This is a genomic window from Kiloniella spongiae (assembly GCF_001026905.1).
GTDB classification, from domain to species: Bacteria; Pseudomonadota; Alphaproteobacteria; order Kiloniellales; family Kiloniellaceae; genus Kiloniella; species Kiloniella spongiae.
Genome location: NZ_LAQL01000010.1, coordinates 1 through 57,671 on the forward strand (window position 1 = coordinate 1; position 57,671 = coordinate 57,671).

The window sequence follows — 57,671 nt, forward strand, 5'->3', positions numbered from 1 at the left end:
TTCCCGAACTGGCGACATGGTTGCCAAAAGTTATCTTTGGCTAGTACAACACACCAAAGATCTAATAAGAAAGCCGCTGAGTTTTATTCTCAGCGGCTTTTTGGTTTTTTGTTAGCGGGTTTTGAATTTACACTTTATTTATTATCTATAATATTCAATAATTATTTATTCTCTTTTTGTTATTAATTCGAGTATGGTTGTATAAAGCAACTATATTGTAGGCTAAATCATGTCAAACATGCCCTCGGAAATAGTACAGGATATCCGTGAATATTCGCGTAATCTTGTCCGTGAACTTGGATTTTTAAATAAGACAATTGCAGGAACAGATCTAACTGCATCTCAAGTGCATGCGCTCGTGGAAATTGAGAAAGCAGGTATAATACATGCGAAAGAACTGTCTGATGTACTCGTATTAGAAAAATCAACAATTAGTCGTTTAATCCAGAAGTTAATCGCGAGAGGAGAGCTTTATGAATCTCCTTCTCCCTCAGATATTCGTAAAAAAATTATTCAACTAACACCTCAAGGCAAAGAAACTGTACAGGAAATAACAAAATTTGCCGAGCATCAGGTCATAGCAGCTATTTTAGATTTACCACAAGCAAGAAGAATAGAAATAGTACAGGGATTACAGACGTATAGTAATGCACTTAAAGAAAGTCGTTTAGAAGGCGATTTTAAAATACATCAACAAGAAAAAGACCCCATAGAAATTGTGAAAGGTCATAAAGTTGGGTTGATTGGCCGTATCATAGAAATGCACGCACATTATTATTCAAACTTTGCTGGCTTTGATAGTTTCTTTGAAACCACTGTAACCCAAGGTCTTGGTGATTTTTTCCCTCGGTTGGATCACGAGCAAAATGCAATATGGTCGGTTTCTCATTCTAATAAAATAATTGGATCTATTGCTATTGATGGACAGGATCTGGGCGAAAACGTCGCTCATCTTAGGTGGTTTATCGTTGAGAAGACTGGAAAACACAAAGGCTTGGGGAAAGCTTTACTGACACATGCTTTAAATTTTTGTGACGAAAAAGGTTTTCGAGAAGTGCATCTCTGGACTTTTAAAGGGTTGGATGCAGCTCGCAGTCTTTACGAAAAAAATAACTTTATTTTGGTCGAAGAATATTCGGGTAATCAGTGGGGAAAAAGTGTTATGGAACAAAAATTTATACGACAACGATGATAAACCTTCTTCCCCATAGTACGTGCAAAGGCAAAGAAAAATGAATTTTTTAAAGGATTTATCATTACAAAGTACATTTATGGGATTGCTGGTCGCCTTTGTGGGATTTGCCAGTTCCTTTGTTGTTGTGCTTCAGGGAATAAGAGCAGTTGGAGCTTCGGAAGAACAGGCTGCGACCGCTTTAATGATTTTATCTATCGCAATGGGCTTGTGTGCCATTGTCCTTAGCCTTTATAGCAAGCTTCCTATTAGCGTGGCTTGGTCAACACCCGGCGCGGCACTTTTAGCCAGTACAAGTACAGTACCTGGCGGTTTTTCGGTTGCGGCTGGATCATTTATTCTCTGTGCTATTTTATTTGTCATTGCCGGCCTCTGGAAACCATTAGGGAAAGCGGTCAATAAAATCCCGGGAGCTCTTGCCAATGCTATGCTTGCCGGTATTTTGCTCGGTTTATGTTTAGCACCCGTAAAAGCAATTGCTGAAAAACCGTTATTCGGATTATGTATCCTTTTAACTTGGATTATAGCTGGTCGTATAAATAAATTACTGGCAGTTCCCGCTGCACTTATGGCTTTAATTCTTATTATGATTTTTGGTGTCGATTTTACCGCAGCGAGTAAAACCGAGCTGTTCAGCAATATCGTACCTTCATTTACCATGGTTTACCCGGAATTCAGTCTGGCCGGATTAATTGGAATAACCATTCCTCTTTTTATTGTAACGATGGCTTCGCAAAATGTACCTGGCATTGCGGTCCTCAAAATCCATGACTATACACCAAGTTCTGGGCCTTTGATTGCTTTTACAGGGGTATTTTCAGGTATCAGCGCTCTTTTTGGCGGTCATGCCGTTAACCTTGCTGCGATTACAGCAGCAATGTGTGCAAGTGAAGATGCGCACCCTGACCCTACGAAACGCTATTGGTCTGCGGTCATCAGTGGTGTTGGTTATATTGTATTTGGCTTACTTTCTGGCCTCGTGACAACATTCGCGGTTATTGCGCCAAGTATTTTGATTGCCGCCGTTGCGGGGCTTGCTTTGATTAGCGCCTTTTCCAATGCAGCTCTGGCAGCCTTTAATGATCCTGATAGCAGAGAAGCTTCGGCTGTTACTTTTCTGATCACAGCGTCCGGCGTCACTTTTTTTGGTATTTCAGGTGCTTTTTGGGGGCTGTTAGCAGGAGGCTTAATTCTCTACATAACTCATGTATTTTCCTTAAAGAAAAAATAAGAATCCTAAACTTAGATAGGTTATGTAAAACGATAAAGGCGACATCAATATATGATATCGCCTTTAAATTTAACTGAACTTGTTTGTTCGTGGAAAGCCAGTTGGCGGTAAGCGTCCGGCACTTGCTCTACGTCCGTGCCAATCAATGATTTCATTGCGGGTCCACGTGCGCCCAGAGGTATCACACCAGGTCAGTCCCTCGCCTTTTTCTATACCATTTTTAAAGGTCTTGATGTCCGAGATGCCGCCATCACGGTATTTTTGAAGGATAACACCGCGTCCTCTGGCCATTTCGGGTAATTCTTCAAGCTTGAAAACGAGCAGCTTTCTGTTCTCACCAATAACTGCCACCATATCATCGTGTTCCCTAATTTGGTAACAGATGAAAGCACTTGCCCCATCGGCAACATTCAGGACCTGTTTGCCTGTTCGCGTTTGGGCTATGACATCATTTTCGTTAATCTGGAAACCTCTGCCATCGGTTGATGCCAATAGCAATTGCTGATCAGGGCGATAAACAAGAATATCGACAATTTCCTGATCATTAGGTAGATCCAGAATAAGGCTTAGCGGTTCACCAAAACCACGGCCACCGGGTAGTTTATCGGCGCCCAATGTGTAGAAGCGCCCGTTGCTCGCGAACACGAGAAGTTTGTCAGTTGTTTGAGCAAGGATAGAGAAACGTCCTGTGTCACCTTCTTTATATTTGGCGTCACTTGTATCTTCCTGATGACCTTTAAGTGCCCGGATCCAGCCCTTTTCTGAACAGAGGATCGTCAGCGGTTCTTTTTCAATAACGGCTTCAAGTGGAACAATTACGTCGGTTGGTGCATCTGTTACTTCTGTACGGCGCTTTCCAAGTTCCGTTTTCTGGCCATAAGCTTTTCGTAAATCTTTGATTTGATTGCCAACAATTTCCCATCGTCGCTCTTCACGAGCCAAAATGTCTTCCAAATCAGCTTTTTCAGCCGTCAGATCAGCGTGTTCGTCCTTTATGGCAATCTCTTCGAGTTTTCTCAAAGCACGTAACCGCATATTGAGGATGGCTTCAGCTTGCACTTCAGAAAGAGAGAAACGCTTCATAAGAGCCTGTTTCGGCTTATCTTCTTCACGGATGATTTTGATAACTTCATCCAGATTAAGATAGGCAATCAAATAACCTTCAAGTACTTCAAGTCGGAGCGCAATTTTACCTAAACGGAAGTTACTCGCCCGAACAAGGATGACATGCCGATGATCAAGAAACGCCTGTAAAACTTCGCGCAAGTTCATAACGCGTGGAACTTGATCAGCATCGAGAACGTTCATGTTTAAACTTGCCCGACTTTCCAGTTCGGTCAGCTTAAACAGTGATTCCATTAAAACGACGGGGTCAACGTTTCGGCTTTTAGGTTCAAGAACAACGCGAATATCTTCGGCAGACTCATCGCGCACATCATTGAGCAAGAAGAGCTTTTTATTATTAATAAGCTCGGCAATTTTCTCAATCAGTTTGGATTTTTGTACCTGAAACGGAATTTCAGTGATAACAATTTGATATTGACCGGCTTTCAGGTCTTCGGTTTCCCATTTAGCCCGTACCCGGAAAGATCCCCGACCCGTGGTGTAAGCTTGTAAAACGGCATCCCGCCCCTCAACCATTACACCACCCGTTGGGAAATCAGGCCCTGGGATAAAATCAATAAGCTTATCAAAACCAACATTCGGGGTTTTGATCATGTAGAGAAGTGCATCACATATTTCGCCAACATTATGTGGCGGTATCGATGTTGCCATGCCTACGGCAATTCCCTGTGCCCCATTTGCCAGAAGATTGGGAAAGGCAGATGGCAGAATACAAGGTTCGTCAGATTCACCATCGTATGTCGGGCGCATATCAACAGTGTCTTGATCAATGTCTCTAAGAAGCTCGCCAGCTATGGCAGTTAGGCGTGCTTCTGTATACCGCATTGCCGCGGCATTATCCCCATCAATATTACCAAAGTTGCCCTGGCCATCGATAAGAGGAAACCTAAGCGAAAATTCCTGCGCTAACCTGACAAGGGCATCATAAATTGACTGATCGCCATGAGGATGGAATTTACCCATGACATCCCCGACAACACGAGCAGACTTTTTAAAACCTGAACCAGGATCAAGTTTTAGCTGTCGCATTGCATAAAGAAGACGTCTATGGACAGGTTTCAAACCATCGCGGACATCCGGCAAAGATCTGGACATAATAGTTGATAGTGCATAACTGAGATACCGATCAGAAAGTGCATCAACGAAACGAATATCCCGAATTTCCTGGGACGGAACTCTATCTGAAGAACTGCTCATATACCCCTCACAAACTCTTGTCTTATTCTACCCAACAGTTCTGTTGAAGCAACTGTTTGAATGAATAATGAAACGAATAAATGGCTGTTAAGATAAAGAAATCATCATTTTGTGACAGAAGGAGGCGACGTTATAAGTCTTTCCCATAAACCCTCGTTTTTAATATGGACAAGAGTCTGATCAAAACTATCAATAAACGCCTGCCCAAAGGGTGATTTTTTTGACACTAAAAGGGGGAATTCGGGGCTTGAATCCATTATAATAGGTAAAACTTTTAGCTCTTTTTTTAAATGTAGCTTTTCTATAAAACTCGTCGCAACAGGTTCGGCGTGAATGATAATGTCTATTTGTCCCTGAGCGAGATGTTTCAAGCAGACATCTAGTGTTGGCACGACGAGGTATTTCAGTTTTTTTTTACGATAGAAGACTTTGGCCCATCCGTTTCCCAAGACATCACAATATCGCTTTGATTTCAGCGTAGTTGTTATATCTATCTCTGATTTAAATCCGAACTCTTCTTCTGAATTTTTACGAACGATGGGCTGAAAACGTAAAGGAAATACAACGCTTTGTGAGGCGTGTGAAAATTCCAATCGTTCAGCTGTTGGTGTGGTAATGAAAGCATCAACTTCACCGGATATAACAGCCTGTTGAGCCCGAGCCCAGGGGAAACCGTGATGTTCAACAGGAATACCCATTCGTTCTTGAATAATACTTTCCATGAGTTGCGGCAGTATACCGGTTACATTATCAGCTGCGCCAACGGAAATTGGTGCCCATGATTCTGCATAAGCGATTTTGAATGACCGTTGTTTTTTCTCATCAGCCTGCACTGAAAAAGAAAAGCCGGAAAAACACCATACAAGGATAAAAAGCACAAAGCTGCGTGCCAAAATCGCCTCCAATTATCATTAGTGTTACGCATACTATAGTATGCAGGCGTTTTTCACAAATTATTAAATTATATAAAGTTCTCTATAAGACGATCACGCACAGAGGGTAGAGATTTATCATGAGGATGAAACAAATGGCGTTCTAAAAAATGTCCTGAGATTTTTAACCCTTGAGAAATTTCATTTATTCCGCCACCACCTTGTCCTAGTAGAAATAAAGGAAGTGGGAAGAGTTTGTCTTTGTATGGTTCTCCGGCTGCCAAAGATACTGCTCGGCCTGATTTGGGACTTATGTATGCGAGTTGATCATTATTTCCACCGCCAGCACAAGCACTGAGGTCGATACCAAAGCCAAGAGCGGATAATTGAGCCAATTCCCAACGGACGTAAATTTCACCCCAAAAATCACTCTCCAGATGTTCAAGAAGAACCAAAAATCCTTCAAAAAAGGAAGAATTATCTTCGCGTTCAGGAACTGATTGTTCGCAAATTGCCGCAGCTGATAACAATGCGGCAAGACGTCCTGGCTCATCAAAGAGACGACCAGATATATTATCCAGAACTTCGGCATCGTAATGGCCTAAGTGTTCGGATAATCGTCCGCCCCATCGTACATGCAAACGATTGCCCGGTTCGTAAGTGGAACGTTTTTTTATGCTTTGGCCGCCTCGGACCAAGCCAGCATGACGACCGTGTTCCCGGGTTAATACTTGTGCAACAAGGTCATTTTCGCCAAATGTCCGCGCAGAAAGAAGTATCCCTTCATCTTCCCAATGTATCATCACCCAACCTTAAAAGAACAACAGGTGAACATAGTAGCCACTTCCAAGTTTGAGATCTAGAAAAGAATGCCAGAAGGTATTATTGGAAATTATTATCGAAAAATATCAAAAGTGTAGTTTGGCGTTTAACTGTTAAAATCCAGCCCCATTTCGCGATATCTTTCGGGGTCGTCAGCCCATTTTTCACGCACTTTGACATAGAGAAATAGGTGGACTTTTCGTTCAATCGTTTTTTGTAAATCCTGTTGGGATTTTGATCGGATCAACTTGATTGTTCTGCCGCCCTTACCTAGACACATTGCTTTGTGTTGTTCTCGTTGAACATAAATAGTCTGTGATATCTTGACACTGCCGTCGTCAAAGTCTTCCCAACTTTCGGTTTCTACTGTCAGGTTATAGGGAAGTTCGTCATGAAGGTTCAAGAACAGCTTTTCGCGTGTAATTTCTGCTGCAATAGACCTCATAGGGTGATCTGAGAGTTGATCTTCCGGGTACAGCCACATGCCTTCGGGCACAACGTTGGCTAAATGATCCAATAGGTCGTTTACCCCGTCTCCCTCTTGTGCAGAAATCATGAAAATTTCTGAAAAAACACCCATTGCCATGAACTCTTGCGCCAAGGCCAAGAGTTTCTCCGGCTTTATGGAATCAATTTTGTTCAACGCCAAGATTGCTTTGCGATCCTGCTTTTCCAACCCGGCTATAATTGCGCGGGTATCTTCGCCGATTTTCTTCTTGGATGCATCGTGCAGGACAACAACAATTTCTGCGTCTCCCGCGCCCTGCCAGGCTGACGAGACCATGGCGCGTTCAAGACGTTTTTTTGGGGCAAAAATTCCCGGTGTATCGACAAAGATAAGCTGAGCATTCTTGTGCATCGCGATTCCGCGAATTTGGGACCTGGTGGTTTGCACCTTATGGGTCACAATAGAAACCTTGCCCCCGACCATCCGGTTCATCAAGGTGGACTTTCCGGCATTCGGTGCACCGATTAGTGCAATAAATCCGCAACTCATATCGGTTGGTAATTCAGCGCCAAGCCCATCATTCACTTCGGAAGGTGTTTCTTTTTTATTCGTCATCGTTACATGCCATTTTCACTGATAAACCGTAGGAGTTCTATTGCAGCTTCCTGCTCGCCTTTGCGTTTCGAATTCCCTTGTTTAATGATAGGATCAAGACCTTTTACAGAAACCTGAATGTTAAAAATAGGCGCGTGTGGCGGGCCTGAGCGTGAAACTTCTTGGTAGGTTGGTAGCGGTAAACCTCTTCCCTGTGCCCATTCCTGCAGGGTTGACTTGGCATCCTGTGGAGGCGACAAATCTTGGCTTAAAAGTGGTTTCCAGTTTTTTTCAATAAATCTTTGAACTGTATTATAACCAGCATCGAGATAGAGCGCACCTATCAATGCCTCACAGACATCAGCCTGAAGAGCAGGGTTCTCACGTTCGCCGCTTTCCTCTTCACCTTTTGCAAGGACAATCAGTTTATCAAAGCCGAGTTTCTGTGCGACAAGCGCAAGTGCTTCACGGCGGACCAAAGCCGTAAAGCGTTTGGCCAAAGAACCTTCGCTCTCTTTTGGGAAATGGCGCAACAGCATATCGGCAATCACAAGCCCGAGAACACGATCGCCTAAAAACTCCAAGCGTTCATAGCTATCCGCAACAATCAGGTTTCGACCGCAGGCACTGGGATGCGTCAACGCCTGCTTCACGAGTTGTGGCTTATCAAATTTATGTTCGAGCTTTCCCGTTACCGCATTTAGATTACGGGAGAGTTTTTCCTCAGTTGATGCCATTAAAAATGCGTCCAAACCTGATCATTGAAGGCCATTTCCAAATTTCCCACCAATCACCATAATCTTCACCACCATCGTCTCCACGATGAGAGAAAAATAGCATATCAGCCCGACCAATAAAGTTTTCGTAAGGTACAGGGCCGACTTCATTTAATACTCGACTATCAGTACTATTATCGCGGTTATCTCCCATAAAGAAATAATACCCGTTTGGCACGAGATAAGGTCCAAAATTGTCTAAATACCAAGTATCACTTCTTTCCCAAATTAAATGCTTAACACCATTGGGTAATGTTTCTTCATATTCTTTAACGTTCAGCGGAGTACCATCTCGACCATCGCCAATTCTGACAAGCTTTCTTGGAACGATTTCATTATTAATATAGAGTTGCCCCTCTTTCACCTGAATTGTATCTCCGGGCAGACCAATCAGACGTTTAATAAAGTCAATGTTAATATCAGTGGGTTTTCTGAAAACAATAACATCACCTCGCTCAGGCTCATTGCCAAGAATACGACCTTCGAAAGTATCGCCAAAGATTTTAGCCCCGAACGGGAAAGAGTATTTACTGATCCCGTAAGAATATTTGGAAACAAAAAGATAATCACCGATCAAGAGTGTCGGCTTCATTGAGCTTGATGGAATATTGAACGGTTCAAACAGAAATGTCCGTACCGTTAAAGCGATTAACAGTGCATAGACAACTGTTTTGACAACGCCTTCATCTTCTTTTGCTTTTTCCACGTCTTCTGACCCAGTCGTCATTTTGTTAATTCCATCATTATATCGATAAGATAAAAATTGTTACCCAGTATCTTAACTTTGTTCCGGTACGGCAGAAATAATTACAAAGGCCTGCGCATGCGGATAATCGTCAGATATAGTCACATGTAGCTGCGCTGTCATCCCCTGAGGGGTAATATTCTTCAAATGCTCCTGGGCGGCACCTGTGAGTTCAAGAACAGGTTGTCCATTTGTATTGTTGGTGACGCCAATATCCGTAAAGAGCACACCCTGCCGCCACAAACCTGTACCGAGAGCTTTTGCACAGGCCTCTTTTACGGCAAAACGCTTGGCATAGGTTGCTGCGGGATTTGGACGAGAAACTGCCCTCTTCTTTTCCGTATCGGTGAAAATGCGTCCAACAAATCGATCTCCGTACGTTTCAAGAGACTTCTCAATACGTCTGATATCCACGAGATCATTTCCAATCCCCAATATCATCTTGATGTCTCAATCCGAGCATTATGATATGTAGAGAGGATGATCAATTTCGCGCCCGTTCAACAGAGTTAACAACAGACATAGCCCGAAGTGCGGCCGTAATGTCAGCAAGGTGTTTAACATCTGTTACTTCGACATCAACCATCATTTCAAAGAAATCCATCGAACGATGAACGATTTTCAAGTTACTGATATTGCCCTGATTTTTACCAATAACGACGGATAGACCACCCAGACACCCGGGTTCATTCGCAACAATCAATTTGAGGCGACCTGTATGCTGTGGACCTTCAACTTCCATGGAATCCCATGACACATCAATCCATCGTTCTGGTGTGTCTTGATAGTTCACCAGGTTATCACAATCAATGGTATGGATCGTAACGCCCTTACCTGTGGTAACAATCCCGACAATGCGGTCCCCTGGCAATGGATGGCAGCAACGAGCATAATGCACAGCCATTCCTGGAATAAGTCCCTTAATGGGAAGTGCGTTATCTTTTGTACCTGATCCTTTTTGCTTCTTACGCTGTGTGCCCGGGCTTGGAGATTTGGGCAGAACACGTGCGCCGGGGTAAACAGCGACCAATACTTCTCTTGCCGAGTGATGCCCCTGTCCGACGCTCACATAAAGATCTTCAGATTGATCCATATGGAACTTACCAAGAATTCCTTCGATGCCCTTTTCCGTAAACTCATACCCTTCCTGGCGGAAGATTTTTTGGACCATTTGATGCCCGAGAGAACTGTATTGGTCGCGCTCTTGAAGTCTTATGTAACGACGGATACAGGCTTTGGCTTTGCCCGAAACAACAAACTTTTCCCAATCCGGCGAGGGCTTTTGGTTTTTTGATGTTAGAATTTGAACCTGATCACCATTATGCAGGATAGATCTAAAAGGAACCATTCGCCCGTTTACTTTGGCCCCAACACAAGTATTGCCGACTTCAGTATGGACGGCATAGGCAAAATCAATCGGGGTCGAACCACTTGGAAGGGAGAGCAATGCTCCTTTTGGCGTAAAACAGAAAACCTGATCCTGGAACATCTCCATCTTGGTATGTTCGAGAAACTCTTCCGGATTTGAAGCATGATCAAGAATATCTAGGAGTTCACGGAGCCAGCGATATTGACGCCCTTCCATATGCTCGCCGCCCTGTTTGTAAGACCAGTGAGCAGCAACACCCATTTCGGCAATGTCATGCATTTCCGCAGTGCGAATTTGGATTTCAATCTTGTGTTTTTCAGGACCAATCACACAGGTGTGGATCGACTTGTATCCGTTGGGTTTTGGTGTCGAGATATAGTCTTTGAAACGGCCGGGAACGACGGGATAACTACCATGGATTACCCCCAGAGCTTGGTAGCAGTTGGCCATGTCCTTGACGATAAGACGAAAAGCCATGATATCTGAAAGTTGCTCAAAGGTGACAGCTTTGCGCTGCATTTTTTTCCAAATAGAAAATGGTGCTTTGAGACGACCAAAAACTTCACCCTCAATTCCTTCGGCTTTAAGGACGTTATTCAGTTCATCGATGATTTTTTTTGCAAGATTATCGTTATCCTCACCTTTGAGGAATTCCAGACGCTTAACAATAGATTCTCGAGCTTCTGGGTTAAGTTCAGCAAAAGAAAGATCTTCAAGTTTGTCCTTGAACCTATGCATACCGATACGCTCAGCCAAAGGAGCATAGATATCCATGGTTTCACGGGCAATACGGCGACGTTTTTCTTCTTTTTTGATATATTTAAGCGTCTGCATGTTATGCAAACGGTCCGCCAATTTTACCAGCAAGACACGGATGTCGTCGGACATGGCGAGAACGAGTTTACGGAAGTTCTCGGCGTATTTACTTTCTTCTGATTGAAGTTCGAGGCGTGTAAGTTTGGTTACGCCGTCAACAAGTCTGGCAATGTGGGGACCAAATGCTTTTTCAACCGTTTCTAGGCTAGCCTCAGTGTCTTCGACCACATCGTGCAACAGGGCTGTAATAATGGAATTATGATCCAGCTTCAGGTCCGTCAGGATACCTGCGACTTCAACCGGGTGTGAGAAATAAGGATCACCAGATGCCCGTTTTTGTGACCCATGATACTTGGTCGCAAAAACGTACGCTCTGTTTATAGCATCTTCATCTGCGTCATGATCATACGACTTAACGCGCTCAACCAACTCAAACTGACGGATCATGGTGGATCAAACAGCCCTTATACAAAAAATATAGCCTTCCAGAAAATGATACGCCGTGAAAAGGCGTAGGCCAAGCTCTGGAAGGCTATATTCTTAGAATTATTTGCTAAACTGGGTTTATTTATTCAGAATCTTTAGCAAGTTCAGTTGGCGTATCTTCAACAGACATACCATCAGCGTTTGCAAACTGTTCGCCAGCATCAGCAGCGATAAGTGCTTCTGGACCAATTGCATCAAACTCAGGCTCATCTTCGTCAACCTCAGAAAACGCTGCCTGTTTTTGGAGACCTTGCACCAATGAAGATTTCACAGCGTCAAGGCTGATTGTTTCTTCAGCGATTTCGCGAAGAGAAACAACAGCATTTTTATCGTTATCCCGCTCTACAGTAAGCGGAGCGCCAGATACGATTTCCCGTGCGCGTTGGGCTGAAAGCATAACAAGTTCAAAGCGATTAGGAACTTTTTCTACACAATCTTCGACGGTAACGCGTGCCATAGATGATAACTCCAATAGTCGTAGTTCACCCGTAAGGGGGTATTGAATCGGTGCAATATATGAACCAGATCAAGAGAACGCAAGGAGAATCCACATTATCCAGTTAAAAAAACTTCGTTTTATCAAACTGTTTAATTTTCAGAGGAATGATCTGAATATTCAATCGTTTCCTGATCCACAGGTATGGACAAAGAAAGTTCTTTTGCTGTTTTGCCTATAACTGGATGAAACCAGTCTTCATCAATATCCAACAAAGGCATAAGAACAAAAGCGCGCTCATGCATGCGCGGGTGGGGAACAACCAGATGATCACCCTTGGAGCTTATAAAATCATTATAGGAAATTAGGTCAAGATCAAGTATACGGGGAGCATTAACAAAAGGCCTGACACGACCGAACTCATCTTCGATGCGATGCAGCAACTCCAAGAGTTCATTGGGTGTTAAATCGGTTTTAATTTGCGCAACCGCATTTACATACCATGGAGCGTCTGAAATAGGTACCGGTGCTGTTTTCAACCACCTTGATTGTTTTACGATTTCAACCCCAAGCTCTTCCAGTCTTGAAAGGGCTTTCTTGCATGTTTGCAAAGGAAGACCGTATTTTGGACTCTCGAGATTGGCACCAATTGCAATAATGATCACTTGGTTACTGCCTTAGAATAATATTTTCTGTTTCGTTTGATAGTTAAGTATCACATCCCGGCAAAACTTAAAGGCATCTAACAAAGTCAATATAAATCTTGATCATTTAATTTCGTAATTAACCAGTAGTTCAAAATAGTGCGATTCATGCTCTGTAAAAACTCATCTTTGAAAATCATATTACCCACAAGTGAAAAGTGTATGCCCGAAGGTAATTCCTGTTAAATTAGAACGTCGTATTTATAACTTCCAAAAATCGGTTAAATTATAATTTTAATTACCTTTTAATGTATTTTTACTTTAATTTGATTATTGATAGGTAATCAAAAAAGAGTAAGCTTAGAGCAATAACAAAAGAATGTATTTTTACGGGATCTGTTACTTTTAAAATATCTCGGTAATAACCATCGTTGATTTATATTCTGAACATTATTTAAAAATATTTTTTTAAGGATTTAAAAATGCAATTTTATCCTCAGGAACGCGTAGCCCTTTTTATTGACGGATCTAATTTATACGCCACTGCGCGAGCGCTAGGATTTGATATTGATTACAAACGACTTTTATCGTTATTTGCCGAACAATGCAGTCTCGTCCGTGCCTTTTACTATACGGCATTAATCGAAGATCAGGAATATTCCCCTATTCGTCCACTCGTTGATTGGTTGGATTATAATGGCTACACAATGGTGACCAAGCCAGCCAAAGAGTTTACCGATGCGTCAGGGCGCAAAAAAATAAAAGGAAATATGGACATTGAACTGGCAATTGATGTCATGGAAATGTCCGAACATATTGAACACATTGTTCTTTTCTCTGGTGATGGTGATTTTCGCCGTCTTATTGAGGCGGTTCAACGCAAAGGCGTTAAGGTGACCGTTGTCTCAACAGTCCGAAGCCAACCCTCCATGATTGCTGATGAGTTGAGACGTCAGGCCGATATCTTTCTCGATCTAATCGAGCTCAAAGGCGAAGTCGGCCGTAAAGTTTCTGATAACCGTCCGGCTACGCCAAATCCTATTCAGGCTCTGGATAATCAACCAGCTGATGAAGATGATTATGATGACGAGTATTATGACGATGACGACGATTATGATGATGTAGATGACAGGGATTGATACCCTTTTTTCTGCGTTCAAGCTAAAACCCAAAAGGCCACCAGATTAATATCCGGTGGCCTTTTTTTATATTCAATAGAATCTGGAAAGTGCTTATCCACGATCCTTAAGAATTCGGGATTGTTGGCGCTTCCAGTCTCTCTCCTTTTCCGTGTGACGTTTATCAACGGCCTTTTTACCACGGGCGAACCCAAGACTGATTTTTGCAATACCCCTATCATTAAAATAGAGAGACATGGGCACAATCGTGTATCCATCCCTGCGACAAAGGCCAATCAGCTTTGCCAGCTCTTTCCGGTGTACAAGCAGTTTTCTGTGGCGTTTAGGTTCGTGATTAAAGCGATTTGCAGCTTCATAAACAGGTATATTGGCATTAATCAAAAAGAACTCACCTTCTTCTTCACTGGCATAAGCTTCTTGTATTGATGCCTTACCAGTACGAAGAGATTTAACCTCTGTTCCAGTAAGAACAAGGCCAGCTTCCAGAGTATCTTCGATATTATAATCGTAACGGGCGCGGCGGTTGACCGCGACCGTATTTCCTTTTCCAGAAGAATCTTTTTTCTTTTTTGACTTGCCCATAAAATTAACCGTCGATCAGACCTGCATGCACCATAGCTGCACGAACACGATTTTCCGTTTCCTTGCTGACAGGAAGTAAAGGCAAGCGAAGCATATTTGCACCCCAATCAAGAAGATTCATACCGTATTTGACTGGTCCAGGACTGGACTCAACGAAAAGAACTTCGTGCAGTGGCGTAAGCAGGTCATTAATCTTGCTTACCTTCTCAAAGTCACTTGCCCACCATGCTTCATGTAATTCTGAACAAAGTTTTGGTGCAATGTTTGCTGTTACAGAAATACATCCGTGGCCGCCAAGAGAGAGGAAAGGTACGATTGTCGCATCTTCCCCACTTAAAAGCGTGAAATCATCACCACAAGCTAACCGTGTTCGAACAGGCAATGCCAAATCAGCCGTCGCATCTTTGATACCTTGGATACGCGGTAATTCTGAAAGTCTTTTAACTGTATCAACATCTATATTAACGATACTGCGCCCAGGGACGTCATACAGAATGATTGGAATATCAGTATTGTCGTGAATAGCTTTGAAATGCTGATAGAGCCCTTCTTGAGACGGCTTGTTGTAATAAGGTGTTACAACAAGCGCTGCGTCAGCACCAACGTCCTGCGCGTGTCGGGTGAAATCAATGGCTTCACGTGTCGAGTTTGAACCGGCACCAGCAATTACAGGTACTTTGCCCTTAGCAACTTCAATACAGAGTTCAGTTACACGTTTATGTTCGTCGTGACCTAGGGTTGGCGATTCCCCCGTAGTTCCGACGGGGCATACCGCGTGGCTCCCTTGATCGATCTGCCACTGTACGAAGTTCTGAAACCGTTTCTCGTCAACGTCGCCATTTTCTAGCATGGGCGTTGCGAGAGCAGGAAAAGAGCCTCTAAAGAGCGGGCCGGTCATAGCTATACCTCAAAATATCATCGTTTCGTTGTCAAAAGGGCCGAATGCCTTAATGAAAGGCGGAGAATAGCGACAGATTTGCATCGCGAAAAGGCTAAATAAAGAGTTCGGTGTTATTTCTTTAATAGTTAAGGGTTATTCTTGGAAATATATGGGGAAATATACGTAGGTTTAATGATAGAATCGCTGTTGTCTATTTTGTGATCATCCTTATGTGGTCAGGACTGCGAGTGACTGCTAAGGTTTGAACATGTTTGAAATTACGCGCCAGCTTCGGAAAACCAACTCTCTAAAAGTAATCGGGATAATCGGAATTCTTGGAAGTATTCATTTACTTCAGGAAAGATCGTCTTCTCTGTCTTTTTCCTCTTTAATAGGACAAGCCGAGGCAAATACGGTCATAGAAACAAAAGATTTCATGACCGATAAGGCCATTTTTAAATCTGTTGCGCAGCATGTTTCCCAAAAACAATATACCCGCGCTCTCGCTCAAGCAAAAAAGATCCAGGCACCTCTTATGCAAGATATTGCACTTTGGATGATTTATTCCAACGATGGATCAACGAACGATTTTCAAGAGCTGTCTAAATTTACAGATGATCCGCTGAGTTGGCCAAGACAGGCAAAGCTTACCAGAAACGCTGAAAAGGTTCTTCCTGGTTCGTTATCCAACCAAGAAATTCTGGCATGGTTTAGAAATAGAGGCCCCAGAAGCTATAATGGTTTAGCCAGGTATATTTCTGCGCTTAATGCCATGGGACAAAACGAAAAAGCTGAAACAACAGTAAAAAAATTCTGGATCGAGCAGTATTTAGGAAAAACGGACGAAAAGAAATTTATCAGTAAATATAAATCTACTATTACATCACAGGATCATATTGATCGTCTTGATGTTCTGATTTGGAACAAACATTTTGTAGCCGCCCAACGACAGCTGCCCCGAGTTCCTAAGGATTACCAGGATTTAGGGAAAGCGAGAATTGCCTTACTGACTGGGAAAGGGAATGTGGATGGCTTGATCAACAAAGTCTCGGCAAAATTACAAAACGATCCAGCCTTGATCTATGCCCGTGCACGGTGGCGGTTACGAGCTGATAAAAACAAAGAAACCATTGAGCTTCTTGATCCCCCGTTACCCTCTGCAAGACAAGCTGATAAATGGTGGCCAATTCGGCATTGGGCAGCCAGAAAAGTGCTTGTGCAGAAAGACTACGAAAAATCCTACCGTATTGCATCCGGTCATGGTCTGACACAGGGTGTTGGCTTTGCCGAGGGAGAATTCCTGGCTGGTTGGATCGCCCTTAGAAAGTTATCAATGCCTCGCCGGGCTTATACACATTTTCACCAACTTTATAACGGCGTAAAATCTCCAATCAGTAAAGCAAGGGCATCTTACTGGGCTGGTCGTGCGGCCAAAGATATAGGACATGACGATTGGGCAACACGCTGGTATAATGTTGCCGCCACTCACCAAACAACTTTTTACGGGCAACAGGCCAGTTATGAACTTGGGCAAGAGCCCGCAGTAAATATTACGCACAAAAAAATTGATGCCATTCAAAAAGCAGCATTTAATAATAAAAAAATTGTTCGTATCATACAGCTTCTCAGCCAACTTGGTGAGGATAAACTGGTTATTACCTTTTTAACCCGCCTAAGACTTGATGCAGAAACCTACGAAGATCATATCTTGGCGGCAGAACTTGCTAATGAGGTCTCTCACCCCAACATTGCTCTAAGAACGGCAAAATCAGCGCGCCAAAAAGGTATTTTGTTACCGGATCTCCTTTATCCAGAAATGCAGATAGACGCGATAAAGGATTCCAATGCGGAACCGGCTCTTGTGCTTGCTTTAATACGTCAAGAGAGTGAGTTTAATCACAAGGCAGTCAGTCATGCTGGTGCACGGGGCTTGATGCAGTTGATGCCTGCGACGGCCAAATCAGTCGCGAAGAAAGAAAAGCTGTCTTACAAAAAGCGGCAGTTAACGGATGATCCTACTTATAATATTCAACTTGGTACGGCTTATTTATCCGATCTCATCGGCTCTTTTAATGGATCATATGTAATGGCTCTGGCGGGCTATAATGCAGGCCCTCACCGTGTTCGAAAATGGGTTAAAGATTACGGAGACCCCAGGCATCAAAATGTGAATATTATCGATTGGATGGAACAAATCCCCTTTAACGAAACCAGAAACTACGTACAGCGGATATTGGAAAGCCACGTCATCTATCGCAGCAAGCTAAAGCAGACAAACACAGCGATTACAGGTAACCTGCCCTTTTCTTTATGGGGACATACAAATTCTGGAGGGTGATTGTTTTAAGCTTTGCTTATTTCGCTTAATTCTTGTGACAGGAAAAAATATTTCTATGTAATGATAAATCGCTCTCTTTAGCACATCCTCGTGCGACCTTTACCTATGGTAATCAAACATGACGCAACGTAGTATTAAAGCATTTGTATTCGATGCTTATGGCACTCTTTTGGATGTGCATTCAGCCGTTTATAAACTATCAGAAGAACTTGGACCTGATGCACAAAGCATTTCGGATATCTGGCGCACTAAACAGCTGGAATATACATGGCTCAGAAGCTTGATGGGGGCACACAGTAATTTTTGGAATGTGACGTCAGATGCCCTCACCTATGCTTTAAAGTATCATGCTATCGAAGATCAGGATCTGCACGCCAGACTAATGTCGTTGTATCTTCAGCTAACCGCTTATCAAGATGCCTTAAGTACGTTGAAAGAAATTAAAAATAAGGAATACGTCACTCTTGTTTTAAGTAACGGGTCTCAAGAAATGCTGGATAAGTCATTGGGAAATTCAGGTCTTCAATCACTTCTCGATAAAGCAATATCAATTGATGACATCGGTATCTATAAACCGAGCCCACAGGTATATAAACTGGCAACTGATTACGTTAAATGTCTGCCTGAAGAAATTTTGTTTGTTTCGGCAAATGCCTGGGATGTTGCTGGCGCAAATTATTTCGGCTTTAGAGTCGCTTGGATCAATCGTTTTAAGCGTCCACCTGAAGTTCTGCCTGGCAGACCTGAACTAATAATTGATAGCCTTTCCGAACTTAAACAGCTCTACCAACCCAACATCTAGTACTTATTGGAATTACAATCTATTATGTCCCCCATGACACCTCTCGCTTACGATGATATTTGCAAGGCCCGGCAACAGCTTAAAGAAAACGCGATCTATACGCCGCTTGTAGAAAACGCAGAACTCAATCGCATTACAGGTGGGCGTATATTTCTTAAGGCTGAAATTCTCCAGCACACTGGCTCTTTTAAATTCAGAGGAGCATATAATTTTATTAGTACCTTATCCATGGAGCAGAAAAAGCGCGGCCTACTAACATTCTCTTCGGGGAACCATGCACAAGGTGTTGCCTATGCGTCAAAACTACTTGATGCAAACGCAACAATAATAATGCCCAGTGATGCCCCTAAAATCAAAATAGAGAACACCCGCTTGTATGGCGCCCAAGTTATTCTCTACGATCGCTTCAATGAAGATCGGGAAGCTATTGGTGCAGATATTATTAATTCAACAGGTGCTTTGTTAATTCCACCTTATGATCATCCGCTTATTATTGCGGGACAAGGGACATGCGGTGTAGAGATTATTGAACAGTTGTCAGCCAAAAACGTTACTTTAGATGCGATGGTTTCTTGTTTTGGTGGTGGTGGGTTGACATCGGGCATTGCCATTGCGATTAAAGAAAAGTCACAAAATACCAAAATCTATTCTGCTGAACCATTCGGGTTTGAAGATATGGCAAGGTCATTGAAAGCAGGAAAGCGTGTCAGCAATGACCCCAAAGCCAGATCCATCTGTGATGCTGTTTTAACACCAACCCCGGGCAAAATACCTTTTGCACTTTGTACCGAGTTATTGGAACAAGGTCTTGTTGTTAGCGATGAAGAAGTGAAAACCGCAGTTAAATTTGCCTTTAAAACATTAAAACTGGTTGTAGAACCCGGCGGTGCAGTAGCTCTCGCAGCTGTACTACATAATAAATTACCTACAAAAAAAAGGGCCACCGCCCTTACCCTGTCCGGGGGGAACGTTGACCCTTCAACTTTTAAAATGTGCTTGGAAAGCTAGTTAGCGTTATTCCACGAGGAAGAGGCACCATAGATACTGGATTTCTTTTCGTCCGTTTTTTCTTCAGGCTTCACATCTGTGGGCTTAACTTCTGTCAGAGGTGTTGCTGACGATGCAGAGCCGATCGTACTTGCCTGTGAAGCTGTTGATTGAGCGGCAGTAGAAGGAGCAGAAGACCCTAATGATGCACTCTCAACAGCATTACTCACGGCAACTGGAGCTGAAATTTTTGCAGTTTCTGTTTCAGGAAGCGCACTGACGGCGGAACTGGCAGACTGTTCTACTTTATCAGAAATACGTCTGAACTGACCTTCGACCTGAGCCCCTGCTTCTATAGCTATCGATTTGTGCAAAATATCGCCTACAACCTTAGCCGTGCTTGCCAAGGTAATCGTATCAGCGTTGAGCTGGCCACTAACCATCCCGCAAACACGAACCTCATCTGCTTTTACCGATCCAGTTACTACAGCTTTTTCCCCAATAGTAACCGTCCGGCAAATAACATCGCCCTGCACATTGCCATCTATTTGTAGATCACCAGTAGACGTTAAATCACCAACAAGGTTTAAATCAGGACTCAAAATCGAAGGTATCCCCGAAGGAATAATTTTTTTAGGAGTATCACTTGTCGTGGCAACTTTTGTGTTTGTTTTACTGGACTTTGAAAACATGTCTACCTGCCAAAATAAATTTACGTGGATCTACGGGCTTATTGTTATAAAGAACTTCATAATGAACGTGAGGCCCTGTACTCCGTCCAGAATTGCCAAGAAGAGCAATTTTTTCTCGATGAGAAACTTCCTGACCTTGTTTTACGAGCAATTTTCTTAGGTGACCATAGCGTGTGCGAATACCATTGCCATGATCTATTTCGACCAGACGTCCATAACGTCCTCTCCAGCCAGCATAAACAATTTTACCTGGTGCAGGTGCATAAACGGAAGATTTCATTGGTGCAGCCATATCAAGACCATTATGCACAGACGTTTTACCCGTTACAGGGTCACGACGTTTTCCAAATGAGCTGGTTATACGGTATTGATCTATAGGTGTTGTCAGTGGCAACTTGGCAACAACATCCTGTAGAGTTTCCCAGCGTGTCAGCTGCATATCTAACATATTGACCGAGGCTTCAAAATCGGCACTTTCCTGAATCTCGTCAACGGGAATGTACGGACCACCTTGCCCCGTATCCAAGTTTTCTGATCCAAGTAGCGTATCAAGATTGAGACCGGTCATCTCGACAGTTTTCTCAATAACGCCCAAACTGTATTTAGAACGCTCAGTTAAACGATCGACAAGTTCGCGTTGAATGTTTGAAACTTCAATCAGAGAATTCTGTAACTGACCAACTTCATCTTCAAGACCTTCGTTATTTGTACGATACATCTCAAGGATAGAAGCCTGTTCTATAAATTTATCGTTGGCTTCTTGAGATGATTTATCCGCAACTCTTCTTGCTTCCATTAAAGAAGACATTTGAGCTTGCTGTTCTTCAAAGAGTTCGTCTTTTTCAACAATCTGCCCTTTGAGATTTATAATTTCTGCTTCTAGATTTTCAACATTAGCAAGAATTATAACCTTATTACTTTCTAGTTCATCTTTTGCCAGAGTAACGGCCTGAAGCTCTTGTTCAAGCTTTAGAAGTTTACCGCCGAGCATTTTTCCGGCTTCGGCTGTTTTAAATCTTTCCTCTTCAGATGTTGCCAAAACCTGACGCAGTTGTTTAGCTTGAGTTTCAAGTGCTTCACTCTGCCCAGCGATTGTTTCCAAATCATCTTCAAACTGATCAAGCCTGTCTTCGAGAACCTGCCGCGCCAAAGCGACACGTGCTCGCTCGTTTTCAGAGCTTTTAAGGTTAACAATTTTGGTGTTTTCATCAGCATCAACTTCGCTGCCGTCTAGAAGGCTTATAAGCTGATCCTGATTTTCCTGAAGATCTTTTGTAATCTTGGAAAACTGCGTGTGGTATTCACCGACTTGTTGTAACAGGTCAAAATAATTGAGCTTTTGCTCTTCAATAATTGTGTCTTTTTGTGCAAGCCTTTGTTCTGTATAGAACATCGTTCCTGATGAAAACGCGATCCATCCAGTTAAAGCTAGGAAACTTGTTGCGATGGTTTTCTGGAAGCGTGGTGTCAGGCGGATAAACTTTACCTGATCATGAGAACGGATATGGATTTCACGCTGAGCAAATACTTGGTCAACTTTAAGCTTTGCTTTTCGCGCGAACTCATGCACGTCCATTCTTCCCCCCTCTTACCTTCGTTTCTGTATTACTACAAAATAACCTGTGTCGGAAATTTTGTATCTGGGATGGCAAATAATTATTGGCGAATTTATACATCATGATTTCACTTCTTTCAAAGAGAAACCGCGAGCACTTTATATTTGTCTGTACAACAGGAAGCATTCTGATGTTCCTACAGGTTATAAAGGTGGCAAAATCCTTAACCAAACATGTCAAAAAACATTATGATATTAAAAGGTTAACAGAGAAATAACGTTAAAATTTAACTTAAAAGATAACGTTAAACCTTTATTGAATAATTTTCGATCTAAAAGATGTAAGTGAGCAACATTCACAAGAAATAATTGTAAAGTATTTATTCTGTCTGACATCAAATAGAGAGAAGGTTGAATAAAAGTAATTTTATTTACGATATAGCAACACTTGTATGAACAAATTTGTTTAAGAAAAAATCGATTGAGTAACGGTAAATAGGAATAAAAATCATGTCTGGGTCGGGGGACCATCAAAAGTCCACAATATGGACTTTACGTAAAATTCTTCTTTTGATTGGTCTCTTGGCCTCTGCCGCAATTGTCGCTGCGCAGTTTTGGTCTTTTGAGAAATATAAGAATTTCTCGCTGGATACATTACAAAAAGAAAGTACCACTCAATTTCAACTTATGGTGCTTGAGCGGGTGATCCAAAAGTATGAACCCAAGCTTAACACCCTTGGTTCCGATTGGGCCAGATACGCGCATCTTGTCAAAGCAATGAAGGCCAATAACCCAGAAGAAATTGCTACTTTTGACAAATGGTATCGTGATAATAAAGAAATTCAAACTGGTGAAATTTCTCTTATTTCTACGCATTTTTATAATCCTGATATGGAGCTAATAACCTCGTCTCAGGATGGGCGGATTACTGATAATGAAACGATATTGGAAGAGCTAAAAGCCAGGGATAAAAAAGCAAAACGCAAACCCGTTTCTTACATTTGGTCCGATCCAAATGGGCGGCCTGTTCATTCTACAGTTTTCCCTATTGGCGGTTTCAGGGTGGCTGGCTTTGTCGAGCTTGTTACTGATCCGATGCAATATCTTGAAGGCATTAGCGAAACATTGGGGGCAGATGTCACAATCTATGATCCCTCAAGTGAAACCGGCTTTGCCTTTCAAGAAAATAGTCATAAGGACACGATCGCAACTGAAACAGGTGAAACTGCTGAACAGATAGTGGGAGAAGAAACTCCTCCAACAGAAGGTGAAGAAGGTGAAGAAGGTGAAGAAGGAAAAAAACCGGAAGAAACGACTGAAGAAACACCAATCGATAACCGAACGTTAGAAGACGGCCTCAGACTTGACGGATCGACTGCCTATATCACGGCAACCATTATGGGGACACATGACGCCGTTTGGGCAAAAGCTACGCTGGTGCGGGATGTAAGTGATTTCGCGGAAGGATCACAACAATTAACCCAAGATGCTATTAAGGTTCTTGCTGGTGTTTTCCTGACGACTTGGCTTGTTGCCTTCCTTATGCTCCGTTTTGCCGTTTTTGGTAAATTAAAGGCCTTTGCTAAAGCTATGACACTGATTAGCGAAGGCGAAGTTGACATCACTCCGCCAACTGTAGGACCAGATGAATTCAGAACGATGGCAACCGCATTGGATCAACTCAGCAATAGTGTTGCCCAGGTTTTTCAACTGCAAAATATGGTTGAAACAAGCCCTATGTCTACGGTTATGATCGATCTGGAAGGAACGCTTTCTTTCGCAAACCTCAAAGCAAGAAGCTTTATTCACCCAGAAGACACAGATAGTGATTTAACAGGGACAACAGGTAATTTCTTTCAACTCGATGAAGCAGAATTTATCGAGTTAACCACGCCGGAAAACCTGCCGATGACTCGTTTGGTTGTCTTCCAAGACCGCCAACTGGAAGTGTCGGCATCTGCAGTGATGGACAATATAGGTGAATTCAATGCATGTATGCTGACCTGGCTTGATGTAACTGATCGTGAGAGCAACAAGCAAGCGGCAAGTGAATTGATCAGTAGTGTTCAACGCGTTGCTGACCGCGTCAGTGCCTTGTCTAAAAACGTTGAAGAGACCTCTACCTCTTTGAACACACAATCACAAACAGTTACAGAACAGGCAGAAAACACACAGCAGCTTGCGCAAAGTGGATATGATTCTGCACAAGGCGTTACACAGACAACAGAAACGATGTCCATGGATATCAGAACGATTAATACTGAGTCTGATCACGCAAGAAGCACTTCAACAGAAGCCTTAAGTCATTTAACACAAGCATCAGAAACGGTCACACAACTGCGTAGTTCCAGTGACAAAATCAATCAGATTAACGAGCTGATTACGACCATAACCAATCAAACCAAAATCCTGGCAATGAATGCGACAATTGAAGCCGCAAGGGCTGGCGAGGCTGGACGTGGGTTTGGTGTTGTTGCATCTGAGGTGAAAGCACTTGCAGAACAAACTGCCTCTGCGACAGATCAGGTTGCCGCTATGATCAAAGAGTTACAAGTACATGCCCAGGCCACAACAGATAAAATGGAATCAATTGATACCGTTATGCATCAGGTTGGGGAAACTCAGAATAAAATATCAGATTCAATCAACGAACAGGATCGTGCTGCTGGCGCAATTGCCCAGAACATTGAAAGTATGGCACAGGGATCAAGACAGATCGTTGATCTGGTCAATGATGTGCACCAACAGTCAATTAGTACGGGAAGCTCCGCACAGAGTCTTCTTGGTACCTCAAAAGAACTTGCCGAAGAAGCTGAAAAATTAAGTGAACGTTTATCTGAGTATCAAAAACATTTGGATCAAGCTGGGTAGAGTCAAAATAAACATCTTTCGAATTAAGAAGGCGATGATTAGATATTATCGCCTTCTTTTATGAGCTATCAAATCCGACAGTATTCTCGCTCCAAAACCCCCTCAGACGTCAACTGAATATGGCTCATACGTCGCGCGGCATAATTCTGACGCCAACTGAGCATTTTCTGAGCATACGATAAGACTATTGCCGTGTAGTCTGGGTTTTCGGCGAGATTAACAACTTCATTTGGATCATTCTTTAGATCAAACAACAGAGACGGCAAAGTTGTAAAGTGAATATATTTAAAATCATCGTCACGTATGATTGTCATCACACACTGGTCACTTGTTAAATCAAACCTCTCTTCCGCTTTGAGTCCTTTTAAGTCTCGAAAATCGACTTCCCAATGAGCTTCTTCACGCCACTTGTCCGGTTTCCGGCCTTCGATAAAAGAACGTAGAGAATGCCCATCACATTGCATGGATGGTTTCATTCCCATCAGGTCAAGAATAGTCGGCATAATATCGACTGCTTCGCTGAAATGACGATCAATCACCTGACCTCGAGAGGCATCCGCATTTTTCCTCGGGTCCCTGATGATCAAGGGAATATGGCAGCTCTCATCGAAATAACCGAGCTTCCCCCACAGCCAATGATCGCCAAGTTGCTCTGCATGGTCAGACGTAAATATAATTAGTGTTTTATCGTACTGATCAGCATCTTTTAGTGATTGAATAACGCGCCCTATTTGATCATCAACTTCGGAAATCAAACCGTAATAAGCGGCTCTCATTTGCTTGATTTCATGATCAGGAAGATCGCGGACATTTTCTTCATGTCCCATATATGCACCGACCTTCGCCATATTATCCAAGGCAAATTCCAGGTATGGATGCTGTGCTTTCTCTGTCTCAACGTCCCCCGCACGATGTGGCATTTCAATCTCGTCAGGATTATACATTGTATTGTAGGGTTCTGGCGCAAACAACGGAGGATGCGGCCTCAGGAAAACACCATGAAGAAACCAGGGATCTTTGTGGATTTTTATATAGTTGATAAGCTTGTCAGCAATAAAAGCCGTATCACTACTATCCTTATCATAGGCAGGAGGCGCAAAACTCAGGCCCCTCTCCTTTACGCCAGGATAGTCGCTTTTACCGATTGTAATATCAAATTGGTTCTCGGGGAGTTGATGTCCTTTGACTTCTAACTCTCCGAACCAGTCAACGGCCATTTCTTCACTCACCAAAGATCCGACTTTAAAACCGGGCATCACCCCGCAATAAGTTTTTAAATCAGGATCGTTTTTATCACGTCCTCTGGGATCGACAGGGGTGTCAGTATAGCCATAAAGTATTGGCTCATACCCTTTTTTACGTACTTCCAAGGCAATATTGGTAAAGGTTGCATCCAATGGCGTTCCATTAGACACATGTCGATGGTTCATCGCATACATTGATGTTAAGAGCGACGTTCTGGAAGGACCACAAGGTACACACTGGGTATAGTGTTTTCTAAACGCCAAGCCATCCAATGCCAATTTGTCCAGGTTGGGTGTTTGCACCATATGTCCCGCAGATGAAAGGCATTCTCCTCGCCATTGATCAACGGAAATAAGCAGGATGTTTCTAATTTCTTTATCTGTCATGTTTTCACCGAACTAAACGGATTGGCGACTGTTCTTGTTATTCTTTATTTAAAAACTTGTTCCTTAAACAAGTATAGATCCACTTTGACTCTATTGACCAAGCCACAACAATGAAATTTTTATAACAGATAGAATGAGAATGTGATCATAAAAAAAGCCCTGCATGAACAGGGCTTTTCGCTTTATGGTTTGCCCTCTATAGGATCGAGCATGCAACCTAACTTTGCCAACTCTGTCTTGTCATCGGCTTGATAAGCTTCATGGCAGCTGAGAATTTCAGCGACTGACTTGGCGTAGATCACATTCCACTGTGCTTCAGAATGGAAATTCCCAACAGGCATAAAATGTGACGCAGGATAGGTTTGCGCCCATTCATTGGCGTTTGGAATATCGACCATTCCGACAGCTTCTTCTGTGGCCTGACCACTGGTAAAATCAACACCAAGACGATGACAACCAACACAAGTATTATCGCGGGTACTTAATGAAATTGGTTGCCATTTCTGAAAATCCCGTCCCAAGTGTTTATACCATCCTTCAGGGTCTGTTGGAACTTTATCCCAGACTTGCCCAATAAAGGGGCTATACATAAAGGGATCATTATCATGGCAATTTCCGCAACCGTCGTCTGAAACTTCTTTTGGTGTATTCCAGATCTGTTTGGCTTCTTCATACTCTTCAAAGGGTGCCTTTTTCATCGGTGATGGCACCAAAGATCCATCAATGGGAAGTCCGTTTGAACCCGTGGCCTGAAACCAGCAGGTACTGCCATCTTTTGCTGAATGCGCAACAATGTCGATTTCATCATAATAGATACTGCTCGCCGTTCTGATTTTCTTTTGCCTGCAAAGAACGGCAACCTGATTGTCACCTTCGGATAAATCAAGTACCCGGGAATAAGGCACACACTGACCGTCAGAATCCTTTCCCAGAGGCAATAATGAAGGGCGATCACAATCCATATCTTTATAATATCTATCTGGTGTTTCGCCGCCATTAATCGTTATTGGAATCATTGTCCCCGCCTGACAATTAAAAGCAGGCAAGTCTCTTATCGCTTCGGCACACATATTACCGTAAGAAGCCAGATCCTGTCCTTCTTTGTGTTGTTTCGGTTGTTCACTAGGGGCGCAACTGAGTAGAAAAAGAACAGAAGCAGAGGAAACACTTTTAAGAAGTTTTTTCATCATGCCACCATCCCCGGCTGTTTGAGAATGGCAGCTTTAACTGCCTCGTAATACCGAATATACCCAGTACATCTGCAGATATGATCTTTCAAAGCATCGTCAACGACTTTATCTAACGAAGACCTAGGGATGGGGTTATCCGTTAATCGATCCCATAGCGTCATTGCCGCCATTAAAAAACCAGGTGTACAGTAGCCACATTGAAAGGAAAAATGATCCAAAAACTCTTGTTGTAGCGGGTGTAATTTACCATCCACCGCAACACCTTCTACCGTATGAACCTCGACACCAGACAAAGATGATAATGGGGTCGAACAAGTAATCATGGGTTCTGATGGTGCGCCTGGTTGTCGTCTGACGGATACGGTACAGGCGCGACAAACACCAATACCGCAACAAAATTTTGTACCTGTTAGATTTAAATCTTCCTGTAGAAAATCAATGAGCGGCAAGTGAGCCTCTTCTTTTGAGGCATGAACGGTTTTACCGTTTACGGAAAAAGAGATATCAGCCATTTTTATCCATCCCCTTACGAATTTTTTCTGCTGTTATGGGAAGATCGCGGAACCGCACCCCGGTTGCGTCATAGAGGGCATTCGATATTGCCGGTGCCACAGAACACATTACAGCCTCTGCGATACCTTTACCGGTTTTGTCATCTTTGAGGGCATCAAGTGTGATTAGTTCCTGCCCCTCAAGCGCGACGTCAGCCGCACGGGGAACAAAATATTGATTGAGGTTCCAATCTCCATCCGCAGGTCCCCCCAACCCCGGAGGCATGTCTTCGAGCAAACTGTAACCGATGGCCATTGCAACGCCGCCCTGACTTTGGCCTGATACCAGCTCTTCCGTAATAATTTTTCCCGCATTAAGAACTGATAAAGACTTTCGAACAACTGCTTCTCCGGATACGGGATCAACCGTTAATCCGATGATATTCCCGCAAGGAGCAAAGGTTGTTCTGGAATAACGGGACGATGCTGGTGAAGGATAAATCCCGCTATTGGCTCTGCGTCGAATAATCTCGGGTTTACTTTCTCCTGCTGAATAAACTGCCAGACCATCAATTTCCCAGTTGTGGGTAATGCCTTTGACATCAAAATCGGCTTTTACCCATATCTCCTGAAAATAAGCATGGACAAGTGCCCCTTTTATACGGCCTGTACGATAAATGACATCTGCGATGATATCCATTGGAATTGGGGGTAATTCCCGATCGTTGATGTATAGCCGTTCATCTTTCCAAATAAAATCATCCGCGGGAATATCTGGTAATCCCAGTATTTCCCGGGCAACAGGAACTATTGAAGTATCAAACAGGACCTTTGAAGCCTGATTTATGGCATGCACTTGGTGAAATGCGGTTAGGCAGGCACTAGAAGATCCAACGCCGTTAGCAGTCCAGTCAGATTCTTTCCAGGATCCTTTTTTGTCCGTACTCATGTTGAGAACAGGGAAAAGATCAGGATTACCCATATCTATTTTAGATGCATTACGTCCCAAATAATCTGCTGTTGAAACCGCAAGTGTTGTTGCTGATCCATTACCCATATCAACAGCGTTTGTTTTTACAACCAAATGACCCGATCGATCAAGCTCAACAAAACCGATTAGACCGTCGCCAGAGGTTCCAAAAGCCTGCATGGACATTGCAAAGCCGACACCGTACAAAAGACCTTCCTTGCGCCATCTTTCTTTTTCTCTTTTCTGATCCCGCCAAATACCGTGATCTTCTGATTTATCGAGAATTTCGTGCAATCGTAACTTTTCTGTTATAGGCCCACCGACAACAGTATTTTCATTTTCATGGAGAATATTTTTGCGTCTGAGTTCTATGGGGTCCCAATGATTGTCTTTTGCGACTTCATCAATAAGGGTTTCAATCGCAAAAAAGGCCTGTGGCCCGCCAAATCCTCGTTGAGAGCCGCCAGAGATGTTTTTTGAGTACATAGCATTAGAATTAATAGCGGCACGGGGAATACTGTACGATCCACCTGCGCATAATCCGGCAAGTTGGGCAACCCACGGGCTCAGGTTTTCACGACCGCCACCATCAAAAGACATCATAACATCCAGAGCTTGAATTTTACCTCCATCGTCCACGGATAGGCTTTCAGTCAATTCACAAGCATGACGTTTTAATCCCGCCTGAAATTGTTCAAAGCGATCATAAGCCAACCGTATTGGCTTTCCACCTGCATAAGCGGCGGCAATCGCAAGGTTTAAGGTAAAGACAGAGCTGTCTCGTCCACCAAAACCACCACCGGGATAGCAAGAGATAATGTTGACAGTCTTAACCTTAACGACAGGGTTATCACCGGTAAACATTTCTAGCACGTCATTCATATCCCCGTCCGGAGATTGCGTACCAACCAATAAATTCAGTGTTTTGTTCGTGGCATCATACCAACCCAGTCCATTCTCTGGCTCCATAAACATGGGGTCCATTGCTTGCATTGAGCAATTGGCGTTATAGGTTTTCCATTTCCCCGAGGCCATTTGTTCTTGAATGCGTGTACGATGCACAAAAGCTTTTTCGGAATAGTTTTTATCATCGCCGTTTTGCGCATAAGAGAAGATATCTTTTCCCTTTGTATCGGATGCGACGCGGACATAGTTTGTCAGAGGATTAAACGGAAATACAGGTTTGTTGCTCGGCTTTTTGTCATAAATCACGAAATCAGAGTTAAACTGTATCGCTTTTTTTGCCGCTCTATAATTTTTACTATTTTCAAAAATTAAAAAAGCCACAGGTTGACCGAAAAAGCTTGCTCGTTCACCCTTAGAGACAATAAAAGGCCAAGTCAGCGCACTCGGTCGTTTAACTTTGACATCCTGTATCAAAGGCTGGTTTTCTGGCTCAGCTTGATCCTGCAACTTATTTGGTCGCAGAACTTCTTTTGTTATCTTTTCTCCATAAAGTATCTCAACAGGTTGCGACTTATGAGGAATTAACGACAGGTCTAAACCTTCGAATGGATTATTAACATCCGTCGCCCGAACAATCATTACAGGGCGCTCTTCTTTGGGCCACCCAGGTAAATTCCAGGCACGATAGTCCCGAGCAAAAACTTTCTGCCCTGTAACTTTTACCAGTCCATCAACACGGTATCGGGCTTTTCCCGGCGCTTTTGACCAGTCGCCACTATTTAAGGATGTTATCTCGTCCGTTTCGTCCGCAAGCAGTTCAGTAACGGGGATCATGTTTACAGTAAACGATACCCCTGCCACGGTTTTAATGAAACTTCGACGCGTCATAGAGAACGCGGTATTTTTCATGAACTCTCCCCTGAGAAAAGATTACGGGTAATTAAAATTACCTCTCGCTTTCGAGTTCACAGTGAAGCATTCCAATGGTTTATTCTTGGTAAAGTTTTGTAATTATTTTTCCCCTATTAAGAGAATAGGTAAAGGCGCCACCCATAATAGTAGCGCCTTTGGTAATTTACGAATGATAGCAAGAATTATTAACTGACAAATTTTAGTCAGCATATTTGGCAATCGTTCCTAAAACTTCATCTTTTGTCTCTGCGTCTTTAACCTGCATTAAGATCTTGTGGTTACGACAACCATCCCATTCTGTTGATGGTCCAGGATGCCCTTTTGGCTTTATTAAAGTTTGCCCAAAGGCAGGTCCTACGCAACTTACGCGCACAGACGCATCAATTGATCCAAAAAGGTCAGGATTTACATAATAAGCCGTTGCACAGGGATCATGGAAATAGCATCCATCAATCCCGAATGCACCATTGTAAAATTTGAAATATAGATCCGCTGCATCAAGTAAGAAACCACCAATTCTAGGAACTTTTTGCGCCAGTTCTTCTGCTTCTTTTCTATGCAGAATAACCTGGTGAGTTACATCTAGCCCAGCCATAACCGTAGGCCAGTCAGCACGGAATACGATATCAGCAGCATGAGGGTCGTTGAATATATTTGCCTCTGCAACAGCAGAAACATTTCCATATTCTTTAGCTGCGCCGCCCATAATAATGACTTCTTTGACTAGCGGGGCAATATCTGGTGCCATACGAAGTGCCATTGCGAGGTTTGTCAAAGGTCCAACAGCAATGATTGTGACTTCACCCGGTTGTTTACGCACAGCATCAATAATGAACTGTGGCGCATATGTTTTTTCAATAGAACCTTTAGGATCTGGTAGGTTAATATCACCAAAGCCGTCAGCACCGTGAATGAAGTCAGGGAAACCTTTGTGAGGCGCCACAAGCGGTCCTGATGCGCCTTGAAAAACAGGAATGTCCTGACCAGCCATTTCAACAAGAATTTTTGCATTCTTGGCGGCAGTTTCAACAGGGACGTTTCCGAAAACAGTTGTCAAACCAATCAGGTTGATTTCAGGATGATAAAGAGCATGATGGATTGAAAATGCATCATCGATACCCGGATCTGTATCAAAAATTACAGGGTTTTTCATTTTATAAATCACTCATCGTATTTAAAAATTGATTCACCTCGGCAGAGGTAGGAATAGCAACTGAAGCACCTGCTTTTGTTACCGCCAGTGCAGATGCTGCGCTGGCGCGTTGCATGGCTTCTTTTAATGGCAAGTTGTGTGCGATAGAAGACAGTACGTACCCAACAAAGGTATCTCCGGCACCTGTTGTATCAACAGCCTCAACTTTAAATGCCGGAACTTCGATGGTTTCATTTCCAAAATAGCAAATGGCCCCTTTTGTACCTCTGGTTATAATTACAACCGGGCAAAGATCAGCAAGCTTTTCCAGATCTCCGTGGCCCTTTGTTTTGGCGAGCTCTTCAGCCTCCAGATCATTTACAATCAGCAGGTCAACAAGGGCATAATCAATTAATTTTGCCCTATCATCAAACGGGGCGGGATTAACAGCAATACGAGCACCCATTTCTTTTGCCAAAGAAATCATTTGATTCAAATGGGGCATTTCATTTTGAAAAAGAACCCATCCACCCTTCTCAATCCCTGATAACTTTTCGGATAAACTGTCCATGTTAAGTTCATGATTTGCGCCTGCAAAAAGTAAAATGCAGTTTTCCGCATTATCATCTACCTGAATTAAAGCATGACCGGTTGCAAAAGATCCTACCTCAATAGATGAGGTATCAACTTTCGAAGATTTTAGTTCGTCGATAATCCATGTGTGATCATCACCGATAACACCGATATGCTTCACTGCCTCACCTGCTCTGGCGAGGGCAACGGACTGGTTAGCACCCTTCCCGCCCAAAACCCGTTGATAGGACTTGCTTGGCAAGGTCTCGCCCGGTTTCACGAAATAAGGAACACGGTAGACGTGATCGACGTTTATAGAACCAATGTTGATAATTGTATTGTGCTTCACGAAATTCTTTCTGGCAGATAGGTCTAAAGTTAGCTGATCATACACAGGTCCATAAAAGTCAGACAATAATTTTCTGATTGGTAAAATTTAGGATCACATAATACTACAAAGCCTATGAATAGTTTTAAAATAGTCTTGCAAACGTCTTCTGTTATTCTTGACTAATAAGCCACAAAACAATATAATTTCAAATGAAACTATTTTCTAATCATTTTAACTAAGGGTTATACGCGATGAAAAAATATCACCGTACAAAAACAGCTCTTAGTTATGGTGTTTGTGCTTTTCGCTTGATAACGCGCACAAAGATACTTGCCCCCTACATTGTTTTAACAATCGGGCAAGCTCTATCCAATGAAAACAGAGGCTTATCCAGAGGGTCCCCACAGTAACAAAGTTAGAACGCCCCTAATTTTGATAATTTTCTATGGATAAAAAGATGACCACAATGAACAAAATGGCTGAACGTTCCGATTTGTTTGATAATCCTATGGGCCTGAATGGCTTTGAATTCGTTGAGTTTGCTGCGCCTGATCCCCAGGTTCTTATTGATCTCTTTACAACGATTGGCTTTACGCTGGTCGCAAAGCATCGTTCTAAAGATGTTGATCTCTATCGCCAGGGCAATACGAACTTTATTCTGAACAAAGAGAAAAATAGCCCTGCTTATTATTTTGCAGAAGAGCATGGTCCCTCCCCTTGTGGTATGGCGTTCAGAGTGAAAAATGCTCACCAAGCCTATAACAGAGCTCTGGAACTTGGTGCTCAACCGTTGGATATTCCTTGCGGTCCAATGGAACTCAAACTTCCGGCAATTAAAGGTATAGGCGGCGCGCCGGTCTATTTAATTGATCGCTATGAAGATGGTTCCAGTATTTACGATATTGATTTTGAGTACTTGCCCGATGTCGAAAAAAATCCTGTTGGTTATGGCATGGATATCATCGATCACCTCACGCACAACGTATATCGTGGGCGCATGGCCTATTGGGCTGATTTTTACGAAAAATTCTTCAATTTCAAGGAAATTCGTTTCTTTGACATTAAAGGCGAATACACAGGTCTGACATCGAAAGCGATGACTGCACCTGACGGGAAAATCCGTATTCCCTTGAACGAAGAATCTTCCGCAGGTAAAGGTCAGATTGAAGAATATCTGATGAAATTTAATGGCGAAGGCATTCAGCATATCGCCTTAACAACACCGGATATTTATAAAACAATATCAGACATGCGCGCCAATGGCGTTGAGTTCATGGATGCCCCGCCGGCAACTTATTATGAAATGCTGGATGAACGCCTCCCCGGCCACGGTGAAAACCCCAAAGAACTTAAAAAGCTTGGTATTCTCTTGGATGGTGCAACAGAAGCAAGCGATCCGCGCCTTCTGCTTCAGATCTTTACCAAGTGCGTCATCGGTCCTGCTTTTATTGAAATCATTCAGCGTAAAGGCGACGACGGATTTGGCGAAGGTAATTTCAAAGCCCTGTTTGAATCAATTGAACGCGATCAGGTTAATCGTGGCGTGCTGAAAACAGACTAAACTCTTTTAACCAAAGATAAAAAGAGGGCGCTTGATTTTACGATCAGCGCCCTTTTTTGTGGTAAAATGATTAAAACTTATTCTGCATCGACTTGATTTTCCGGTCGGGCCTTATCAAAAGCCTCTAGCTTCAAGCAGTTTTCTTCAATTCTTCTTATTTCAGAAAAGTTTGCGATAGAGATATCAAAACGGTGCGCGTTATACAGTTGGGAAACCAGACAACAATCAGCCATTCCTGGTTCCGAGCCCAAACAGTACCTCCCTCCTCTATTACGGTTTTTCAACCGTTGCTCAAACGCAAGTAATCCTTCCAACACCCAATGTTCGTACCATGTGGATTTCTGATCTTGGGAAAGTAACATTTCCCCTGTTAGATACTTAAGAACTCTCAGGTTATTTATCGGATGAATGTCGCAGCAGACTAGTTGGGATAAACTTCGGATAAACGCTCTATCAGCTGCATTATCCGGCAATAAATTATGTCCGGGCAGGACTTCATCCAGATACTCAATAATTGCCATTGACTGCGTTAGAGTTCCGCTTTCTTTTGTTTTCAAAGCTGGCACAAGTTTTTGTGGATTTATCTCTTTGTACTTTTCCTTTAGCTGCTCACCGCCATTTTTAACCAAGTGAACAGGAATAATATCGTATTGAGCCTGTTTGAGGTTTAAGGCAATTCGAACACGATAGGCTGCTGTTGATCTCCAGTAACTGTAGAGCTTCATCGATTAGATATCCTCGACCAGTTTATCCGCACCAAAGCATTGATCTGCGTTTTTCAAGACGCGTCCCATAAGGTTTTCCAGAGTTTCTTTTTCATCTTTGCTCAGACCATCAAGAATTTCCTGCTCACGCTTCAAGACAAGAGGAATAAGCTCTTGAAGCGTATCACTCCCCTTCTCGGTCAACAGTAAATTCACCTTACGCTTATCAATTTCATCGACATGGCGTTCAATAAATTCTCTTTCCAAAAGACCTTTGATCGCTCTGCTTACCTGGACCTTATCCAGACTTGAATAATCGACGACCTCGCTGGCGGAAAGAGGTTGGCTATTGCCCAAAACAACCATCACCCGCCATTGATACACGGTAAGCCCTTTGGACTTTGTATAGACTTCAGCAACGGACTGGCTCACTGAGCGATAAAAAACACGGACTTTATAAGGGAAGAAGTCTTTTAAATCCAAAACTTCATTATTTGATTTCGATGAATTTTGTTTAGTCATTTTATCTTATATGCCATGTTTTTGTATGAATTAAGTTACTTACACTTTTGCGGGTTTATTCCAAACCAGCTAATCCATCAATAAAGCTGGAAGCCATAGGGAAAGCGTCGGGAACAGGATCAAAAGGGTCAATCGAACAACGTCCGCCATTAGAAATGCGACAACGCCCCGGCTTATAGTTTGTAATTTCAATCCCGGTGTTCCGGCCATAATAATAAACAGGTTCATTCCCACAGGTGGGGTAATCAATCCAACCTCGACAACGGAAACCATAATTACACCAAACCAGATTGGGTCAAAACCCATGTTGGTAATCAAAGGATAGACAAACGGCAACGTCAGCAAAATCATCGATAGCGCATCCATGAAACACCCAAGGATGATGTAGAAGACAATTAGCAGTATCAGGATGGTATATTCATTCCATCCTAACTCGCTGACGTAAGCGACCAAAGCTTGCGGAAGGCCTGTTGTCTCAACAAAGTAGTTGAATACCGCGGTTCCAATGAGGATCATAAAAATCATTCCCGTCGAACTGGCGGTCTCTTCCAAGCATTCTATAAATGTTTGCCGATCCATCTTTCGCTTGAGTAATGCGAGAAAAAAGGCACCAATTGCGCCAATTGCCGCGGCCTCGGTTGGGGAGAACCACCCAGCGTAAATTCCACCTATGACAACAGTAAATAACAAAATTACAGGCCAGACATTTAGCATGGAAATAATCCGCCCTGACCAGTCAACAGGTATGTCCGCCGGGGCCAATTCAGGATTTCGAGCTGTTTTTATGCGCACAGCAAGCATATAGAGTATCGTAGCAAGTAAACCGGGGATCAGGGCTGCCGCAAAAAGACGGCCAATCGATTGTTCGGTCAGAATAGCATAAATCACCATAATAACACTGGGCGGAATTAAGACCCCAAGCGTTCCACCAGCAGCAATTGTGGCGCTTGCCAAGCCATCATCATAGTTCCGCCGACGCATTTCAGGCATTGCGACACGACACATGGTTGCCGCGGTTGCCAAGGATGAGCCACATATGGCACCAAAAGCCGCACAGGCACCAACCGTTGCCATTGCCAAACCACCTCTATAGTGGCCGATAAAGGCGTGCGCAGCATCATAGAGAGCCCTGGACAAGCCAGCTTTTGACGAAAAAACACCCATCAAAATAAATAACGGAATAACTGATAGCGAATAGGGAAAAATTGATTCGAACGGAACCGACCCCATAATGAAGGCAACGGAATCAAACCCGTTAATGATCAAGCCACCCACCATACCAACAATGCCCATGGCAATAGCAATTGGTACCCTTATGGCAATTAAACCAAAAAGAACAACGAAAGCGATAAGGCCAATTGTTGTGGTTTCCATTAGCTCTTAACCTGATTTTTAGTGGATGAATGCAGCTCAATACCTAACATTTCCAAAAGACTGTTGATTAATAGACCGATAGAAACCAAACCGGACAAACCAGATCCAAGTAAAACAGGTATCCAGTAATAAATCATCGGCAAGCCAAGAGTGATGGAGATATCGCCATACTGATGCTGTTGTTCTGCTTGTTGAAAACCAAACCACGCTATTGCACTCATGAATATTGCACAAAATAACATTCCCATTGCTTGACAAAAAACAGCTGCTTTTTCCGGCATGCGTTCTGAGAGAATTGCTACAGCAACATGGCTTTTTTTCATAAAGGCATAGGGAATAGAAAGATATGCGGCCGAGATAATCATCAACTGCACCAGATCAATGGTGCCATAGATCCCGACATTATCAATTTTTCTCAGAATAACATCTGTCGTCGTAATAAGCATTGCGCCTAATAAAAACAGGATAGCTATCCAGGCAACATATTTAATTAGAAGATTGAAATATTTTGATATAATTAAAGTCATGCTTCACACGAACGCTTCTATGATGTTTTAGAAAATGGCCGTTCAAATTAATAGATTAGAACGACCATTTTAAGTAAAATTATTGTTCGTATTTCGCGATAGATTTTACCGCAGCATCATAAATTTCTTTTGCATTATCAACACCAGATTCTTCCAAACTTTTTAGATAATTGGCTGTGGTCGGTTCCAATGCACGACGCCACTCTTCCCTTTGGTTGTCATCAAGAACAACAACAGGACTTCCTTTTTTCTGGATGTCTTCCAATCCGGGTTTATCCCAATTATTCCACCATGGACCAAACTTAGCGACCAGAGCTGCACCAGACATATCATCGATAATTGTTTTAATGTCTTGCGGTAGCGCGTTATACTTTTTCTCGTTCATGATGAAATAAAAACTTGTTGTGTAAGCCTTCGCATCAAGATGATAATCCAGAACCTCGGCAAGCTTAAAGCCATGAACCCCGTCATAAGGAAAAATCGTACCGTCGATTACACCTTTTTGCAGATTTTCATAAACCTGCGTGGGCGGAAGACCAATCGGTGTCGCCCCCAGTTGCTTGAGCATCATGGATGTTGCTGCCGAAGGCGCACGCACGCGTAATCCGGCAAGATCATCCATGGTTTTAACTTGTTTGCCCCGGGTATGAATAAGGCCGGGATTATGAGCATGTAAAGCAAGAACCTTTAGCCCTTTATATTCTTCGGCAAGATAGGTCGGATACAAATCCCATAGCGTTCTGGATGCTGCATCTGATGATTTTGCCAAAAAGGGTAGATCCATAATCAACGTACGTGGCAAACGACCACGAGGGAAACCTGTCAGGCCGTGAGAAATATCAACAACGCCTGCTTTTACTTGATCATATTGCTTTGCAACATGTCCAAAGGCAGATCCGGCAGGAAAGATTGTTACCTTGACCTGTCCACCACTCCGTTCTTCTAGTTCTTTTGCCCAAGGTTCAAGAAATTGCGTTTGCGTCGGATGAGACGATGGTAAAAAATGACTAAGTTTTAATTCGATTTCTGCCCCGATAGCATTTGAAAAAATAGCTGTTAATGCAATACTTGCAACTGTTGTCAGTGCTATGAGAGTACGCTTCATCCTCTAACCTTCCCGCTCTTTTTTTATTTCTGTTTAGATACAGATCTTAAAATTATTTATGTGCGGAACGAGTATAGTTTCATATGAAACTATACTGCAAGCTATTCTTGTAAGTCTTTGATGTTATATTGCCACTTCACTACATATGATCATTGGGTTTACATACAGTCTCTGGGAATAGATTGCTGATAATCGCGAGCAAAAATCTCTTTATCATTTTCGTAAGCAGTCATTTTTCCAAAAAGATCAAAGTTGTCTGCATTTAAAACCATCGAAACCTCGGTTTCCAGCTTGATTGACCAATCCTCACGGGACATATAACAACACCACTTTGAGCTCGCTTGTGCCCCCAAAGGCGTATCAGGATTTATTGACCACTTAACCAAGCTTGTGTGTCTGACTCGTAACGCATGGTTCGGGATTTCTGTCGTCCCTGTATCGTCTTCGGTAATGTAATGGGTTAGGTTACCAGAAAGATCTTTTTCAACCCGACGTTCCGTTTTAGATGGTGTTATCTCTTTGTAGGCAGGTAACGGGTTTGTATCTTCAGGTTCCGGCATGTGGATTTCATCATCGACAACCATCTGATTGCCTGTTGCTCTGACAGGCAAAGAAAGAAAAGCTTTTTTATCTAGAGCAATAGAGGCTGTTACATGATACGGGGATGGTATAATCAATGGCCAATAAGCTGTCGATAATGACACTCTGATCCGGTGACCGGGTAAAAAACGATAGCCAATATGATCTAGTGTAATAGTGATATCTTCTGCCAACCCCGGAACCATTTCTTCCGGTGTTTCATTACTGTGTCTATGCGCAAGATTTAAAACACCGAAACACACACGGTGAGAAACACCGTCGGGATGAACATCAATCAGTCGAACGGCCAGATTTCCAAGTGGTGCATCAATTGCCACATTTAATGAAAGTGTAGGTTGGCCCAAAATCTCGATTGCATCATTTAGAAGGTCCGTCTCGAATACCAATGAGCCACCATCATCAATACGTTGATCTCTCGGCGTTTCCGTATCGGGGGCAAGGGCAAAGACTTCTCCACATGCAATACCTGTATCTTCGGGGGAACAGATAGATAATCGACCACCAGCATTGCTGGTTTCAGAAAGGCTGTGGTCGGCATTTAAGTATAGTTTTTGAGGCCTAATGCTATTTGATGGCCAAACGTCTTCGGCTACCCATCTCCCCTCTTCATGTTCTCGCCAAAGGGATGGCCTCACATTTTCTGAGATATATGCCCGATAGGCTGGTAATTTTTCTGCATCATTCATCTCATCACACAACCAACGACCCCACCAACGCAAGGCTTCCTGATGAAAATCCGATCTGGGGTGAGGATAGGCAAAATGCGGATACTTATGTACCCAGGGACCATTAATCGCCTTGGCAAGACCTGGCATATTTTCTGCGGCTTTTGGGGGGGCATTTTTATAGGCATCCGCCCAACCGGATATTACTAAGCTTGGAATTTCCAACGCATCGTAATCCTGCTCAATAGAACCATGCTTCCAAAAATCGTCATAGCGTTGATGAGATAACCATTCATCCAGAATAAGATTTGCACCCTCTAACCGTTCAAGCCACATATCCCGCCATCTATCACCAACCAGAGCAGGATCAGGCGGGCGGTTTGCAAAACATTGCATCACTCCAGACCAAGACAGGTTTGAATTCAGATGACAGCCGCTTTTATAGTGAATATCTGCGTTATAACGATCTACGGTTGAGCCAATTGATATAACGGCCTTTAGAGGCTCTGGTCGCAGGGTAGCGATTTGCAAGGCATTAAAGCCTCCCCAGGATATTCCCATCATGCCGAGCTTTCCGTTACACCAGGGCTGTTCTGCTATCCAGTTAATTGCTTCGACCCCGTCAGAAAGTTCCCGAGGAGAATATTCATCATCAAAAACACCGTCAGATTCACCTGTGCCTGATATATCGACACGCACCCCTGCATATCCTGCGCAGGCAAAAACGGGATAGGTACTCTCATCCCGTTGTGCTGTTCCATCACGCTTTCGATAGGGAAGATACTCAAATATCGCGGGAACAGGTGTTATTTTCCCTTCTTCGTTCTGAACCATATCAGGCATCCAGATACGTGCAGATAGCTGGCGACCATCCTTAAGCGGTATCCAGATATTCTCCCAAACACAAAATCCATCATGTTGGGTGATATTTGATTGGGGTTGGAAGTTTGTTGCCATATTACACCTGAAAAGCAATATCTGAAAAATGAACAGCTTAAAAAACTGGGTGCGAAGATCTTATCAAAAGTTTTCGCACCCAGTTACAAATTAAAAACCTGACACTATGATCGGCTTATTTTAAGAAAGGCTCGGCCTTCATTGTATTTGCAATCGGGGCGCCCATTCTCGAAAGGATCGTTGGGGCAAGTTGCAATTGATCAAGCAGGACACCTTCTTTAGGTCCATCGCCGCCGCCGAACCAATACAGCGCAACATCTTGTTGATCTTCCCCCCGACCACCGTGGTGTCCGCGGTCGGACTGACCATGATCGGCTGTTACGATGACTTCGTAACCATTTTTTATCCATCGTGGCAGGAAATGTGCAAGCATCGCATCAATAGCAAAGCAGGCATTATCCATTTCACCGCAATCATGTCCAAACCTGTGCCCCATGGAATCCAGGGTACATGTATGAAGGATGCCGTAGTCAATTTTGTGACGTTCCGTCAACATTGTCAGGGTGGCAAATAAATCCGCATCTGACGGAGTCATCTGATTTTTGTGTCCATAACCCGTCATGGTATGAAAACGACCATGATTGATCGGGCTATCCTCTTCGTCATATTCAATATCACGAACCATATCAAAAGGTGCGCGATTAAAGAATTCAGACCAAAACGAATGCGTGACAGCACCTGTTTTTCCACCCGCAGCCCGAACCTGACTAAAAATATCAGCCTGTTTCACACGGAAAATAGACTCATTGGACACAACATGATGTTGTTGCGGTGTTACGCCTGTATGAATTGAGGCATAACATGATGCAGATGTTGACGGTAACACTGCACGCATTTTCCAAACACGGGCTTCGCCGGATTGAACCCAACCTTCCAGGTTCCCCATATAACGACGTGCATCTCTCCAAGGTTGACCATCCAAGATGATCAACAACACTTTATTTTTAAGAGCCAAGAGATAATCTCCCAAACAGCACTGATATTAGCCAATTTTCATGTATTGACAATCGATACAAGTGCCGGCTAGTTGCCGGCACTTTCCATTTTTCGATGTGCTAGAACTTCTTCCAACCAACCCAGTTTCATTTCAGGTACAGAGGAAAGCAGAAGGTCTGTGTAATCATCAAACGGTGGCGAAAGAACTTCTGACTTGGTTCCGTATCTCACCAATTCCCCAAGGTACATAACAGCAATGGAATCAGATATTGATTTCACTGTCGCAAGATCGTGAGTGATAAAGAGATAAGCAACATTTTCAATCTTTTGCAAATCAAGCAAAAGCTTCAAAATGCCATCCGCAACCAACGGATCGAGCGCAGATGTAACCTCGTCACAAATAATCAACTTGGGTTTTGCCGCTAACGAACGCGCAATACAAACACGTTGTTTCTGACCACCGGAAAGTTCTGCGGGGTAACGGTCGATAAACTTTTCACCCATTTCAATTTCGTCAAGAAGTTCAATAATCCGTTTGCGCTTTTCAGCTCCCTTCATCCCGAAATAGAGTTCCAGTGGACGACCAATAATTTGCCCGACAGTCTGGCGCGGATTCATTGCAACATCAGCCATCTGGTAAATCATCTGAAGTTCACGAAGATCATCAAGACTTCGATTAGGAAGCGCTGGTGTTAGTTCTTTACCATCAAAGATGATACGCCCTTCACTCGGCGGCAAAAGCCCCGTTATCACACGCGCCAGTGTTGATTTACCCGAACCGGATTCACCAACAACAGCCAATGTTTGACCTGCATGAATATCCACGGAAACGTCTTTTAGAACTTTAATCGTTCCTGCATAAGATGCCGTGATATTCTCCACACGAAGAATAGGGTTGTCAGTTGGTTTCTTCTCTTCATGGGTGATCGAATGAGCTTTCACCAATTCTTGGGTATAGGCTTCCTTTGGTTCTTCGATAATCTGTTGAACCGTTCCATGTTCCACCATATTACCGTGACGCAAAACCAAGATTTCATCAGAAACCTGTGCGACAACAGCCAAATCATGGGTAATATACAGCGCAGCAACACCTGTATCTCTTATTGCCTTTTTAATCGCGGCCAAAACATCAATCTGTGTTGTCACATCAAGTGCTGTGGTCGGTTCGTCAAAAACAATAAGATCTGGCTTAGGACAGAGAGCCATCGCGGTCATGACACGCTGTAATTGCCCACCGGATACCTGGTGCGGGTAGCGATTACCAATGTTTTCCGGATCGGGAAGTCCCAGAGATCTGAAAAGTTCAATCGCGCGTTCTTCAGCTTGTGTTTTGCTTGAAAGTCCGTGTAACAGCGTGGTTTCAACCACCTGATCCATCAAACGCATGGCTGGATTAAAAGAAGCAGCTGCAGACTGGGAAACGTAGGTTACTTCCCTGCCCCGCAGCTCTCTTAAACCATGCGCCTGAATTTTAAGGATATCTCGTCCATTGACGAAAACTTCACCACCGGTAATCTCGACACCGCCCCGGCCATAACTCATGGACGAAAGGCCAATAGTCGATTTACCAGCACCACTTTCGCCAATAAGTCCCATAACCTGACCTTTTTTCAGGTTAAGAGATACATCATGAACAATAGTGATATCCTGAGGTTTTTCGCCCGGAGGATAGACGGTTGCACCGATTTTCAGGTTCTTAATTTCAAGAAGATTATCAGACATTATCCGCGCCCTCCTTTCAGATCACTCGTTCTATTGAGGATCCAATCCGCAACTAGATTTACTGAAATTGCCAGAACAGCAATTGCAAAGGCAGGAATAAGCGCAGCAGGAATACCAAAGATAATACCTTCTTTATTTTCTTTCACCATGCCACCCCAATCTGCTTCCGGAGGTTGAATACCAAGCCCCAGGAAGGACAAGGAAGACAGGAAAAGAACCGCAAAGATAAATCTTAGGCCAAATTCGGCAACCAAAGGAGATAAAGCGTTAGGCAGGATTTCCCTAAAGACAATCCAACGCGTACCTTCGCCACGTAATCTGGCCGCTTCGACATAATCCATAACATTAATATCAACGGCTACAGCACGAGACAGTCTATAAACACGGGTGCTATCCAAAACCCCCATAACGACAATTAATGTCACAAGATTACCAGGCAAGACGGATAGAACAACCAAGGCAAAAATTAAAGTTGGAATTGACATCAAGAGGTCAACAAAACGCGACAAAATCATATCAAACCAACCACCAGTGACAGCAGCGGTAAAGCCTAAAACAGATCCCATAACAAAGGAAAATATTGTCGCAGCGCCAGCGATAAAGATTGTAATACGCGCGCCGTACATCATGCGGGTCAGAAGATCGCGACCGACATTATCTGTTCCAAGCAGGAATTTATCTGATGCAGGCTCCCAGACATCACCAACAATCTCTGCCATACCATAAGGGGCTAGTGCCGGGGCAAAGATCGCTACAAAGAGAAAGCCACCTGTCGCAATAATGCCAACAAGTGCGCTCAGGGGAATACGTTTAAAGTTCATTTATACTATCCCCTATTTCGGATGTCTCAAACGTGGGTTTGCCACGATCGATACAATGTCTGCAATGATGTTTAATGAGATATAAACACTGGCAAAAATCAAGGCACATGCCTGAACAACGGGCACATCACGTTTGGAAACGTGGTCAACCAGATATTGCCCCATCCCTGGATAAACAAAGATAACTTCAACAATCACAACCCCGACAACGAGATAGGCAAGATTAATCATCACAACATTAACAATAGGAGCAATAGCATTCGGAAAAGCATGCTTTCTGATAACGGTAAAAGGATTAAGGCCTTTTAATTCAGCCGTTTCGATATAAGCAGATTGCATGACATTCAAAATCGCAGCTCGGGTCATGCGCATCATGTGCGCAAGAACAACCATTGTCAGAACCACGACAGGCAGGGTAATTGCGTTTAGCTTTTCGCCCAAACTCATTGTTTCGTTTAAAATGGCAACGGAAGGGAACCAACCCAATTGCACTGAAACGAAATAAATGAGCAGATAACCGATAAAAAATTCTGGTAAAGAAATAGACGCAAGAGATATGCCGGATATCAGTTTATCAGGCCAACGGTTACGATACTGAACAGCCAATAATCCGAGTACAACAGCTAATGGAACAGATAAAGCCGCGGCCCAGCTCGCTAAAAACAGTGTATTTTTAAGTCGTGTGGAAATACCTTCGGCAATAGATTTGCCGTTTGAGAGCGCAGTACCAAGATCTCCCTGTAAAACACCCGACAGCCACTTGAAATAACGGACATAGGCCGGATCATTCAGGCCAAGTTCTTTACGCAGATTGGCAACAGCTTCCGGTGTTGCAGACTGGCCGAGAATAGATTGTGCGACATCTCCTGGCAAAATCTGGGTTCCGATAAAAATCAACCCCGATGCCAGAAAGAGGAGAAGGAGGCCCAACGCTATGCGTTGAGCCACCAGGTTCAGAATGGGATGTCCCATGGGTCGCCGATTACGCTAACCAAGTTTTTGCGAGGGCGAAACCATTCATCATTTCACCGCTAGGATCGTCTTGGTATCCAGCAACTTTATCGCTAACAGCAGCAATAAAATCATTGAACATAGGTACAATCACACCGCCTTCGTCACGAACCATCACACCCATCTCTCTATAGAGTGCAATACGTTTTGCTTGATCAAGTTCACCACGTGCTTCAATCAAAAGCTTATCAAAGTCCGGACGGAAGAAACGCGTATCATTCCAGTCTGCAGTTGAAAGATAAGCTGTAGAATACATTTGATCTTGGACTGGACGTGCACCACCCCAGTAAGAAGCAGAGAATGGCTGTTGGTTCCAGACTTCAGTCCAGTATCCATCATCCGGCTCGCGCTTAACATCCAGTGTAATGCCGCATTTCGCAGCAGATTGCTGGAATAGCTGAGCAGCATCGACAGCACCAGCGAACGCAGTACCAGCTGTCCGAAGCAGAACAGGTCCATCGTGACCTGATTTTTTAAAATGGAACTTTGCCTTATCTGGATCAAAAGTGCGTTGCTCAATATCTTCAGAGAACAGCGGATAGCCACCATTGATTGGCATGTCGTTACCAACTGAACCGTAGCCGCGAAGGATTTTATCAACCATTTCTTCACGATCAATAGCATATTTCATTGCAAGGCGCAGATCGTTGTTATCGAAAGGCGCAGTATTACAATGCATCAGGAAGACATAGTGACCACGGCCGGAAACACTTTTGACCTGAAGCCCGGGAACACGTTCCAGAAGATCAGCAACCTTTGGCTCCACACGATTAATCATGTGAACCTGTCCACCTTGAAGAGCAGCAGTTCTCGCTGTTGCATCATTTAAAACAACAATTTCAATCTGATCAGCATGGCCGCGAGATGAATCCCAATAATTAGGATTACGCTCACCAACATGACGTACACCAGGTTCATCAACAGCTACTTTATATGGGCCAGAACCAATACCAGCATCCGGAGCGTCCATACCACCATCAGGTTGAATGATTAAATGGTAATCTGACATCAAATAAGGTAGATCGGCATTGGCTGTTTCCAAGGTAACAGAAAAAACATCACCTTCCGCTTTCATGGACTTAATACCGCGCATAACCCCTAAAGCGCCAGACTTTGTATCTTCACCAGAATGGCGTTGCATCGTTTTAAGCACATCTTGGGCTGTTACTGTTTTGCCATTATGAAATTCGACGCCTTTGCGAATTGTAAAGTGCCATGTTTTTGCATCAGCTGATGGCTCAATGCTTTCTGCAAGTCGGTATTCAACCTCACCGATACGAGAAACCTCAACCAGAGTTTCGCCCCAACACTTACCAAAATCGTGAGAAACTTGTGTGAGGAAAGTTGCGGGATCAAGACTATTTGTACTTTCACCACCACCAAGACCAGCTATTAGTGTTCCACCTTTTTTAGGACCTTCAGCCATTGCTGCGCTGGATAGCAGGCTTCCCGCAGCAGCCGTAGAGACACCCACAGCAGCAGCTTTACCCAAAAACTCACGGCGACCTAATTTCCCCTGAGCGGCAAGCTTTGCCAGATAATTAATATGTTGTGTCATTCCTATTCTACTCCCTGTTTGTATTTATCTTTATAAGGTGAGAACCATATAAGCGTTTTATCGCTTTTATTTTATCATATGATTCAACTGATTATAAGGTTTAATTATTTTTAACCTCTGTAATTTGTACCCAAATAGTCTCTTAGAAATTAAATAAAGAGATGAAACCGCGTACTTTTAGGTTAAAAAAATAATTACTTATATGCACCTCCAACTTTGATTCTGTTTTTCAGAATCTTGATTTTGAATAGATTCAACTACTCATAACTTTGTCGCATTAAAGACAACAACATCACCGGCAGCGACTTTCCATCCAAAAAACGTCAACTTTTAATCAAAAAACCACATCTTAACGTCGGTTTAGGATAAATTTCAATCAAGTTATTTTTACTCACCAATCAAGAACCACCAATTCACGAAATAAATCCAAGAACCACAACCGAATCAATTAATGTTTTTTGACCATAAAGTTAAATTAAAAGGTCATCGTAATCGCTTTCGTTGTTACGTAATTACGAAGGGCTTCAACTCCCTTTTCGCGACCTATACCAGATGATTTATTTCCACCAAATGGAACCTCAATGCCGCCAGCCCAATAATCGTTTACTGTTACCTGTCCGGAATCGATTGCTTTAGACAGCTTAAGTGCATGAGTAATGTTTTGCGTATAGACACCTGCGGCAAGGGCAAAATCAGTACAGTTTGCCGCCTCAATAGCTTCGTCAATATTATCGACAACCTGGACCGTTAACACCGGACCAAAAATCTCGTCTTGAACCAGTTCGTCATCCATAGGTACATCATCCATAATCGTCGGCGCATAGAACCAGCCATCTCCGGCTTCTTCTGTCTTTACACGCTCTCCACCGCAAACAACAGTTATTCCCCGCGTTCTGGCGCGCTCCACAAAGCCATCTATTTTCTCTAATTGTTCCAGCGAATTGATGGCACCGTAGTTTGGATTAGTGAGTGCGTGACCAGCTTTTAATTGTGAGGTTTTCTCAACAATCTTATCAATTAATTCACGATGAATTGTTCTTTCTACGACCAATCGAGAGCCTGCCGAACAAATTTGACCGGCATTATAATAGATCGCCCAGAGAACACCCTCTGCTGTTTTTTCCAGATCGCAATCTGCAAGCGCAACAATTGGTGATTTCCCGCCAAGCTCCAATGTCACACTGTTTATATTCTTGGCAGCAGCTTCCATTACCAATGTTCCGGTACCTACCGACCCCGTAAAAGTAATATGCTGAACCTTCGGATGATTGACGAGCGGACTTCCAGCTGCTGCCCCCGCTCCAGTAACAACGTTATAAACTCCTTTGGGAAGACCTGCTTCGACAAAGATATCAGCCAATAGTAATGCGGTTAACGGTGTTTGCTCAGCAGGCTTTACAACAGCGGTGCAACCCGCGGCCAAAGCTGGGGCAACACCTCTGATTGTTGTGGCAAGAGGATAGTTCCAGGGAATAATATGTGCAGTAACACCAACAGCCTCCACACTTGAAAAAGAGAAAACGCCATCCCCTAGAGGAAAGGTATCACCCTGTATTTTATCTGCGCACCCAGCATAATACCTTAGGGTGCCAACAGAACTTGCAACGTCCCCCTTCGCTTCATCCAGTGGTTTACCGGAATCAAGAGCTTCGACAACGGCGAAATAATCAGCTTTTTGTTCCAGTATATCAGCAGCTTTGAATAGTATGAGACCGCGTTTGCTCGGTTTCATATCCCGCCAGACGTCAAAAAAAGCAGCTCGGGCAGCTTTGACAGCTTTATCAATATCTTCAGCCTGCCCAGCACTGACCGATGCAAACACCTTCCCATTTCCAGGATCTTTACTTTCAATCGTTTCAGTTGTCGAAGCTGTTACCCACTCGCCATTGATAAACAGCTTATTTGGCAAGCCCTGTAATGTACCTGTTTGGAAATATTCACTGACCAGTACGTCTGTTGTCTTTGCCATAATCACACCTAAAGACCTTATCGTTTCTATTTTCTAATATTTTGTATTGTGAGCATTTATTAAAAACGCGAAGCGTTATAGCTGACATGATAATCAGCATTGGCCAGCCACTGAGGATCAATCTCAATACCCCATCCCGGTTTATCCGAAAGTATGAGATCGCCATCCACTATTTCGTATCCAGGCTTAAACAAACCTGCTTGCCATGGATAATAATCCAGCCCCTCAATTGAAAATTCTAGATATTTGCCCGGATTGTTAATTGCCGCCATAAAATGGGCGGAAAACAAGGTCACGAGGGACAGGTTTGCACAATGTAAGGTGCAAGGAATTCCTGCCTCTTCAGCCAATTTCGCCACATCCAAACTTCGCGTAATGCCGCCCATATAGCAAATATCAGGCTGTACGATATCAACAACTCTGTTTTGAATTATCTGGTTCCAGACAACCATGTTGTTATCTTGTTCACCACCAGACACATCAAGATCAAGGGCATCTTTTACCTGTTTTGTCCAGTCCAGTTCCCAATAAGGACACGGTTCTTCAAAGTGGCTAATGCCGTAATCCTGTAACAGATGCCCGACTTCAATGGCTTTTTGCGGTGTGTAAGAGCTGTTTGCATCAACTAAAAGAGTAACGTCATCACCAAGGGTTTCCCGCACTCTTTTTACGATATCTTCTGTTCTGCCCGGCCATTGATCAACATCGTGACCACATTCGCGTCCTACCCTGAATTTAAAAGACTTATAGCCAAATTCTTCTTTAAGGGCGACAAACCTTTCTGCCTCTTCTTCCGGGGTAATATCGCGCCGCATACTTGAGGCATAAACCGGAAATTTTGTGCGTGTGCTTCCCAACAAACTGGCAACGCTTTTCCCTGCTCTCTTGCCGTGAATATCCCAAAGGGCCGTATCCACGCCGCAAAGGGCGCGATAGAGATAACTTCCTGGAAACTTGTGTTCGCGCTCCAACACCGTTTGCGTCAAAGCTCTGAGATCAGAAGCATCCTGCCCAAGGGTATGCGGCGCAATATGTCTGTGCACGATTTGGGATGTTATATCGGCATTATAAGTGGAAACTTGCCCCCAACCTTCATCACCTTCAACTGTTCGCACCCGAACAAAGCCGACATATTCATTGGTAAAGGTTTCAATGCTCGCTATTTTCAAGGTCGATCTCACTCAAAAAAATTTATTGCGTACTATTGTCCAAGCTTGCAGATAAAAGCAAACGAAGTATTATTCGCCTAAGACATCATTTTATTTGAAGCTAATAAGTCGTACTCATATGGCCTATCAACTCCCCCCTCTAAACTGGTTGCGCGCATTCGAAGCCGCCGCCCGTTATAATAATTTCACCACAGCAGCCAAAGAACTCAACCTCACTCCAGCAGCCGTTAGCCATCAAGTCAGATCCCTAGAAAAGGAGCTGGATTTTCTATTGTTTGAGCGACTTGCCCGGAGTTTAAAATTAACCGACAAAGGGCGAGCCTATCTGCCGGCAGTGCGACGTGCGTTCGAGGATATATCCGTTTCAACAACCGGGCTTTTTGGCACCAAGGGCAAGCAAACCATCAATATTCTTTGTACCGTTGCCTTTTCTGTTTCCTGGCTCACACCAAGGTTAAAGGATTTCCTCACCAAGTATCCTGATATCAATATCAGATTACATACAGCGATTTGGACAGAGTCACTCGACCACGACAACATCGATATTGATATTCGCAGCGGACACGGCAATTGGCCGGGGTTTCATAGTCAAAAAATCCACACTGAACCTTCAGTTTTGGTGGCCACACCTGAAAACGTCAGGCTTCTCAAACAGTCCATTAAGACAGGGGATAAATCACTTATCAACCACCTTAGCTGCGTCAGGATTATGGGCTGTGAAGGACGTTGGCAAAAAATCCTCGACACTCACTTGAAAGGGGCAGATCTAGAGGTAAACATTACAGTCGATACCTCTCTCAATTCTGTACAATTGGCATCATCAGGGGCTTGTGTATCCCTCGTATTGAAAGCCCATGCCCAACCAGATCTGGACAGCGGAAAGTTAATAAGAGTTGTTGAACAAGATTTCGATTACGATGATTCTCACTATCTGCTAACACCTATTAAAGATGAAAGTTCTAAACCTGAAAGTTTGTTGTTTCGGAATTGGTTATTGGATCAAGTTCAGATAGAACAGTAATAACAGAAGCTCTCCGAAATCAGCAATCAAACATCACTTAGGACAAGATCAGCCCCTTTTTCTCCAACCATAATGGCGGCTGCATTGGTGTTTCCAGATGGCACATTCGGAAAGATTGATGCATCAATCACGCGAAGGCCGTCGATACCGTGAACTTTCAGTTTATGATCAACAACGAATTTTTTCGGATCAGGCCCCATTCTACAGGACCCAGAAGGATGAAAACAGGTCCAGGCATAACCACGAATATCGGCGATTAACTCTTCATCCGTTTTACAATCTTTCCCAGGACGAAATTCTTCAATGATAATATCTTTAAAGGCTTTGGTTTCAGCCAGTTTCCTTAGATACTTTACGCCTTCCAACATCTCAGCGACATCTTCGTCCGTAGAGAGGTAATTGGGCTTTATCATTGGTGGTTCAAAAGGATCGTTCGATTTGATTTTGATTTCCCCACGTGACGTTGGACGACAGTTTGTTAAACCCAACTGAAAGGCAGAAAACGGGTCTGGATTAAGCATAGGACGTGTTCCCGCAGGGGCGCGTGTGTAACTAACGGGCGAAAAGTATAGCTGTATGTTGGGCTGTTCCAAATCCGGGCTGGTTTTAATAAAGCCCCCTCCCTGATTGATACTCAGACTAAGAGGACCGCGGCGGAACAGGACATATTTCAGCCCGGCAACCAACTTGCCCCACCAAGAGTGCAATTCATCATTCAGGCTCGGAACTGTGCAGGAATAGAGATAATCCATTCCGATATGATCTTGTAAGTTCTGCCCCACTGCCGGGTTATCCACGACAACGGGTATATTATGCTCATCAAGCAATTCCTTGGGACCAATCCCTGACAACTGCAGCAACTGAGGACTATTGATGGAACCACCACTCAAAATCACTTCTTTTATAGCTGTAACAGCGGAAGTTTTCCCTTTGCGGGCATACTCAACACCGACAGCTTTCTTACCCTTAAAAAGAACTTTTGAAACATGGGCATGAGTGATGAGTTTAAGGTTTTTACGCTTTAAAGCCGGATGTAGAAATGCTTTGGCTGCAGACTCACGAAAGCCGTTTCGCGTTGTTGTCTGATAAAGACCGATGCCTTCCTGTTCAGCACCATTGAAGTTTTCGTTATAAGCAAGACCTAGCTCTTGCCCTGATTTGATGAAGTTTTGACAGAGAGGGTGTAAATCCTTTGAGACGTCAGAAATATGCATCGGCCCGTCTGTACCACGATAGCCATCATCACCCAATTGATTAACTTCAGATTTCTTAAAATAGGGCAGGACATCCCGATAGCTCCACCCCGGATTTCCAAGCGCGGCCCAATCATCGTAATCCTTTTGATGACCTCGGATATATACCATGGCGTTAATAGAGCTTGACCCACCCAGGACCTTTCCGCGCGGCCAATAACTTTGCCTGTTTGCTGTACCTGTATCAGCCTCGGTCAGGTACATCCAGTTGACGGCTTTTTGATAGTAAGTCTTTCCATAGCCAATTGGGACCTGCACCCAAAAGCGTTTATCGCTTCCCCCGGCCTCAAGAATCAAAACAGAATATTTGCCGCTTTCACTTAGGCGATTAGCTAAAACACAGCCTGCAGAACCTGCACCAACAATGATATAGTCAAAAGACTGCTTTTCTTTACCCATGGCTCAAAACCTGAAAAGTACGTTCCAAAATGAATTTGTTTTTCATTTATGAGTAAAATTTCAGGCATTTCAAACTATATTTTGCCTAAATCAACAAAGGCATTGTTTTATTTGTCGCTAGAGGCATGGTGATTTGTTAAAAAATAACTATAGTATTGATATAAATAACTTATTCACCTTTCCAGATTGGAGATCTTTTTTCAACAAAAGCAAGCGATCCCTCTTTAGAGTCTTCGCTGTGCAGCATCTTTTCGTAGTAGTGCCACTTCCCGGAACGCATATCTCTATAACAAGATTCATCATCAAGATCTGATGTTTTTTGCAAGACTTCTTTGACAGCCATAACAGACAGAGGCGCCGCTTCTAATATTTGTTCCGCGAATTCTCTGGCAGCCGACATGAGGTCTTCAGCACCAACAACTTTATTTACCAGCCCCCATTGTGCTGCTTCATTGGCATCCATGCGCCGCCCAGTTAAAAGAAGTTCCATGGCAACTGCCCTGGGAAGTCTTTTAGGAAGGCGGAATGATGCTGCATCAGCGATAAGTCCAACCTTTGCTTCTGGAAGGAAAAATTGTGCATGATCTGCTGCAATAATAAAATCAGCAGCGAGAGCAAGCTCAAAACCTCCGCCAACAGCCATTCCATTTACAGCAGCAATAATTGGCTTATAGCAATCATGGAGTTCTGTTATTCCCGCAAATCCTCCTGGACCATAGTCAGTATCAGGGGCCTCGCCTTCGCTACTGGCAACCAGATCCCATCCGGCAGAAAAAAATCTTTCTCCGCCACCAGTTAAAATAGCGACACGAAGGTCGGGGTCATCACGAAAATCGCAAAAAACCCTTCCCATTATCTTACTTGTTTCGGCATCAATAGCGTTTGCTTTTGGGCGATCCAGTGTCACTTCCAGAATAGCCCCTCGTCTCTCAACTTTTACAACATCTGACATCAATTCACTCTTTCTTCTGAAGATATACGGATCATGGCATCTGCTATAACAACGCCTTTTCCTTTTGGAAGCACCATAACGGGGTTTAAATCCATTTCAGCAAGTTTACTTTCATTATCAAAGGCAAAATCTGCAACCGATAAGATCGTATCAATCAACGCATCAATATCACCAGCAGGTTGGCCACGGTAGCCTTCCAATAACTTGTAAAGCTTGAGTTTTTTCAAAGAACTGTGAATATCATCACGGGAAACCGGCAACAGTAATGGTGTTGAATCCTGCAACAGTTCAACCCAGACACCGCCAGAACCGATGACAAGGGACAGCCCGAACTGAGGATCTCTTGTCACCCCAATAATAACTTCGGCAACAACATCCGTAATCATGCTTTCAACAAGAACCTTGTCTGACAGGTACGCCATTCTTTCTGCTGCTGATGTTACCGCCTCAGCATTTTGTAAGTTTAAAGTCACGCCCCCGGCTTCTGTCTTGTGAGCAAGATCGGCACTTACTGCTTTAACGACAACAGGAAACCCAATTCGTTCCGCAGTAAAACCAGCTTCTGAAATCGCAACCGTTTCACTTCTGGGTATTGGAAGTCCGTGTTCTTTTAGAATTGACTTTGCCTGGGTTTCATCAAGTAAAACAATTTCATTTTCGACCTCTGAGAATTTCCTGACAGTAGAAGATACGTTATTATTCGCAAGCTCCTTCCATCTGGCATTTATCCATGCGGCGGATGAAATTGCTTTTAGACCATCTTCGACGCCTTGTAGAGGTACGACGTTGTTTCTGATTAGAGTGGATCGTGCTTTTTCCGGAAGGTTTTCCGGAAGTGTGGCAAGAACAGCCGCTTGATAACCAGAGTTTTTCTGTGCTGCAATCATGGCGTCAAGTGCAATATCCCACTCGTGGGCTTCGCTTAAATCACTCTTGGGATAATCCAGAACCAAAAGGCTGATGTCATATTTCCCCTGCATAACACGTGTAAAACAGTTGGTTTTTTCTTCGATATTCCCCCAGATATAGGTGTGGTAATCAAAGGGGTTTGATATAGAAACCTTGTCTCCAAGTTGCTTTTGCAACTGCGATGCCTGAACATCGGGGATCGGCTTGAATTTTAATCCGAGTTGACTGCCAAAATCAGCAATCAAAGCTGCATCCCCCCCGGAACAACTAAGAGAAGATATATTATTACCCGAAAGAGGTCCCGCAACATGAAGTAACTTTAGGGTTTCGATCATCTCGCTAAGCGTACGAACGCGAGCGATACCTATACGTTGAAACAAGGCGGAATAAAGTTCATCAGACCCGGCCAAGGTTGACGTATGGCTTAGGGCAATTTCAGCCCCAATGTCAGACCCACCTGATTTTAAGGCAACTACCGGTATGCCCTTACTTCTGGCCTTATTAACAGCACGACAAAAACCAGAGATATCATCAACACCTTCCATATGAAGGCCTATCGCCGTCACTCGATCATCATCACAAAGCGCATCAATGTAATCCGGTATAGATAACACGGACTGGTTTCCGACAGATATCATGTAAGAGACAGGCAGGGATCTTTCCTGCATCGTTAGACTTATACCGATATTTCCGCTTTGGGTAATGATCGCAACACCCTTATCGACATGCTGCCCACCATGATGATCCGGCCACAGGGCAGCCCCGTCCAAATAATTTAGGATACCGTAGCAATTCGGACCAACTAAAGCCAAATCGCCAACACTGTTCATGAGATCTCGATGATAGCCCTGCCCGTCAGATGTCTCGGAAAAGCCAGAAGCATAGCAAATTACGCCGCCTGCACCCATCTTCTCCAGATCTTTAATCACAGATATCGCTGGCTCACGAGGGATCGCGACGAAAGCGGCATCAGGTGCAGTTGGCAGATCATTTACCGATGCAACACACTTCACCCCCTCAATTTCGCTTCTTCGTGCATTAACGGCCCAGATTTCGCCCTTAAAACCCGTTTTACGACTTTGCCGGATGACTTCAGCTGCCTCCGCGCCACCAACAACGGCTATGTTTTGGGGGCAAAGCAGGCGTTTTATGTTTGTCGTTTTGGACATTGCTAAACTTCCCAGATCAATGACACGCTCAATCACGCACCCAGAGGTCGAAGTAAACCCCGCGAAATGATATGGCGTTGAATTTCACTGGTTCCGTCCCAAATCCGCTCAACCCGGGCATCTCGCCAAAAGCGTTCAATCGGAAGTTCAGTCATTAAACCCATGCCGCCAAAGATCTGAAGACTTTCATCGGTTACTCTGGCCAACATTTCTGTCGCATGAACTTTTGCCATGGCAATGTCCTGATCTGCGGAGAGACCCTTATCAAGTTTCCAGGCGGCCCCCATGGTCAAGTACTCTGCAGCCTGAATATCAGTCGCCATATCAGCCAACTTAAAGGATACACCTTGGAACTTACCAATCGCCTGCCCAAACTGTTTTCGCTCTGCAGCCCAATTAACAGCTAAATCAAAACAGCGCTGTGCCCGCCCGACAGACATAGCCGCCACAGTCAACCGTGTGGCTCCTAACCATGTATTGGCTTCATCAAAGCCTCTGCCTGCTTCCCCTAGGATTTGCGTAGCAGGAATGCGACAGTTATCAAAGTTGAGAATGGAATTATTGTATCCCCGATGTGATACACATTTATAGCCTTCTCGAATTTCAAAACCGGGGGTTCCGCGATCAACAAGGAAACAGGTAATTTGTTTCTTTTTCCCCCGGGGAGTTTCTTCTTCACCCGTTGCGATAAAAACAATGGCAAAGTCAGCTTCATCAGCATGGGTAATAAAATGTTTCGTGCCATTTAAGATCCAGTCGTCCCCGTCTTTGACAGCCGATGCTTTCATGGATCTTACATCAGACCCTGCATCAGGTTCGGTCATGGCAATACAGTCAATCTTTTCCCCACGGATCGCTGGCATAAGATATTTTTCAACCTGCTCGCCTTTACAACCGCAAAGAATATTAGAAGGTCGCCCAAAAATAACACTCAATGCCTGGGAAGCACGCCCCAACTCTCTTTCAAGTAAGGACATGGTGACATAATCCAGTCCACCGCCTCCGAACTCTTCCGGGATATTTGCGGCATAAAAGCCCAAATTCAGAACTTTTTGACGTATTTCCTGGGTTAGTTCAGGAGGAACATACCCCAATTCCTCGACTGTATTTTCATGGGGGTAGAGTTCTTTTTCAACAAAATCCCGAACGGTATCAACAACCATTTGCTGTTCTTGCGAAATACCAAAATCCATATCACTTCTCCCTAAGACTTAACCGTTCCTGATCTATAGTTTATGAATTTTTTGCCTTTTAAATCAGGACGCTAACAGGAATTTCCGCGTTAAAACTCAACACAGAGTAAATGTCATCACTTCCGAGTGTCATGACGACACAGGTATCTGATACTAAAGTGTTGGCGGGTTTTGCAGGCAAAAATAAAACCCGCCAGCGATATAGCTATTACTTTGGTGGCGGCACCATCATTTGCCTGCTCAGGCGTTCTGGCGCCGGCAATTTTTTATGTGCATCCAGTATTTTCCCTAAAACATTCAGTATTTCAGGTTTCGCGGGACAGGCTTTCCCAGCCTTCATATCAACATGCAGGACCATTTGCTCTGCTGTTGCGAGCAAACTGTTATCTTTTGAGTTGTACATTCGATGGTAAAAATGAAGACGCTTATCATCCAGACCAAGTAATTGCGTTGTCACCCGTAAAGGTTCATGAGCCGCAACTTCAAGAATGTTATTGATATGCGTTTCGACCGTATAATAAGAATTTCCATTCGCATGGTATTCAGCATTTACACCGACATAACGAAACAGAGCATCAGAGGCATCACCAAAAACTTGCAAGTACCGGGATTCAGTCATGTGATTATTATAATCAACCCACTCAGGGTGAACCTTGTCCCCATGAAGATCCAGCGGTCGGCTCAAATCATCCCCATCAGCCCATTCTGTAGATCCTGATGTTTGCTCGTATTGCCGTTCGTCATCTTCCTTGAGTACGTTCCCTGACGCATAGTTAAAACTACGCAAGGACTGCATAATAGAAACAAGACAGTTATCTCGTAGTTGTTCGAGATCCCGG

At 43.6% G+C, this 57,671-nt stretch carries 49 protein-coding genes (1 of these 49 running past the window's edge); 11 read left to right on the forward strand and 38 right to left on the reverse strand.

What is annotated here, in order from left to right:
* The 3 genes from WH96_RS22355 to WH96_RS15195 all read left to right on the forward strand — a co-directional run.
* On the forward strand, nucleotides 1-186 hold a 186-nt coding region (locus tag WH96_RS22355; RefSeq protein ID WP_204248211.1), incomplete at its 5' end, for a hypothetical protein.
* Between the two features lie 43 nt (nucleotides 187-229).
* Nucleotides 230-1,192, forward strand: coding sequence for a bifunctional helix-turn-helix transcriptional regulator/GNAT family N-acetyltransferase (locus WH96_RS15190; protein WP_047765068.1), 963 nt, complete (start codon nucleotides 230-232; stop codon nucleotides 1,190-1,192).
* A 40-nt stretch (nucleotides 1,193-1,232) separates the two neighbouring features.
* The gene (locus WH96_RS15195; RefSeq protein ID WP_047765069.1) at nucleotides 1,233-2,423 is read left to right on the forward strand and encodes a benzoate/H(+) symporter BenE family transporter; all 1,191 of its coding nucleotides are present in this window, start codon (nucleotides 1,233-1,235) and stop codon (nucleotides 2,421-2,423) included.
* Between the two features lie 69 nt (nucleotides 2,424-2,492).
* Here the strand turns inward: WH96_RS15195 and parC are convergent, their stop codons facing one another.
* From parC to folK, 10 genes are all read right to left on the reverse strand, one after another.
* A complete protein-coding gene (parC, locus tag WH96_RS15200) occupies nucleotides 2,493-4,745 on the reverse strand; it encodes a DNA topoisomerase IV subunit A (protein WP_047765070.1) in 2,253 nt (750 codons plus the stop codon).
* Nucleotides 4,746-4,849: 104 nt separating this feature from the next.
* The gene (locus tag WH96_RS15205; RefSeq protein WP_047765071.1) at nucleotides 4,850-5,638 is read right to left on the reverse strand and encodes a substrate-binding periplasmic protein; all 789 of its coding nucleotides are present in this window, start codon (nucleotides 5,636-5,638) and stop codon (nucleotides 4,850-4,852) included.
* A gap of 68 nt (nucleotides 5,639-5,706) precedes the next feature.
* Nucleotides 5,707-6,420, reverse strand: a complete 714-nt coding sequence (gene recO, locus WH96_RS15210; RefSeq protein ID WP_156176824.1) for a DNA repair protein RecO — start codon at nucleotides 6,418-6,420, stop codon at nucleotides 5,707-5,709.
* 125 nt (nucleotides 6,421-6,545) lie between these two features.
* Nucleotides 6,546-7,502, reverse strand: a complete 957-nt coding sequence (gene era / locus WH96_RS15215) for a GTPase Era (RefSeq protein WP_047765072.1) — start codon at nucleotides 7,500-7,502, stop codon at nucleotides 6,546-6,548.
* 2 nt (nucleotides 7,503-7,504) lie between these two features.
* Nucleotides 7,505-8,218 carry a ribonuclease III gene (rnc, locus tag WH96_RS15220; protein WP_047765073.1) on the reverse strand — a complete coding sequence of 238 codons (714 nt, stop codon included), beginning with the start codon at nucleotides 8,216-8,218 and terminating at the stop codon, nucleotides 7,505-7,507.
* Nucleotides 8,205-8,984: a signal peptidase I gene (gene lepB, locus WH96_RS15225; RefSeq protein WP_047765074.1), complete on the reverse strand. Its 780-nt coding sequence runs from the start codon at nucleotides 8,982-8,984 to the stop codon at nucleotides 8,205-8,207. The genes rnc and lepB overlap by 14 nt, the downstream gene beginning before the upstream one ends.
* Before the next feature lie 51 nt (nucleotides 8,985-9,035).
* A complete protein-coding gene (gene acpS / locus WH96_RS15230) occupies nucleotides 9,036-9,443 on the reverse strand; it encodes a holo-ACP synthase (protein WP_047765075.1) in 408 nt (135 codons plus the stop codon).
* 43 nt (nucleotides 9,444-9,486) lie between these two features.
* Nucleotides 9,487-11,634, reverse strand: coding sequence for a RelA/SpoT family protein (locus WH96_RS15235; RefSeq protein WP_047765076.1), 2,148 nt, complete (start codon nucleotides 11,632-11,634; stop codon nucleotides 9,487-9,489).
* Between the two features lie 121 nt (nucleotides 11,635-11,755).
* Entirely contained in the window at nucleotides 11,756-12,130 is a 375-nt protein-coding gene (gene rpoZ, locus WH96_RS15240) for a DNA-directed RNA polymerase subunit omega (RefSeq protein WP_047765077.1), read from the reverse strand.
* A gap of 131 nt (nucleotides 12,131-12,261) precedes the next feature.
* Nucleotides 12,262-12,774 carry a 2-amino-4-hydroxy-6-hydroxymethyldihydropteridine diphosphokinase gene (gene folK, locus WH96_RS15245; protein ID WP_047765078.1) on the reverse strand — a complete coding sequence of 171 codons (513 nt, stop codon included), beginning with the start codon at nucleotides 12,772-12,774 and terminating at the stop codon, nucleotides 12,262-12,264.
* A 461-nt stretch (nucleotides 12,775-13,235) separates the two neighbouring features.
* On the opposite strand from folK, the gene WH96_RS15250 reads away from it, so the two are divergent.
* Nucleotides 13,236-13,892, forward strand: coding sequence for a LabA-like NYN domain-containing protein (locus tag WH96_RS15250; protein WP_047765079.1), 657 nt, complete (start codon nucleotides 13,236-13,238; stop codon nucleotides 13,890-13,892).
* Between the two features lie 93 nt (nucleotides 13,893-13,985).
* Here WH96_RS15250 and smpB read toward each other — a convergent pair whose 3' ends face one another.
* Both smpB and dapA read right to left on the reverse strand, forming a co-directional pair.
* Nucleotides 13,986-14,474: an SsrA-binding protein SmpB gene (smpB, locus tag WH96_RS15255; protein ID WP_047765080.1), complete on the reverse strand. Its 489-nt coding sequence runs from the start codon at nucleotides 14,472-14,474 to the stop codon at nucleotides 13,986-13,988.
* 4 nt (nucleotides 14,475-14,478) lie between these two features.
* The gene (gene dapA / locus WH96_RS15260) at nucleotides 14,479-15,372 is read right to left on the reverse strand and encodes a 4-hydroxy-tetrahydrodipicolinate synthase (RefSeq protein WP_047765081.1); all 894 of its coding nucleotides are present in this window, start codon (nucleotides 15,370-15,372) and stop codon (nucleotides 14,479-14,481) included.
* A 250-nt stretch (nucleotides 15,373-15,622) separates the two neighbouring features.
* Here dapA and WH96_RS15265 point away from each other — a divergent pair, with 250 nt between their 5' ends.
* The 3 genes from WH96_RS15265 to WH96_RS15275 all read left to right on the forward strand — a co-directional run bounded on the left by WH96_RS15265 (nucleotide 15,623) and on the right by WH96_RS15275 (nucleotide 19,502).
* Nucleotides 15,623-17,692, forward strand: a complete 2,070-nt coding sequence (locus tag WH96_RS15265; RefSeq protein ID WP_053005996.1) for a lytic transglycosylase domain-containing protein — start codon at nucleotides 15,623-15,625, stop codon at nucleotides 17,690-17,692.
* A 118-nt stretch (nucleotides 17,693-17,810) separates the two neighbouring features.
* Nucleotides 17,811-18,494, forward strand: coding sequence for a haloacid dehalogenase type II (locus tag WH96_RS15270; protein WP_047765082.1), 684 nt, complete (start codon nucleotides 17,811-17,813; stop codon nucleotides 18,492-18,494).
* A 24-nt stretch (nucleotides 18,495-18,518) separates the two neighbouring features.
* Nucleotides 18,519-19,502 (forward strand): threonine ammonia-lyase, encoded by a 984-nt coding sequence (locus WH96_RS15275; protein WP_204248212.1) that lies wholly within the window; start codon nucleotides 18,519-18,521, stop codon nucleotides 19,500-19,502.
* On the opposite strand, the gene WH96_RS21490 is transcribed toward WH96_RS15275, so the two are convergent.
* Together WH96_RS21490 and WH96_RS22570 are read right to left on the reverse strand one after the other, a co-directional pair.
* Nucleotides 19,499-20,173: a bactofilin family protein gene (locus WH96_RS21490; RefSeq protein ID WP_053005998.1), complete on the reverse strand. Its 675-nt coding sequence runs from the start codon at nucleotides 20,171-20,173 to the stop codon at nucleotides 19,499-19,501. The two genes, WH96_RS15275 and WH96_RS21490, sit on opposite strands and share 4 nt — an antisense overlap.
* Nucleotides 20,154-21,749 carry a M23 family metallopeptidase gene (locus WH96_RS22570; RefSeq protein WP_053006000.1) on the reverse strand — a complete coding sequence of 532 codons (1,596 nt, stop codon included), beginning with the start codon at nucleotides 21,747-21,749 and terminating at the stop codon, nucleotides 20,154-20,156. Before WH96_RS22570 ends, WH96_RS21490 begins: the two co-directional genes overlap by 20 nt.
* Nucleotides 21,750-22,238: 489 nt before the next feature.
* On the opposite strand from WH96_RS22570, the gene WH96_RS15290 reads away from it, so the two are divergent.
* Nucleotides 22,239-24,599 carry a methyl-accepting chemotaxis protein gene (locus WH96_RS15290; protein ID WP_047765083.1) on the forward strand — a complete coding sequence of 787 codons (2,361 nt, stop codon included), beginning with the start codon at nucleotides 22,239-22,241 and terminating at the stop codon, nucleotides 24,597-24,599.
* 68 nt (nucleotides 24,600-24,667) lie between these two features.
* Here WH96_RS15290 and WH96_RS15295 read toward each other — a convergent pair whose 3' ends face one another.
* The 6 genes from WH96_RS15295 to WH96_RS15320 form a co-directional block, all read right to left on the reverse strand.
* Nucleotides 24,668-26,230 (reverse strand): alkaline phosphatase family protein, encoded by a 1,563-nt coding sequence (locus WH96_RS15295; protein ID WP_047765084.1) that lies wholly within the window; start codon nucleotides 26,228-26,230, stop codon nucleotides 24,668-24,670.
* Nucleotides 26,231-26,412: 182 nt separating this feature from the next.
* The gene (locus WH96_RS15300; RefSeq protein ID WP_053006002.1) at nucleotides 26,413-27,420 is read right to left on the reverse strand and encodes a hypothetical protein; all 1,008 of its coding nucleotides are present in this window, start codon (nucleotides 27,418-27,420) and stop codon (nucleotides 26,413-26,415) included.
* Nucleotides 27,417-27,932, reverse strand: a complete 516-nt coding sequence (locus WH96_RS15305) for a (2Fe-2S)-binding protein (RefSeq protein WP_047765085.1) — start codon at nucleotides 27,930-27,932, stop codon at nucleotides 27,417-27,419. The genes WH96_RS15300 and WH96_RS15305 overlap by 4 nt, the downstream gene beginning before the upstream one ends.
* Nucleotides 27,925-30,696, reverse strand: a complete 2,772-nt coding sequence (locus tag WH96_RS15310; protein WP_047765086.1) for a xanthine dehydrogenase family protein molybdopterin-binding subunit — start codon at nucleotides 30,694-30,696, stop codon at nucleotides 27,925-27,927. The genes WH96_RS15305 and WH96_RS15310 overlap by 8 nt, the downstream gene beginning before the upstream one ends.
* Nucleotides 30,697-30,898: 202 nt before the next feature.
* Nucleotides 30,899-31,852 (reverse strand): nucleoside hydrolase, encoded by a 954-nt coding sequence (locus tag WH96_RS15315; protein ID WP_047765087.1) that lies wholly within the window; start codon nucleotides 31,850-31,852, stop codon nucleotides 30,899-30,901.
* 1 nt (nucleotide 31,853) lies between these two features.
* Nucleotides 31,854-32,753, reverse strand: coding sequence for a ribokinase (locus tag WH96_RS15320; protein ID WP_053006005.1), 900 nt, complete (start codon nucleotides 32,751-32,753; stop codon nucleotides 31,854-31,856).
* A gap of 233 nt (nucleotides 32,754-32,986) precedes the next feature.
* Between WH96_RS15320 and WH96_RS22005 the strand changes: the two genes are divergently transcribed.
* Entirely contained in the window at nucleotides 32,987-33,145 is a 159-nt protein-coding gene (locus tag WH96_RS22005) for a hypothetical protein (RefSeq protein ID WP_156176825.1), read from the forward strand.
* Between the two features lie 47 nt (nucleotides 33,146-33,192).
* Entirely contained in the window at nucleotides 33,193-34,296 is a 1,104-nt protein-coding gene (hppD, locus tag WH96_RS15325; protein ID WP_218045068.1) for a 4-hydroxyphenylpyruvate dioxygenase, read from the forward strand.
* Nucleotides 34,297-34,373: 77 nt separating this feature from the next.
* On the opposite strand, the gene maiA is transcribed toward hppD, so the two are convergent.
* The 13 genes from maiA to WH96_RS15390 all read right to left on the reverse strand — a co-directional run bounded on the left by maiA (nucleotide 34,374) and on the right by WH96_RS15390 (nucleotide 49,936).
* Nucleotides 34,374-35,021 carry a maleylacetoacetate isomerase gene (gene maiA / locus WH96_RS15330; RefSeq protein WP_047765088.1) on the reverse strand — a complete coding sequence of 216 codons (648 nt, stop codon included), beginning with the start codon at nucleotides 35,019-35,021 and terminating at the stop codon, nucleotides 34,374-34,376.
* Between the two features lie 3 nt (nucleotides 35,022-35,024).
* Nucleotides 35,025-35,522, reverse strand: coding sequence for a MarR family winged helix-turn-helix transcriptional regulator (locus WH96_RS15335; protein ID WP_047765089.1), 498 nt, complete (start codon nucleotides 35,520-35,522; stop codon nucleotides 35,025-35,027).
* A gap of 69 nt (nucleotides 35,523-35,591) precedes the next feature.
* Nucleotides 35,592-36,896 carry a TRAP transporter large permease gene (locus WH96_RS15340; RefSeq protein WP_047765090.1) on the reverse strand — a complete coding sequence of 435 codons (1,305 nt, stop codon included), beginning with the start codon at nucleotides 36,894-36,896 and terminating at the stop codon, nucleotides 35,592-35,594.
* Nucleotides 36,896-37,423 (reverse strand): TRAP transporter small permease, encoded by a 528-nt coding sequence (locus tag WH96_RS15345; protein ID WP_047765091.1) that lies wholly within the window; start codon nucleotides 37,421-37,423, stop codon nucleotides 36,896-36,898. The genes WH96_RS15340 and WH96_RS15345 overlap by 1 nt, the downstream gene beginning before the upstream one ends.
* Nucleotides 37,424-37,502: 79 nt before the next feature.
* Nucleotides 37,503-38,528 carry a TRAP transporter substrate-binding protein gene (locus tag WH96_RS15350; protein WP_047765092.1) on the reverse strand — a complete coding sequence of 342 codons (1,026 nt, stop codon included), beginning with the start codon at nucleotides 38,526-38,528 and terminating at the stop codon, nucleotides 37,503-37,505.
* A gap of 158 nt (nucleotides 38,529-38,686) precedes the next feature.
* Nucleotides 38,687-40,750 (reverse strand): CocE/NonD family hydrolase, encoded by a 2,064-nt coding sequence (locus WH96_RS15355; RefSeq protein WP_047765093.1) that lies wholly within the window; start codon nucleotides 40,748-40,750, stop codon nucleotides 38,687-38,689.
* Nucleotides 40,751-40,865: 115 nt separating this feature from the next.
* Nucleotides 40,866-41,705, reverse strand: a complete 840-nt coding sequence (locus tag WH96_RS15360; protein WP_047765094.1) for an alkaline phosphatase family protein — start codon at nucleotides 41,703-41,705, stop codon at nucleotides 40,866-40,868.
* A 68-nt stretch (nucleotides 41,706-41,773) separates the two neighbouring features.
* The gene (locus tag WH96_RS15365) at nucleotides 41,774-43,408 is read right to left on the reverse strand and encodes an ABC transporter ATP-binding protein (RefSeq protein ID WP_047765095.1); all 1,635 of its coding nucleotides are present in this window, start codon (nucleotides 43,406-43,408) and stop codon (nucleotides 41,774-41,776) included.
* Nucleotides 43,408-44,229 carry an ABC transporter permease gene (locus WH96_RS15370; RefSeq protein ID WP_047765096.1) on the reverse strand — a complete coding sequence of 274 codons (822 nt, stop codon included), beginning with the start codon at nucleotides 44,227-44,229 and terminating at the stop codon, nucleotides 43,408-43,410. The genes WH96_RS15365 and WH96_RS15370 overlap by 1 nt, the downstream gene beginning before the upstream one ends.
* 12 nt (nucleotides 44,230-44,241) lie before the next feature.
* Entirely contained in the window at nucleotides 44,242-45,201 is a 960-nt protein-coding gene (locus WH96_RS15375; RefSeq protein WP_047765097.1) for an ABC transporter permease, read from the reverse strand.
* 10 nt (nucleotides 45,202-45,211) lie between these two features.
* A complete protein-coding gene (locus WH96_RS15380) occupies nucleotides 45,212-46,798 on the reverse strand; it encodes an ABC transporter substrate-binding protein (protein WP_047765098.1) in 1,587 nt (528 codons plus the stop codon).
* A 475-nt stretch (nucleotides 46,799-47,273) separates the two neighbouring features.
* A complete protein-coding gene (locus WH96_RS15385) occupies nucleotides 47,274-48,767 on the reverse strand; it encodes an aldehyde dehydrogenase family protein (RefSeq protein ID WP_047765099.1) in 1,494 nt (497 codons plus the stop codon).
* A 59-nt stretch (nucleotides 48,768-48,826) separates the two neighbouring features.
* Nucleotides 48,827-49,936, reverse strand: a complete 1,110-nt coding sequence (locus WH96_RS15390) for a mandelate racemase/muconate lactonizing enzyme family protein (protein ID WP_047765100.1) — start codon at nucleotides 49,934-49,936, stop codon at nucleotides 48,827-48,829.
* A 118-nt stretch (nucleotides 49,937-50,054) separates the two neighbouring features.
* Between WH96_RS15390 and WH96_RS15395 the strand changes: the two genes are divergently transcribed.
* Complete coding sequence (locus tag WH96_RS15395; RefSeq protein ID WP_047765101.1) at nucleotides 50,055-50,957, forward strand: LysR substrate-binding domain-containing protein; 903 nt, start codon at nucleotides 50,055-50,057, stop codon at nucleotides 50,955-50,957.
* Between the two features lie 26 nt (nucleotides 50,958-50,983).
* Here WH96_RS15395 and WH96_RS15400 read toward each other — a convergent pair whose 3' ends face one another.
* The 5 genes from WH96_RS15400 to WH96_RS15420 form a co-directional block, all read right to left on the reverse strand.
* Entirely contained in the window at nucleotides 50,984-52,609 is a 1,626-nt protein-coding gene (locus tag WH96_RS15400; RefSeq protein ID WP_047765102.1) for a GMC family oxidoreductase, read from the reverse strand.
* Between the two features lie 169 nt (nucleotides 52,610-52,778).
* Nucleotides 52,779-53,561: a carnitinyl-CoA dehydratase gene (locus WH96_RS15405; RefSeq protein ID WP_047765103.1), complete on the reverse strand. Its 783-nt coding sequence runs from the start codon at nucleotides 53,559-53,561 to the stop codon at nucleotides 52,779-52,781.
* Complete coding sequence (locus tag WH96_RS15410; protein ID WP_047765220.1) at nucleotides 53,561-55,639, reverse strand: acetate--CoA ligase family protein; 2,079 nt, start codon at nucleotides 55,637-55,639, stop codon at nucleotides 53,561-53,563. The genes WH96_RS15405 and WH96_RS15410 overlap by 1 nt, the downstream gene beginning before the upstream one ends.
* A gap of 32 nt (nucleotides 55,640-55,671) precedes the next feature.
* Nucleotides 55,672-56,832, reverse strand: a complete 1,161-nt coding sequence (locus WH96_RS15415; protein ID WP_047765104.1) for an acyl-CoA dehydrogenase family protein — start codon at nucleotides 56,830-56,832, stop codon at nucleotides 55,672-55,674.
* A gap of 208 nt (nucleotides 56,833-57,040) precedes the next feature.
* Nucleotides 57,041-57,671, reverse strand: the 3' portion of a protein-coding gene (locus WH96_RS15420) for a carnitine 3-dehydrogenase (protein WP_047765105.1). It continues 863 nt past the right edge of the window; the window shows 631 of its 1,494 coding nt (coding positions 864-1,494); its start codon lies beyond the right edge, outside the window — the gene reads right to left on this strand; its stop codon occupies nucleotides 57,041-57,043.

Bases quoted from the DNA above. Each gene is read 5' to 3' on its own strand.
- WH96_RS15415 (WP_047765104.1), bottom strand. From the start codon at position 56,832: ATGGATTTTGGTATTTCGCAAGAACAGCAAATGGTTGTTGATACCGTT.
- WH96_RS15340 (WP_047765090.1), bottom strand. From the start codon at position 36,896: ATGGAAACCACAACAATTGGCCTTATCGCTTTCGTTGTTCTTTTTGGT.
- parC (WP_047765070.1), bottom strand. From the start codon at position 4,745: ATGAGCAGTTCTTCAGATAGAGTTCCGTCCCAGGAAATTCGGGATATT.
- WH96_RS15195 (WP_047765069.1), top strand. From the start codon at position 1,233: ATGAATTTTTTAAAGGATTTATCATTACAAAGTACATTTATGGGATTG.
- WH96_RS15355 (WP_047765093.1), bottom strand. From the start codon at position 40,750: ATGGCAACAAACTTCCAACCCCAATCAAATATCACCCAACATGATGGA.
- WH96_RS15350 (WP_047765092.1), bottom strand. From the start codon at position 38,528: ATGAAGCGTACTCTCATAGCACTGACAACAGTTGCAAGTATTGCATTA.
- era (WP_047765072.1), bottom strand. From the start codon at position 7,502: ATGACGAATAAAAAAGAAACACCTTCCGAAGTGAATGATGGGCTTGGC.
- WH96_RS15395 (WP_047765101.1), top strand. From the start codon at position 50,055: ATGGCCTATCAACTCCCCCCTCTAAACTGGTTGCGCGCATTCGAAGCC.
- rnc (WP_047765073.1), bottom strand. From the start codon at position 8,218: ATGGCATCAACTGAGGAAAAACTCTCCCGTAATCTAAATGCGGTAACG.
- maiA (WP_047765088.1), bottom strand. From the start codon at position 35,021: ATGAAGCTCTACAGTTACTGGAGATCAACAGCAGCCTATCGTGTTCGA.
- WH96_RS15290 (WP_047765083.1), top strand. From the start codon at position 22,239: ATGTCTGGGTCGGGGGACCATCAAAAGTCCACAATATGGACTTTACGT.
- WH96_RS15305 (WP_047765085.1), bottom strand. From the start codon at position 27,932: ATGGCTGATATCTCTTTTTCCGTAAACGGTAAAACCGTTCATGCCTCA.
- WH96_RS15365 (WP_047765095.1), bottom strand. From the start codon at position 43,408: ATGTCTGATAATCTTCTTGAAATTAAGAACCTGAAAATCGGTGCAACC.
- WH96_RS15295 (WP_047765084.1), bottom strand. From the start codon at position 26,230: ATGACAGATAAAGAAATTAGAAACATCCTGCTTATTTCCGTTGATCAA.
- WH96_RS15310 (WP_047765086.1), bottom strand. From the start codon at position 30,696: ATGAAAAATACCGCGTTCTCTATGACGCGTCGAAGTTTCATTAAAACC.
- WH96_RS15410 (WP_047765220.1), bottom strand. From the start codon at position 55,639: ATGTCCAAAACGACAAACATAAAACGCCTGCTTTGCCCCCAAAACATA.
- WH96_RS15345 (WP_047765091.1), bottom strand. From the start codon at position 37,423: ATGACTTTAATTATATCAAAATATTTCAATCTTCTAATTAAATATGTT.
- WH96_RS15370 (WP_047765096.1), bottom strand. From the start codon at position 44,229: ATGAACTTTAAACGTATTCCCCTGAGCGCACTTGTTGGCATTATTGCG.
- smpB (WP_047765080.1), bottom strand. From the start codon at position 14,474: ATGGGCAAGTCAAAAAAGAAAAAAGATTCTTCTGGAAAAGGAAATACG.
- WH96_RS15190 (WP_047765068.1), top strand. From the start codon at position 230: ATGTCAAACATGCCCTCGGAAATAGTACAGGATATCCGTGAATATTCG.
- WH96_RS21490 (WP_053005998.1), bottom strand. From the start codon at position 20,173: ATGTTTTCAAAGTCCAGTAAAACAAACACAAAAGTTGCCACGACAAGT.
- lepB (WP_047765074.1), bottom strand. From the start codon at position 8,984: ATGACGACTGGGTCAGAAGACGTGGAAAAAGCAAAAGAAGATGAAGGC.
- WH96_RS22570 (WP_053006000.1), bottom strand. From the start codon at position 21,749: ATGGACGTGCATGAGTTCGCGCGAAAAGCAAAGCTTAAAGTTGACCAA.
- WH96_RS15235 (WP_047765076.1), bottom strand. From the start codon at position 11,634: ATGATCCGTCAGTTTGAGTTGGTTGAGCGCGTTAAGTCGTATGATCAT.
- WH96_RS22005 (WP_156176825.1), top strand. From the start codon at position 32,987: ATGAAAAAATATCACCGTACAAAAACAGCTCTTAGTTATGGTGTTTGT.
- WH96_RS15335 (WP_047765089.1), bottom strand. From the start codon at position 35,522: ATGACTAAACAAAATTCATCGAAATCAAATAATGAAGTTTTGGATTTA.
- WH96_RS15265 (WP_053005996.1), top strand. From the start codon at position 15,623: ATGTTTGAAATTACGCGCCAGCTTCGGAAAACCAACTCTCTAAAAGTA.
- WH96_RS15250 (WP_047765079.1), top strand. From the start codon at position 13,236: ATGCAATTTTATCCTCAGGAACGCGTAGCCCTTTTTATTGACGGATCT.
- WH96_RS15275 (WP_204248212.1), top strand. From the start codon at position 18,519: ATGTCCCCCATGACACCTCTCGCTTACGATGATATTTGCAAGGCCCGG.
- acpS (WP_047765075.1), bottom strand. From the start codon at position 9,443: ATGATATTGGGGATTGGAAATGATCTCGTGGATATCAGACGTATTGAG.
- dapA (WP_047765081.1), bottom strand. From the start codon at position 15,372: ATGACCGGCCCGCTCTTTAGAGGCTCTTTTCCTGCTCTCGCAACGCCC.
- WH96_RS15405 (WP_047765103.1), bottom strand. From the start codon at position 53,561: ATGTCAGATGTTGTAAAAGTTGAGAGACGAGGGGCTATTCTGGAAGTG.
- hppD (WP_218045068.1), top strand. From the start codon at position 33,193: ATGACCACAATGAACAAAATGGCTGAACGTTCCGATTTGTTTGATAAT.
- WH96_RS15270 (WP_047765082.1), top strand. From the start codon at position 17,811: ATGACGCAACGTAGTATTAAAGCATTTGTATTCGATGCTTATGGCACT.
- WH96_RS15400 (WP_047765102.1), bottom strand. From the start codon at position 52,609: ATGGGTAAAGAAAAGCAGTCTTTTGACTATATCATTGTTGGTGCAGGT.
- WH96_RS15315 (WP_047765087.1), bottom strand. From the start codon at position 31,852: ATGAAAAACCCTGTAATTTTTGATACAGATCCGGGTATCGATGATGCA.
- WH96_RS15380 (WP_047765098.1), bottom strand. From the start codon at position 46,798: ATGACACAACATATTAATTATCTGGCAAAGCTTGCCGCTCAGGGGAAA.
- recO (WP_156176824.1), bottom strand. From the start codon at position 6,420: ATGATACATTGGGAAGATGAAGGGATACTTCTTTCTGCGCGGACATTT.
- WH96_RS15375 (WP_047765097.1), bottom strand. From the start codon at position 45,201: ATGGGACATCCCATTCTGAACCTGGTGGCTCAACGCATAGCGTTGGGC.
- WH96_RS15300 (WP_053006002.1), bottom strand. From the start codon at position 27,420: ATGATGAAAAAACTTCTTAAAAGTGTTTCCTCTGCTTCTGTTCTTTTT.
- rpoZ (WP_047765077.1), bottom strand. From the start codon at position 12,130: ATGGCACGCGTTACCGTCGAAGATTGTGTAGAAAAAGTTCCTAATCGC.
- WH96_RS15385 (WP_047765099.1), bottom strand. From the start codon at position 48,767: ATGGCAAAGACAACAGACGTACTGGTCAGTGAATATTTCCAAACAGGT.